This is a genomic window from Microbacterium sp., from assembly GCF_047607225.1.
GTDB lineage: Bacteria > Actinomycetota > Actinomycetes > Actinomycetales > Microbacteriaceae > Microbacterium.
This window is the reverse complement of sequence record NZ_JASGDO010000055.1, coordinates 1-44,549: the sequence shown is the minus strand read 5'-3', so window position 1 is coordinate 44,549 and position 44,549 is coordinate 1. Positions and strand designations below refer to the sequence as shown.

Annotated in this window: 43 protein-coding genes; 20 read left to right on the top strand and 23 right to left on the bottom strand. The window is 70.1% G+C overall.

Annotated features, from left to right (window positions below):
* From QM591_RS11205 to QM591_RS11185, 5 genes are all read right to left on the bottom strand, one after another.
* Positions 1-3,136: efflux RND transporter permease subunit (locus tag QM591_RS11205; RefSeq protein ID WP_415132485.1), on the bottom strand; the 3,136-nt coding region annotated here is incomplete at its 3' end.
* 120 nt (positions 3,137-3,256) lie between these two features.
* Entirely contained in the window at positions 3,257-3,634 is a 378-nt protein-coding gene (gene crcB, locus QM591_RS11200; protein ID WP_415132484.1) for a fluoride efflux transporter CrcB, read from the bottom strand.
* Positions 3,631-4,062: a fluoride efflux transporter FluC gene (locus QM591_RS11195; RefSeq protein ID WP_415132483.1), complete on the bottom strand. Its 432-nt coding sequence runs from the start codon at positions 4,060-4,062 to the stop codon at positions 3,631-3,633. Before QM591_RS11195 ends, crcB begins: the two co-directional genes overlap by 4 nt.
* A 21-nt stretch (positions 4,063-4,083) precedes the next feature.
* On the bottom strand, positions 4,084-5,046 hold the full coding sequence (locus tag QM591_RS11190) for a DNA topoisomerase IB (RefSeq protein WP_415132482.1): 963 nt from the start codon (positions 5,044-5,046) through the stop codon (positions 4,084-4,086).
* Positions 5,047-5,090: 44 nt separating this feature from the next.
* Positions 5,091-5,360: a Rho termination factor N-terminal domain-containing protein gene (locus QM591_RS11185; RefSeq protein WP_415132481.1), complete on the bottom strand. Its 270-nt coding sequence runs from the start codon at positions 5,358-5,360 to the stop codon at positions 5,091-5,093.
* A 179-nt stretch (positions 5,361-5,539) separates the two neighbouring features.
* Here QM591_RS11185 and QM591_RS11180 point away from each other — a divergent pair, with 179 nt between their 5' ends.
* Positions 5,540-5,731, top strand: coding sequence for a hypothetical protein (locus tag QM591_RS11180; RefSeq protein WP_157532474.1), 192 nt, complete (start codon positions 5,540-5,542; stop codon positions 5,729-5,731).
* Positions 5,732-5,801: 70 nt separating this feature from the next.
* Here the strand turns inward: QM591_RS11180 and QM591_RS11175 are convergent, their stop codons facing one another.
* Positions 5,802-6,581, bottom strand: coding sequence for a MerR family transcriptional regulator (locus QM591_RS11175; RefSeq protein WP_415132480.1), 780 nt, complete (start codon positions 6,579-6,581; stop codon positions 5,802-5,804).
* A gap of 146 nt (positions 6,582-6,727) precedes the next feature.
* On the opposite strand from QM591_RS11175, the gene QM591_RS11170 reads away from it, so the two are divergent.
* Positions 6,728-7,594 (top strand): DUF4097 family beta strand repeat-containing protein, encoded by an 867-nt coding sequence (locus QM591_RS11170; RefSeq protein ID WP_415132479.1) that lies wholly within the window; start codon positions 6,728-6,730, stop codon positions 7,592-7,594.
* A 1-nt stretch (position 7,595) separates the two neighbouring features.
* The gene (locus tag QM591_RS11165; RefSeq protein WP_415132478.1) at positions 7,596-8,234 is read left to right on the top strand and encodes a PadR family transcriptional regulator; all 639 of its coding nucleotides are present in this window, start codon (positions 7,596-7,598) and stop codon (positions 8,232-8,234) included.
* A gap of 71 nt (positions 8,235-8,305) precedes the next feature.
* Here QM591_RS11165 and QM591_RS11160 read toward each other — a convergent pair whose 3' ends face one another.
* Positions 8,306-8,839, bottom strand: coding sequence for a universal stress protein (locus QM591_RS11160; protein WP_415132477.1), 534 nt, complete (start codon positions 8,837-8,839; stop codon positions 8,306-8,308).
* 207 nt (positions 8,840-9,046) lie between these two features.
* Between QM591_RS11160 and QM591_RS11155 the strand changes: the two genes are divergently transcribed.
* Complete coding sequence (locus tag QM591_RS11155; protein ID WP_067164551.1) at positions 9,047-9,226, top strand: DUF3073 family protein; 180 nt, start codon at positions 9,047-9,049, stop codon at positions 9,224-9,226.
* A 22-nt stretch (positions 9,227-9,248) separates the two neighbouring features.
* On the opposite strand, the gene QM591_RS11150 is transcribed toward QM591_RS11155, so the two are convergent.
* The 3 genes from QM591_RS11150 to purM form a co-directional block, all read right to left on the bottom strand.
* A complete protein-coding gene (locus QM591_RS11150; RefSeq protein WP_415132476.1) occupies positions 9,249-10,478 on the bottom strand; it encodes a CynX/NimT family MFS transporter in 1,230 nt (409 codons plus the stop codon).
* 192 nt (positions 10,479-10,670) lie between these two features.
* Positions 10,671-12,134: an amidophosphoribosyltransferase gene (gene purF, locus QM591_RS11145; RefSeq protein WP_415132475.1), complete on the bottom strand. Its 1,464-nt coding sequence runs from the start codon at positions 12,132-12,134 to the stop codon at positions 10,671-10,673.
* A 10-nt stretch (positions 12,135-12,144) separates the two neighbouring features.
* On the bottom strand, positions 12,145-13,257 hold the full coding sequence (purM, locus tag QM591_RS11140) for a phosphoribosylformylglycinamidine cyclo-ligase (RefSeq protein ID WP_415132474.1): 1,113 nt from the start codon (positions 13,255-13,257) through the stop codon (positions 12,145-12,147).
* A 153-nt stretch (positions 13,258-13,410) separates the two neighbouring features.
* Between purM and QM591_RS11135 the strand changes: the two genes are divergently transcribed.
* The 3 genes from QM591_RS11135 to QM591_RS11125 all read left to right on the top strand — a co-directional run bounded on the left by QM591_RS11135 (position 13,411) and on the right by QM591_RS11125 (position 15,926).
* A complete protein-coding gene (locus tag QM591_RS11135) occupies positions 13,411-14,043 on the top strand; it encodes an ABC transporter ATP-binding protein (RefSeq protein ID WP_415132473.1) in 633 nt (210 codons plus the stop codon).
* Complete coding sequence (locus QM591_RS11130; RefSeq protein ID WP_415132472.1) at positions 14,040-15,251, top strand: FtsX-like permease family protein; 1,212 nt, start codon at positions 14,040-14,042, stop codon at positions 15,249-15,251. The genes QM591_RS11135 and QM591_RS11130 overlap by 4 nt, the downstream gene beginning before the upstream one ends.
* A 72-nt stretch (positions 15,252-15,323) precedes the next feature.
* The gene (locus QM591_RS11125) at positions 15,324-15,926 is read left to right on the top strand and encodes a zinc-binding alcohol dehydrogenase (protein WP_415132471.1); all 603 of its coding nucleotides are present in this window, start codon (positions 15,324-15,326) and stop codon (positions 15,924-15,926) included.
* Positions 15,927-15,962: 36 nt separating this feature from the next.
* Here QM591_RS11125 and QM591_RS11120 read toward each other — a convergent pair whose 3' ends face one another.
* The 3 genes from QM591_RS11120 to QM591_RS11110 all read right to left on the bottom strand — a co-directional run bounded on the left by QM591_RS11120 (position 15,963) and on the right by QM591_RS11110 (position 19,919).
* Positions 15,963-16,316 carry a potassium transporter Trk gene (locus QM591_RS11120; protein WP_415132470.1) on the bottom strand — a complete coding sequence of 118 codons (354 nt, stop codon included), beginning with the start codon at positions 16,314-16,316 and terminating at the stop codon, positions 15,963-15,965.
* Positions 16,317-16,379: 63 nt separating this feature from the next.
* Complete coding sequence (locus tag QM591_RS11115) at positions 16,380-17,153, bottom strand: lytic transglycosylase domain-containing protein (RefSeq protein WP_415132469.1); 774 nt, start codon at positions 17,151-17,153, stop codon at positions 16,380-16,382.
* A 117-nt stretch (positions 17,154-17,270) separates the two neighbouring features.
* Positions 17,271-19,919 carry a hypothetical protein gene (locus QM591_RS11110; protein ID WP_415132468.1) on the bottom strand — a complete coding sequence of 883 codons (2,649 nt, stop codon included), beginning with the start codon at positions 19,917-19,919 and terminating at the stop codon, positions 17,271-17,273.
* 181 nt (positions 19,920-20,100) lie between these two features.
* Between QM591_RS11110 and QM591_RS11105 the strand changes: the two genes are divergently transcribed.
* Genes QM591_RS11105 through QM591_RS11085 form a run of 5 tightly spaced genes read left to right on the top strand, consistent with a single transcriptional unit; the run spans position 20,101 to position 26,866 of the window.
* Positions 20,101-21,222, top strand: coding sequence for a heme/hemin ABC transporter substrate-binding protein (locus QM591_RS11105; RefSeq protein ID WP_415132467.1), 1,122 nt, complete (start codon positions 20,101-20,103; stop codon positions 21,220-21,222).
* Positions 21,219-22,310: a FecCD family ABC transporter permease gene (locus QM591_RS11100; protein WP_415132466.1), complete on the top strand. Its 1,092-nt coding sequence runs from the start codon at positions 21,219-21,221 to the stop codon at positions 22,308-22,310. The genes QM591_RS11105 and QM591_RS11100 overlap by 4 nt, the downstream gene beginning before the upstream one ends.
* Positions 22,307-23,167: a heme ABC transporter ATP-binding protein gene (locus QM591_RS11095; RefSeq protein WP_415132465.1), complete on the top strand. Its 861-nt coding sequence runs from the start codon at positions 22,307-22,309 to the stop codon at positions 23,165-23,167. The genes QM591_RS11100 and QM591_RS11095 overlap by 4 nt, the downstream gene beginning before the upstream one ends.
* Positions 23,164-24,141: a hypothetical protein gene (locus QM591_RS11090; protein WP_415132464.1), complete on the top strand. Its 978-nt coding sequence runs from the start codon at positions 23,164-23,166 to the stop codon at positions 24,139-24,141. Before QM591_RS11095 ends, QM591_RS11090 begins: the two co-directional genes overlap by 4 nt.
* A gap of 10 nt (positions 24,142-24,151) precedes the next feature.
* Positions 24,152-26,866 (top strand): hypothetical protein, encoded by a 2,715-nt coding sequence (locus QM591_RS11085; RefSeq protein WP_415132463.1) that lies wholly within the window; start codon positions 24,152-24,154, stop codon positions 26,864-26,866.
* Between the two features lie 29 nt (positions 26,867-26,895).
* Here the strand turns inward: QM591_RS11085 and QM591_RS11080 are convergent, their stop codons facing one another.
* Positions 26,896-27,249, bottom strand: a complete 354-nt coding sequence (locus tag QM591_RS11080) for a sterol carrier family protein (RefSeq protein ID WP_415132462.1) — start codon at positions 27,247-27,249, stop codon at positions 26,896-26,898.
* 43 nt (positions 27,250-27,292) lie between these two features.
* On the opposite strand from QM591_RS11080, the gene purD reads away from it, so the two are divergent.
* Positions 27,293-28,579 (top strand): phosphoribosylamine--glycine ligase, encoded by a 1,287-nt coding sequence (gene purD, locus QM591_RS11075; protein ID WP_415132461.1) that lies wholly within the window; start codon positions 27,293-27,295, stop codon positions 28,577-28,579.
* Between the two features lie 52 nt (positions 28,580-28,631).
* On the opposite strand, the gene QM591_RS11070 is transcribed toward purD, so the two are convergent.
* A complete protein-coding gene (locus tag QM591_RS11070; protein WP_415132460.1) occupies positions 28,632-30,158 on the bottom strand; it encodes a DHA2 family efflux MFS transporter permease subunit in 1,527 nt (508 codons plus the stop codon).
* Complete coding sequence (locus QM591_RS11065; RefSeq protein ID WP_415132459.1) at positions 30,155-30,784, bottom strand: PadR family transcriptional regulator; 630 nt, start codon at positions 30,782-30,784, stop codon at positions 30,155-30,157. Before QM591_RS11065 ends, QM591_RS11070 begins: the two co-directional genes overlap by 4 nt.
* A gap of 188 nt (positions 30,785-30,972) precedes the next feature.
* Here QM591_RS11065 and QM591_RS11060 point away from each other — a divergent pair, with 188 nt between their 5' ends.
* The 4 genes from QM591_RS11060 (at position 30,973) to QM591_RS11045 (ending at position 34,767) form a co-directional block, all read left to right on the top strand.
* Complete coding sequence (locus tag QM591_RS11060; RefSeq protein ID WP_415132458.1) at positions 30,973-31,296, top strand: hypothetical protein; 324 nt, start codon at positions 30,973-30,975, stop codon at positions 31,294-31,296.
* Between the two features lie 164 nt (positions 31,297-31,460).
* Positions 31,461-32,348 (top strand): phosphoribosylaminoimidazolesuccinocarboxamide synthase, encoded by an 888-nt coding sequence (locus tag QM591_RS11055; protein WP_415132457.1) that lies wholly within the window; start codon positions 31,461-31,463, stop codon positions 32,346-32,348.
* Positions 32,349-32,446: 98 nt separating this feature from the next.
* A complete protein-coding gene (locus QM591_RS11050; protein WP_415132456.1) occupies positions 32,447-33,793 on the top strand; it encodes a uracil-xanthine permease family protein in 1,347 nt (448 codons plus the stop codon).
* Positions 33,794-33,852: 59 nt separating this feature from the next.
* A complete protein-coding gene (locus QM591_RS11045) occupies positions 33,853-34,767 on the top strand; it encodes a VOC family protein (protein WP_415132455.1) in 915 nt (304 codons plus the stop codon).
* 22 nt (positions 34,768-34,789) lie between these two features.
* Here QM591_RS11045 and QM591_RS11040 read toward each other — a convergent pair whose 3' ends face one another.
* From QM591_RS11040 to QM591_RS11020, 5 genes are all read right to left on the bottom strand, one after another.
* Positions 34,790-35,803, bottom strand: a complete 1,014-nt coding sequence (locus QM591_RS11040; RefSeq protein WP_415132454.1) for a LacI family DNA-binding transcriptional regulator — start codon at positions 35,801-35,803, stop codon at positions 34,790-34,792.
* 10 nt (positions 35,804-35,813) lie between these two features.
* Entirely contained in the window at positions 35,814-37,301 is a 1,488-nt protein-coding gene (locus QM591_RS11035) for a GH1 family beta-glucosidase (RefSeq protein ID WP_415132453.1), read from the bottom strand.
* 12 nt (positions 37,302-37,313) lie between these two features.
* Complete coding sequence (locus tag QM591_RS11030) at positions 37,314-38,219, bottom strand: carbohydrate ABC transporter permease (protein WP_415132452.1); 906 nt, start codon at positions 38,217-38,219, stop codon at positions 37,314-37,316.
* Positions 38,216-39,238 carry a carbohydrate ABC transporter permease gene (locus tag QM591_RS11025; protein ID WP_415132451.1) on the bottom strand — a complete coding sequence of 341 codons (1,023 nt, stop codon included), beginning with the start codon at positions 39,236-39,238 and terminating at the stop codon, positions 38,216-38,218. The genes QM591_RS11030 and QM591_RS11025 overlap by 4 nt, the downstream gene beginning before the upstream one ends.
* 79 nt (positions 39,239-39,317) lie before the next feature.
* Positions 39,318-40,628, bottom strand: coding sequence for an ABC transporter substrate-binding protein (locus QM591_RS11020; RefSeq protein WP_415132450.1), 1,311 nt, complete (start codon positions 40,626-40,628; stop codon positions 39,318-39,320).
* A gap of 281 nt (positions 40,629-40,909) precedes the next feature.
* On the opposite strand from QM591_RS11020, the gene purS reads away from it, so the two are divergent.
* On the top strand, positions 40,910-41,155 hold the full coding sequence (gene purS / locus QM591_RS11015; protein WP_415132449.1) for a phosphoribosylformylglycinamidine synthase subunit PurS: 246 nt from the start codon (positions 40,910-40,912) through the stop codon (positions 41,153-41,155).
* Positions 41,152-41,859, top strand: a complete 708-nt coding sequence (gene purQ, locus QM591_RS11010; RefSeq protein ID WP_415132448.1) for a phosphoribosylformylglycinamidine synthase subunit PurQ — start codon at positions 41,152-41,154, stop codon at positions 41,857-41,859. The genes purS and purQ overlap by 4 nt, the downstream gene beginning before the upstream one ends.
* Positions 41,860-41,898: 39 nt before the next feature.
* Here the strand turns inward: purQ and QM591_RS11005 are convergent, their stop codons facing one another.
* Positions 41,899-42,330, bottom strand: a complete 432-nt coding sequence (locus QM591_RS11005) for a DUF1761 domain-containing protein (protein ID WP_415132447.1) — start codon at positions 42,328-42,330, stop codon at positions 41,899-41,901.
* Between the two features lie 44 nt (positions 42,331-42,374).
* Here QM591_RS11005 and QM591_RS11000 point away from each other — a divergent pair, with 44 nt between their 5' ends.
* The gene (locus QM591_RS11000) at positions 42,375-43,289 is read left to right on the top strand and encodes a 2-hydroxyacid dehydrogenase (protein WP_415132446.1); all 915 of its coding nucleotides are present in this window, start codon (positions 42,375-42,377) and stop codon (positions 43,287-43,289) included.
* Positions 43,290-43,440: 151 nt separating this feature from the next.
* Here QM591_RS11000 and QM591_RS10995 read toward each other — a convergent pair.
* Positions 43,441-44,549: MinD/ParA family ATP-binding protein (locus QM591_RS10995; protein WP_415132445.1), on the bottom strand; the 1,109-nt coding region annotated here is incomplete at its 5' end.

Below are 44,549 nucleotides of genomic sequence, written 5' to 3'. Positions count from 1 at the left end.
GCACCGCGGTGGCCGCCTCGCCCGCGACGGCGGCCGCACCGCTGGCGGCGCGGGCCTCGCGCTTCACGATCCGGCGTTCCCGGGCACCCTCCACGAGGTTGTAGAGGGTGGGGAGCACGAGGAGAGTGAGAACGGTCGAGGAGATCAGCCCGCCGATCACCACGATCGCGAGCGGCTGGGAGATGAACCCGCCGTGCCCCGTGATCCCGAGCGCCATGGGCGTGAGCGCGAAGATCGTCGCGAGCGCCGTCATGAGGATCGGCCGAAGCCGGCGAGCGCCGCCGGCGAGGGTCGCGTCGTGGGCGGTGAGGCCCTTCTCCCGATACTGATTGACGAGGTCGACGAGCACGATCGCATTCGTGACGACGATACCGATCAGCATCAGCACGCCGATGAGCGAAGCGACTCCGAGCGGCACACCGGTCACGATCTGCAGCAGGATCGCACCGGTCGCCGCGAAGGGCACCGAGATCAGCAGGAGCAGGGGCTGACGCAGCGACTTGAAGGTCGCGACCATCACGATGTAGACGATCAGGATCGCAGCGAGCATCGCGAGCCCGAGCTGGGCGAAGGCGTCGCTCTGCTGCGAGACCACGCCCCCGACCTCCGCATCGGCACCCGTGGGAAGGTCGGTGTCGAGCAGCGCGGTGGTGACCGCCGCCGACGCGGTGTTGAGGTCGTCGGTGGACGGGGTCACCGTCACGGTCGCGGTGCGCTGACCGCGCTGCGTGGTGATGGAGGTCGGTCCCTGGCTCTCCTTCACGGTGGCGACCTCGTCGAGGCGGATGAGGCCGGTCGCGCTGGCGATCTCGAGGTCCTTGAGCTCGGCGATCGTCTTCGGGATGTCGGACGCCTTGAGGTACACGGTCAGCGCGGTCCCGTCGATCTCGACGCTCCCCACCTCCCGCGGCTGCATCGTGTTGGACACCAGCCCGCCGACGGCGACCTCAGACAGGCCCAGCGACGACGCCTTCTCCCGGTCGACGGAGACCGAGACGAAGGGGAGGGACGCGGAGAGATTCGAGGTGACCTGGCCGATGCCGTCCTTGCCCTGGAGCGCGGCGACGACCGCATCGGTGGCGTCTGCCAGCGTCTGGGCGTCGGGCGCCGTGACGTCGACTTCGATGTCGCTGGAGCCGAACCCGCCCTGACCACTGGACACGGTGACCGTGCCGACGTCGTCGAGCTTCGCGACGGCGTCCTGCACCGCCTCCCGGACCTCCACCTGGTCGGCGGCGGTGTCGGTGGTAATGGAGTACGTGATGCCGGAGCTCCCGCCCGCGAAGGCGTCACGGACCGCGGATCCGCTGGAACCGATCGAGGTCTGCACGGTCTCGATGCCGTCGACGCCGATGATGGCCTTCTCGACCTTCGCGGCAGCCTCGTCCTCGGCATCGAGGCTCGGCGCCTTGCCGAGCTCCTGCGTCACCGTGAACGTGTTCTGCCCCGAGTCGCCGAGGAAGTTGAACTTCATGAGCGGTGCGGCCGCGACGGTCCCACCGAGCACGAGGACGGCGACCAGGAGCGTGACCCACGAGTGCTTGAGCGTCCAGGTGAGGATCGGCAGGTAGGCCTTCTGCAGGCGCGACGGCGGCGCGTCGGGGTGTTCGGGATCGATCGCTCGTCCCTCCGCGTCGAGCAGCGGCTTCCCCGGCCGCAGGAACCAGTAAGCCAGCACCGGCACGATCGTCAGCGAGACGAACAGCGACGCCGACATGGCGATCGTCACGGTGAGGGCGAACGGGCGGAAGAGCTCTCCGGTCACGTCGCCCACGAAGGCGATGGGGAGGAAGACGGCGACGGTCGTGATCGTCGATGCCGTGATCGCCGCCGCCACCTCGCGCACCGCCAGCAGGATCGCCCGCAGTTTGTCGGCGTCTCCGACGTAGTGACGCTTGATGTTCTCGATCACGACGATCGAGTCGTCGACGACGCGACCGATCGCGATCGTCAACGCTCCGAGGGTGAGGATGTTGAGCGAGTATCCGAAAGCCTGGATACCGACGAACGTGATGAGGACGCTCGTCGGGATCGAGATGGCCGTGACGAGCGTGGAGCGCACCGAGAGCAGGAAGATCAGGATCACGATCACCGCGAAGGCGAGACCGAGCAGCCCCTCCTGTGCCAGCGCCTCGATCGACTGCTCGATGTAGGGCGCCTGGTCGAAGACGACCGTGAAGCGTGCGTCGGCTCCGATCGCGTCCTGCAGCTGCGGGATGACCGCGTTGACGCCGCGAGAGACGTCAACGGTGTTGGCGGCGGGGAGCTTGGTGATCGACAGGGTGAGGGCGGGCTTGCCGTCTACGCGCGAGATGGAGGTCACGGGGTCCTCGTCGAGCCGCACCGAGGCGACGTCGGCGATCGTGACCTCACCGGCGGCGAACTGCTCTGCGGAGCTCGGCACGAGCGGGAGCTTCTTGACCTCGTCGACCGAGGAGAGCTTGGTGCCGGTCTGCACCGTGAGGGTCTGGTCTCCCTCGGTCACCGTCCCGCCGGGGAAGAGCACGCCGTTCTGGTCCAGCGCGTCCGTGATGGCGCTCTGCGTGAACCCGGCGGCGGCGAGCTTCTTCTGATCGGGAACGATCGTGACGCGCTGGCCTTTGCCACCGATGATCGCGACGGCGCTCACGCCGTCGACGTCCTCGAGGTCGGGGACCACACTCGCTTCCAGCTGCGACTGGATCGTCTCTTCGTCGTCGTACCCGGTGACGGCGAGCGCGATGACCGGGAGATCGTCGATCGAGAACGACACGACGTTGGGTTCGACGCTGTCGGGCAGATCGCTCTTGATCCGGTTGATGGCCTGGAGGATCTTCTGCTCGGCGGTGGCGAGGTCGGTCCCGTAGGTGAAGGACGCCTGGATGATCGACGCGTTGGTCGTGCTGGTGGCGGTCGTGGACTCCAGGCCGGGAATGCCCTGGATCGCCGTCTCGATCGGTGTCGAGACGTCGTTGTTGACGACGTCCGGCGACGCACCCGGGTAGGTCGTGAGCACCGAGAGCTGCGGGAACTCGATCGACGGGATGAGCTCCTGCTTGAGGCTCGTCAGCGCGAGGCCGCCGAACACGGCAGCGACGATGGTGATGAGGGCGATGAGCGCACGGTTCTTGAGGCTCAGGACGGCGAGGTTCGACACGGATGGCCCTTTGGGTGCGAGACGTGAGGGATACAGGGATGTATCCGTTCCATCCTCCCACCCGACCGCGCCGGCCCCCTCCGACTCAGGGAGGAATCACGGTCGTACCGCGGGAGGAGATCAGCGCGCGAAGACGCCGCCGATCATGAGGCCGACAGCTGCGGCCACCACGCACGCACCGAGCGTGCCGAGGAGGTTGCCCCAGGCCCATTGCGCCCTCCCGCGCTGACGAAGGAGCACGGTCTCGACCGAGACGGTGCTGAAGGTCGTGAAGCCGCCCAGCACGCCCACGCCGCCGATGGCGAGCCACACCGCGCCGACCACCGGCGACAAGCCGGTCAGGAGCCCCAGGGCGAAGGACCCCGCGACATTGACGACGAGGATGCCGAGGGGGAAGGCGTCGCGTCGCCCCCTCATGATGAGGCCGTCGAGGAAGTAGCGCGCCCCGGCTCCGACGCCGCCCCCGACCACCAGCCAGAGGAACTCCCCGCCGCTCACTCGGCATCTCCCGGCGCCTGCTCCGCGTCCGCCCCCGACGCGAACCGGCGGCCCACCACGAGCCCGAATGCCGCGGCGACGACCCCGCCGAACACCGACACCGCGATGAGCGCCAGGCCGACCACGGGAGCGGCACCCGCCGTGGTGACCGACTGCACCGCAAACGCACTGTACGTCGTGAACCCGCCCATCACGCCGGTGCCGAGGAACACGCGCCAGCGGGGGTGGCGATCGGCGAGGGATGCGACGACGATGCCCAGCAGGAAGGATCCGAGCAGATTCACCGCGAGGGTCAGCCCCGGAATGACGAGCGCGGGCGCGGGCTCGCGGATCGCGAGGATGAGGGCGGCGCGCGCAGCGACCCCTGCCGCCCCGCCGCACATCACGAGCAGCAACGCGAGCGGATCGAACCAGCGCGGGTGTGTCACCACCCACACGTTAGGGCCGGATCACCCGAGAAGCAGCGCGCGGATCGCCGATTCGGGCGAGAGCGAGGTGTCCAGGAGCCTGCCCTTGCGGTAGGCGTCGAAGACCCGCGGATCGATGTAGGAGCTCCGCGCGACCGCGGGGGTGTTGCCGAGGGCTTCGGCCGTCGCCCGCACCGCCATGAGCTCCGCGCGTTTGCGATCGGACTTGGTGGCGGCGACACCCAGACCCGCCAGAGCGTCGGCGGCGAAGATCGTGCCCCGAAGTGTCCGGAAGTCTTTGGCGGTGAAGGCACCGCCGGTCATCGCGCGCACATACGCGTTGACCTCACGCGGCGTCAGCGCGACACGGCGGCGACCACGGACGTACGCGAGCAGGGGCGAGGCCGGGCGTCCCGCAGCCATCAGTGCGATGGCGACGGCGAGGTCGTCATCATCCACCTCGAGCTGCTGCCGCTTTCCGCTCTTGCCGGGAAAGCGGAGACTCGTGACGCTTCCCTCGACCGAGGCGTCGCGCCGCTTGAGCGTCGTGAGGCCGCGACTGCCGTGACGTTCCAAGTAACGCTCCGAGCCCACGCGCGGGGCAGCCTGATCGAGGAGCCGGAACGCGGCCGCCAAGACCCTCTCCCGATCGAGGTCCTCACGCCGGAGGGAGGTGGTCACCCGTGCGCGGGCCCGCGGCAGCGACTCCGCCAGTTGGAGCGCCCGAGCATACTTCCCCTTGTCGCGGCCCGCCGACCACCGCGGGTGGTAGAGGTACTGCAGCCGCCCCGCGTCGTCGACGCCCGTCGCCTGGATGTGGCCATTCGCGTTCGCACAGATCCAGACGTCCTGCCACGCCGGTGGGATGACCAGGGCGACGACGCGCTCGCGCTCTTCGCGCGGTAAGGCGTGTCCGTCCGCATCCACGTAGCGGAACCCCGTCCCGGAGCGGAGCCGTCGGTATCCGAGGTCCACGCCCGGGCGCACACGTGCGAGCCTCGGCATACGCTCAGCCTTTCACATGCACGGAGCGGGATCCCTGAGGGGGATCAGTGGTTGCGGAGCATCGAGATGAGCTCGGACTTTCGCTTGTCCGAGTAGCCCGTGAGCCCGAGCTCCTTCGCTCGACCGCGCAGGTCTTTGACGGTCCACTCCTCGTAGTCGCCCGACGAGCCGCCGCGCTTGCCCACCGCGGATCGTCCGTCGCGAGCGGCGGCATTCGAGATGCGTGCGGCCTTCTCTTTCGAGGCTCCGTCTTTGCGAAGCTCCTCGTAGAGTTCTGGATCCTTGAGACTGTTCGATCCGCGTCCTGCAGGCATCGGTGACCTCCTTCGACGTCTCCGACGTTAACCGGACCGACGGACGGGCCGCACGGGGCTTGACGGGATGCGCGCGCGGGGCTATCGCGTTACCACCGCGTCGCTCACGCCGTCAAGGGTCTGGGGGCACGCGCGGCGGCGGCCCTATCGTCGTCTCGTCGGACCCTTACCGTCGTCCCGTGGGTCCCGAGAATGGAGCACCGAACATGAACATCGCCCTCCTCATCATCATCGTGGTGGCCATCGTTCTGGCGATCGTCGGCGGCATGAACGCCGCGCTGAACTGGCTGCTGTGGGTCGCCCTCATCGTCGGCGTGATCGCCCTGATCGCCTTCCTGCTGCGCCTCGTGCGCGGCGGCAGCCGCACCTGATCCGCCGTCTCGAACGAGACCGACGAGGGGCGCTCCGCGAAAGCGGGGCGCCCCTCGTCGTGCGTCGGCCTCATCCCGCAGGGAGGGTCCGCGCATACACCCGCAGGGCAGCCCGCACGAGGGCGGCCCCCGTCGCTCCCCCGTAGTTCGCTGCGAAGCGCTCGTCCGCGACGTACAGGTCGGCAAGCCCCTCGACGTAGGCGCGCAGGCTTCCGCCATCGGAGCCGCTCTCGGCGGCCGGAGTCCCCGGCACTTTCGACAGCCACGCGACGTGGCGAGCGGCGAGTGCTTGAGCCCCGGCCGACTCGGCATCGAGTCCGTGATCCGCGGCGTCGATCCAATCGGCCGCGAGTCGAGCAGCCTCCTGCTGGAACGCCTTCTTCTCGGCGTCTCCGGCGTCGCGCCACCAGCGGTCGCTCTGTGCGTATGCGTCTCGACCCCAGCGCTCCTCGACCTCCTTCCGATGGACGGTGTGGTCGAATCCGTCGAACATCTGCTCTGCCATCGGCTCTTCTCCTCTCTGTCTGGCCTGAAGGGTCGACTCCACCGACGCGATCTGTCGCGCCAGTCGCTCACGCTCCGCCTCGAGCCACCGGAGGTGATCCTCCAGTGCGTCCCGCTCGGGCGTCGCCCGGGTGAGGACGTCTCCGATCTGCGCGAGGCTCAGCCCCAGCTCACGCAGCAGGAGGACCCGCTGCAGGCGCACGAGCGCATCCGCGTCGTAGTAGCGCATCCCGCCCGGCCCCACCCGTGAGGGCGGAAGTAGCCCCACTGCGCCGTAGTGGCGGAGCGTCCGGCTCGTGGCCCCCGTGAGCCTCGAGACCTCGTGAATCGACCGTTCCTGCGTCATGCGCCTCACGTTAGGAGTTGACGCAACGTCAACTGCAAGCACGTCGAGCGATCTCACAGGTCGGCTTCTTGACAAAGTCGAGATATATCGTGTTATCGTCTCAACACGCGATATATCTCGATTCGCGCAGAACTGAGGAGAGAACCATGACCCTGGAGAAGTGGATCATCCACCCGGGAGAGACGCGCGTCATCGACATCGAGGGCGTCCGCAAGCTGAAGGTCGGGCTCGTCGGCGGTCAGGTGGACGTCGTCGCCCACGACGAACCGGGCGTGCGCATCGAGGTGCACGGCGTGACGACGAAAGACCTCCGCATCGAGGCCACGGGCGACGTCGTCGAGATCGACCACGCCCAGTTGCGCTGGGACAACTTCCTCGAGGTGTTCCGCAACTTCGGAACCGGCGGCCCCAAGGCGGAGATCTCCGTCGCGGTTCCGCGAGCGATCGCCGTGAACCTGGGCGTCGTGAGCGCCAGCGCCCTGGTCTCCGGGCTCGCGACCGACGTGAAGCTCAGCACCGTCTCGGGCGACGTCATCCTCGACGGTCACACCGGCGACGTCTCGGTCAACGCCGTCTCGGGCGACGTCCAGATCCGTGCGCTGGAGGGTGCGCTCAGCGCCAACTCGGTCTCGGGCGACGTCGCCGCCACGGGGAGTCTGCGGAAGGCGTCGATCGACACGGTCTCCGGAGCGATGCTCGTCGATTCGGTCGGACGCCTCAACGCCGTCAACCTCAACACCGTGAGCGGCGACGCCACGATCCGGCTCGATGACGATCTGGCCGCCAACTACGTGCTCCGCAGCGTGAGCGGACGGGTGACGGTCGACGGCATCAAGCGCTCCGGCTCCGGCCCCACGAACTACGCCGATTCGGTGGGCGAACTCGCGGGGAGCTTCGTCGATGTCCGCGCGAACTCGGTCTCCGGCGACATCACCGTGCTCCGACGCGCCCGTGCCCACCTGGCAGGCGACGGCGCCACCGGCACCGACGCGCCTGCCCCCGAGGAGTGGTGACATGACTCCGGTCTTCTCTCACGGCGACCTGCGCCTCTACCTGCTGCGACTGCTCGACGAGGCGCCCCGACATGGTTACGACCTCATGCAGGCGCTGTCCGACCGCACCGGTGGCACCTACACGCCCAGCGCCGGGACGATCTACCCCCGCCTCGCCAAACTCGAGGAGGAGGGGCTCGTGACCAAGACGGTCGACGGCCGCAAGACGGTCTACGAGATCACCGATGCGGGCCGGGCCGAAGTGGCCGCCCGTACCGCGGACCTCGAGGGGATCGAAGCCGGGCTGGCCGACAGCGTCCGTCTGATCGCCGACGAGGTGCGCGGGAGCGTCCGCGAAGCGATGAGGAGTCTGCGAGCCGACCTCGCTGCCGCCGCAGAGGCCGATCGCCGTGGCAGCCAGTCCCACCCTCCGTCCGCACCATCGAGCACCGCCCGGCCAGCCGACGACGCCCGGGTCGCGTCCCGGGAACAGCTGCATCGCGCCGATGCCGCCGTGTCGGAGTTCCGCGCCACGGTGCGCGCCGATCTGCGTACGCACGTCGCGCGCGGAGGAACCCTCTCGAGTGCCACTGTCGACGAGCTCACCACCGCTCTCGACCGCGCGCAGCGCGCGCTGACCGCCGCCCTGCATACTCGGTGACCCGCGGCTGGACACTCGGTGAAGGGTCGCCGGGTCAGGGCGCGCGAGGGTCGGGCGAACCGATGAGGGGCTCAGCCGTCGGGCCAGAGCTCCTCATCGTCCCGCGCCGGCTCCTCGAGCGGGACGACGAGGACCGGCCGCGACTGACGGTGCGCCAGCCGAGCGGCGACCGAGCCGGTGAAGAACTCACGCATCGTCTCGCCGAAGCCTCGGCGTCGGGTGCCGACCACGATGAGACGCGCGTCAGCGCGGGTCGCGAGCTTCGCGATCGCCAGGGCGGGGTCGCCGACGAGCGACGCCACGGACCACTCCACGTGGATGCTCTCGAGCACCGCGGCCGCCTTCTCCCGCACTCTGGCGACCTGGCGCTCTCCCGCGGCGAGCTCGAGGTCGATGGGAGCCGTGTGCACGTAGCCGTCGGGGTCCTCGTACGTGACGAACCGGGTGACATCGACGTGGGCCACCAGCAGGGGGGCCGAGAAGAGCCTCGCGTAACGGGCCGCTTCGCGCAGCACACGCTCGGGCTGGTCGGGGACGACCCCGACGATCACGGCACGCTGCGGCACCTCGCGGGGTTCCGGAACGTCGGCGGTCTCGTCGCTCATGGTCGATCTCCGTTCCCGGCGTCGTCGCTCTGCGGAGCCCGTCGCCGCGGGCGGCCGACGTCCGCCAGCAGGCCCTGAGAGGGGGCCGACGGCGAGCCGTGCGGGGCTCCGTGTTATCCTGAATGCTACTCTTCCCGGCCGAGTGCCGGACCGTTTTCGACGGGCGCTGCCGAACAAGCCCGTGACTCAGAAATGAGGGGGTCTCGCATGGGGCGTGGCCGTCAGAAGGCGAAGCACACAAAGATCGCTCGCGAACTCAAGTACGACACGTACAACCCGAACTTCTCCGCGCTGGAGAAGGAGCTCGGGCACCACGACGACGACCAGTACGTCGACAAGTGGGCGGATCAGTACGCCGACGACGAGGACGAACTCGAAAAGGCGTGATCGCCGTTCCTCTCCTCCGTCGTCACCACGTCCGTCGGTGACGACGCTCCCACTCGTCCTCCACCGTCTCCTGGCGCGCGACGACGACACCCGCAGGGATCGACGCGAGGATCACGACCCCCAGGATCACGAGCGCCGCCGTCCATGACTGCGTGAGGTCGTGCACGATACCCACGGTCAGGGGCACGACAGCGACCACGGCGTATCCGATGCTCTGCACGAATCCGCTGAGGGCCACGGCTCCTTCATGGGTGCGCGAGCGCAAGCCGATGAGCACGAGCGCGAGCGGGAAGAACAAGGGCGCCGTTCCGAGCAGCGCGACCCAGAGCCACGGTGCCAGGGTCGGCGCGAACAGCAGTCCGCTCACGCCGGCGAGCCCCGACCCGACCGCCACGGCGAACAGCCACGGCACGATGCGGTAGCGGGCGACCAGCACCGGCACTACGAGGGCGGCCGGCAGTCCCATCATCCCGAAGAGGGACAGCAGCGCCCCGGCTTGGGCGGGGGTCACTCCCGCCGTGTCGACCAGCAGCGAGGGAAGCCACGCAAAGCACGTGTACGCGATGGCACCCGAGACGAGGAATGTCACGGTCACCGCCCACGTCATCGGCAGCGCCCAGAGCCGTCCGAACACGCGTGCGGTCGGCTGCTCGATGTCGACGCCGCGGCTCCCCCGCTCACGGACCAGCATCACGATCCACGGCACCAGCGCCAGCGAGCTGAACACCGCCCACATCCCGAGCGACCATCGCCAGTCCGCCGCGTCGGCGACGGGCACGGCGAACAACGGCGGCAGGAAGGTGGAGAACGCCATCGTCGTGGAGTACAGGGTGGTCACGAGCCCGATGCGATCGGGAAAGTGCTTCTTCACCAGCGGCGGAAGGAGCACGTTCCCCACTCCGACGCCGGCGAAGATCAGCGCGGTCGTCGCGGCGAGAGTGAGTGCGTCACCGGCGAACCCGCGTGCCACCAGACCCGCGGAGACCACGAGGAGCGCGATCACCGTCATCCGTTCGAGCCCGAGCCGGCGTTCCCAGCGCGGCGTCAGCAACCCGAACACGGCGAAGCAGACCGGCGGTGCGGTGCCGATCGCTCCGACGACCCATCCCGACACGTCGAAGTCCACCCGGATGTGATCCAGGACCGGAGAGAGGGAGCCGACGGCGGACCGCAGCGAGAAAGCGAACAGTGCGATCCCGAGGAGGGCGAGGACCCGGCCGCGCCACAGCGGGCGGGCAGCGTCGGACGTCACCGTTCCAGCCTAGGGGTGCCCGAGGGGCGGTCAGCCCGGGGGCGGTCAGACCGGGGGCGGGACGTCCCAGCAGAACACCACGCCGGACGTCCTCTCGTGCACGTCCTCTCGTGCACAGCGGCGGACATCCCCTCGCGCACGGCGCGCACGGGCCCGCGGAGCGCGGCACCCGAACGGGTGCCCGAGGGTCGGTCAGCTCTCCTGGTTGCCCTCGACCCAGGCCAGGTACTCCTCGGAGACGGTGCCCGTGATGTAGCGGCCGTCAAAGCAGCTCATGTCGAGGTCCTCGACATCGGGGGAGCCCTCGAGGATGGCGGCCTTGAGGTCGTCCACCTCTTGATAGACGAGGTAGTCGCACCCGAGCTCCTCGGCGATCTCGGGGATCGTCCGCCCGTGGGCGACCAGTTCGTGACGCGAGGGCATGTTGATGCCGTACACGTGCGGGAATCGCACCGGCGGCGCCGCAGAGGCGAAGATGACCGACTTCGCGCCGGCGTCGCGCGCCATCTGGATGATCTCCTTCGACGTCGTGCCGCGCACGATGGAGTCGTCGATCAGGAGCACGTTCTTGCCCTTGAACTCGCTCGACATGGCGTTGAGCTTCTGGCGCACGCTCTTCTTGCGCACGGCCTGGCCCGGCATGATGAACGTCCGGCCGACGTACCGGTTCTTGTAGAACCCCTCGCGGTACTCGACTCCGAGCTTGCGGGCCACCTGCATCGCGGCGGGACGGGAGGAGTCGGGGATCGGCATCACGACGTCGATCGCGTCCTTCGGGGTGTACTTCGCGATCGTGTCGGCCAGACGCTCTCCCATCCGCAGCCGCGCTTCGTAGACGGAGATCCCGTTCATCTCGCTGTCGGGACGGGCCAGGTACACGTACTCGAACGAGCACGGGACCAGCTGCGGGTTGGTCGCGCACTGCTTGGTGTGAAGGCGACCGTCGAGGTCGATGAACACCGCCTCGCCGGGTTCCACGTCACGGACGACCTCGAAGCCGCCGTTCTCGAGCACGAGCGATTCGGACGCGACGGTCCACTCGTACGCGCCGTTATCGGCCTTGCGGGTGCCCAGGATGAGCGGGCGGATGCCGAACGGATCCCGGAAGGCGAGCAGACCGTATCCCGCGATCAGGGCGATCGCCGCATAGGAGCCTTCCACGCGTTCGTGCACCCGGGCGACGGCCTGGAAGATCTGGGCCGGATCCAGCTCGAGCCCCGAGATCGACTCCTGCAGCTCGTTCGCGAGCACGTTGACGAGCAGTTCCGTATCGGACGAGGTGTTGAGGTGACGACGGTCGGTGCGGAAGAGCTCTTGCGTGAGCTCACGCGTGTTGGTGAGGTTGCCGTTGTGCACCAGCACGATGCCGTACGGCGCGTTGACGTAGAACGGCTGGGCCTCTTCCTCGCTCGACGCGGTGCCCTTGGTGGCGTAGCGGACGTGGCCGAGTCCGATGTTGCCGAGCAGCGCGCGCATGTCGCGCGTGCGGAAGGCCTCGCGCACCTGCCCCTTGGCCTTGAAGATGTGGAACACCCCGTTGGCCTCGGCGGTGGCGATCCCCGTGGAATCCTGCCCCCGGTGCTGCAGCAGGAGCAGCGAGTCGTAGACCTCCTGGTTGGCCGGTCCCTGCCCGACGACCCCGACGATTCCGCACATCTGGTGTTGCTCAGTCCGTTTCTGCGTATGCGCTCACGAGCCGGACGGCGCCGCCGTCGACACCCTTCGCGCCCTGTTCGAAATCACCTGCGGGACGCGTACCGTCTCCGACCACGCCGACCTGCCACGTGCGGATGCCGTCGGCCGTCAGTGCCTCGGCGGCGGCGGCGGCCTGCTCCGCCGCGACCACGGCAAGGAAGCCGATCCCGAGGTTCCATGTGCCCTCGGTCGCGGTGAGCTCGAGGTCGCCGAGATCGGCGAGCACCCGGAAGACCGGAGCGGGCGACCACGTCGACCGGTCCACCTCGGTCCACGTGCCCCGCGGCAGGACGCGCGCGAGGTTCGCGGCGATGCCCCCGCCGGTGACGTGGCTGAGGGAGTGGACCGCGTCGGGGAAGCGCTCGAGCAGTCGCAGCAGCGGCGCCGTGTAGAGGCGCGTCGGCTCGAGGAGTACCTCACCCCAGGTCGCGCCGAAGTCGGCCGCGTTGTCGCCGTATCCGATCCCGGCACCGGCAACGATGTGCCGCACGAGCGAGTATCCGTTGGAGTGCAGACCGCTCGAAGCGAGCGCGAGGACGACGTCGCCCGGACGCACCCGCTCGGCTCCGAGCACTCGTGACGCCTCGACGACGCCGGTCGCGGCGCCGGCGACGTCGTAGTCGTTGATGCCGAGAAGGCCCGGGTGCTCCGCGGTCTCACCGCCGACGAGGGCGGTGCCGGTGGCCGAGCAGCCGTCGGCGATGCCGCGGACGATGTCGGCGATGCGCTCGGGGAAGACCTTCCCGCACGCGATGTAGTCGGTCATGAAGAGAGGCTTGGCCCCCACGACCACGATGTCGTCGACGACCATGCCCACGAGGTCTTGACCGATGGTGTCGTGCTTGTCGATCGCCTGCGCGATGGCGACCTTCGTACCCACGCCGTCGGTGGAGCTCGCCAGCAGCGGCTTCTCGTACGACAGCAACGCGGAGGCATCGAAGAGCCCGGCGAATCCGCCCACGCCACCGAGCACTTCGGCGCCGTGGGTACGACGGACGGCCGACTTCATCAACTCGACGGCGAGGTCGCCTGCCGCAGTGTCGACGCCGGCTTCGGAATAGGGATTCGGTGGAGACGAGGCCACCCGCACAGCCTACCGGGCCCGTGGCGCCCACGGCGCCGCGGTCCCGGGCGGGATGGTGTGGACAACTCCCATCGTGCGCACATAAGACGTTCTATTGTGTGCTGTGCTTAAAAACACCATTCGTGTAGCCCGGCTTCGCTTTCTCGGAGAGTCATGATCGAGCTTCACGAGGTGTCCCGCAGCTACGACGACGGTTCCCGACGTACGACGGCGCTGCCGACCGTGTCGGTGACCGCGCGAGATGGCGCGGTGCTGTGGCTGGCCGGAGCCTCCGGCTCGGGCAAGTCGACGCTGCTCGGCATCGCCGGCCTTCTGCTGCGTCCCGACTCCGGCTCGGTGCGGCTGAGCGGCACCGACTTCACCCGCGCCTCCGACGCGCAGCGCACCGCCGCCCGACGCCGGCTGATCGGTTTCGTGCCGCAGCAACCGCGCCTCTTCCGCGATCTCACGGCGGCGCAGAACGTGGCGCTGGCCACCGGGCACGCTGCACCCGACCCGTCGGCACTGTCTCTCGTCGGACTCGCCCACCGCGCCGACAGCAAAGTGAAGACCCTGTCGGGCGGTGAGCAGCAACGCGTCGCCATCACCCGCGCACTGCAGACCGGTTCGGCGGCCCTCCTCGCCGACGAACCGACGTCGGCGCTCGACGACGACAATGCCCGAGCGGTGCTCGCTCTCTTCCGTCGACTGGCCGACGACGGCCGCTGCGTGGTGATCGCCTCTCACGATCCGCGCGTCGGCGAGATCGCCGACGACGCGCTGACCCTCGAGGCGGCCGTCCGATGAGGGCGCTGCGTCTGGCTCGGTGGCTGCTGCCGTCCGGGCTGCGCCGCGGGGTGGTGCCGCTCACTCTCGCCGCCCTCGGAGTGGGTCTCTTGGGCGCGGCGCTACCCATGATCGCCGATTCCGCGTCGGCGACCTCGCAACGCACCGACGGCCTCGGCTCGGCTGTGCTCCGTGTCGTCGAAATCGGCTCCTACGGCCTCGACGCCGATCCTCGTCCCATCGATCGTCACGCTGTCTCGGACTTCCGCGCGATCGCGCACGTCGAGTCGGCCGAGGGGCGCGCCGTCGTCGACCTGTCGCTGGGGTCGAGCGCGGCAAGTCGCACGCTCTCGCTCGTCACGCGCATCGCCGTCGTGCAGCCGCCACTCCTCGCCGGTCGCGAGCCGGCCGCACCGGGCGAGGTGCTGCTGTCGCGCCGTGACGCCGCCGAGCTGCAGGTGGATGCCGGTGACGAACTCGCCTCGGAGTACACGCGCCTCACCGACGACGGCACCGGGGTCGGTGTCGACGACACCGCTGTCGTCGTCGGCATCTACGACGACGAGGTCGCCGGCATCGACGGCTCGCATGTCGCCTACGGCGTCGACGACATGGTGCTCGACCTCCTCGGCGCATCGCGCGGGCACTCGCTCGCGTGGATGCACGACAACTTCGCCTACCCGAAGGCGTTCGTCGTGCTCGACGACACAGCAGCCCTTCCCGACTTCGTGGAGAAGATGCGCGACGAGGGGTACTCGCCGACGAGCCTTGCCTCGATGCTCACCGGCGTCTCGTCGGCCCAGAGCTTCCTGAACGGGCTGCAGCCCGTGCTGATCGCACTGCTGGTCCTCCAGCTGGTGGTCGTCGGATGGTCGACGTCATCGGCCTTCGTGTCGGCACGACGCGGCGAAGTCGGTGTCCTCCGGGCGCTCGGCTGGCGCCCGCGCGAGATCGTCGGCACATTCGTCGCGCAGTTCGCCGCTCAAGGTGCGGTGGTAGGGATAGCCGGCGCGCTCCTCGCCCTGCTCGCTGCGGTGATCGTCGCAAGCCGCGGCGGCCTCGACGTGCTCGGCATCCCTCTCAGCGTCACGATCGGCGGCGCGCTGTTCGGCCGACTTGCGATCATCGTCGCCGGCACGATCGGCTGCTTCGTGTTGGCCGCGGCGCTGCCGGTGCGACGGGCGGCCGCCGTGGAACCCGACGAGGTCATCCGCGAGCTCGGCGGGTGAGGTCCGTCGGTCGGATCGCGCCGCCATCCGCTCACGCCCCCACCACGACCGACCTTCTCTAGGATGGGCGGCATGAACGCGCCGACCGGACCTGAGTGGGTCGTGCGCGAGGACGCCGGGCTTGCGGTGCTCGTCGCGCTCTACCTCCGCCAGGTACTGGGGCTGCGTTTCCCCGATGAGCTGCCGCTCCTGCGCGGCGCCCCCGCCCAAGACGCACCCGAGTTCGAGCGCGACCCCGAGCTGGACCGGCAATGGCGGGCGTTCTGGGACATGACGGTGGAGCCGCAGGCCCACCCGTCGCCCATCCCCCTGGATCTGGTCGACGGCTTCGAGATGCTGATCGCACTCCCCACCGAAGGCTTCGAACAGCTCCACGCGGCGATCCTTCCGCACGGACCCGAGGCGGTGGCGTACGCACGAGCGGCGTACGCGCGTTACCAGGCCAGCGCGGGCACCGCCTCGTCCTATCGGGGCTACGCGAGTGCGATCGCCCAGCACGAGAGGCGGGTGGGCCGCCGGGCCCATTCGTTCGAGCTGAACGTGCAGGTGCTCCCGCTCACCCAGCGCGGTGTGTGGTGGATCGGTGCACTGACGGTCGCCGTCACCGACGGTCTGCGCGGCGACGTGGCGGCCTTCGACTCCGCCATCGCGCCGGTGATCGCCGATCTCGCCTGAGCCCCACGCCGCATCAGTCGTGCGACGGGACGACGATCAGGCGGCGTCGTGCGGCTCGACCACCGTCTCGCGATCGATGCGCACTTCGCGAGTCCGTCGTCCGACGACCCGATCGAGGATCAACGCGACGACACCTCCGACGGCGAGTCCGATCGGGGCGAAGATGAGGGCCAGGAACCCGAGAACCTGCGGCGTCGAGTAGGTCAGCCCGGTGTAGTCGCTCTTGTCCCCCGCCGGTGCCCCCGCCTCAATCGGTCCGCCCCCGAACGCGAACGTGAGGATCACGGCGACGAGCACTCCCAGCAGCGCACCACCCACCAGGAACACGCCGTATCGCGGGGCGCGACGCACGCGCGCCGATTCGATTCGGTGACCGGCGGTGGAGGACATGCGCCCATTGTCCCACTCCGGCGGCCCGGGGTCGTGGGAGTGGGGGTCATCGACGCCGGATCGTCATCCACCCCCGGCGTAGAAGGCGGCCGCCTCGGCGACGCGGCCGTTGTAGTCGATGCTGCGGTTGTATGCCGTGACCGCGTCGATCCACCCGTCCCCGCTCGTGAGGTCTCGCCCCGCCGCGCAGAGGTACTCGGCGGCGGCAAGCGCGGCGTCGTCGATCTGGTGGATTTCGGCCCGGCCATCGCCGTTGCCGTCGCGACCCCACACGGCCCAGGTGGACGGGAGGAACTGCATCGGTCCGACGGCGCGGTCCCATCGAGGGTCACCGTCGAGATCGCCGCCGTCGGTGTCGGAGATGCGCTCGGTCGAGCTCCCATCGAGGGCGATGCCGATGATCGCGGGGCGTGCCACGCCGTCGCCGCCGATCACAGAGCCGCCGATCGTGCCGTGCTCGCTCTCGACGAAGCCGATCGCCGCGAGCATGTTCCAGCCGACGCCGCAGCCGGGATGCGTGCGCGCCGTCTGGATCGCTGCGCCCGCGTACGCCGCGAGCGCCCGCGTCGGGATGCCGGACCATCGAGCGGTCTCGGAGATCCATGCGGGGTCGGCGAGCGTCGAGATGCCGCGCGGAGGGAGCTCCTCGGGAGCCGCGGCCGGGGTGGCCGGCGAGGCCGGGGAAGGTGGCGGGACGACGACGGGAGCATCGGTCGAGGCGTCGCCTGTTCCGTCGGCGATCCGCCCGATCGCGATGCTCGCCGCGACGAGGGCAGCGGTCCCAAGAATCGCGACGGCGGCACCGACGACGACGAAGAGACCTCGGCGACGCGTCATGATCGGCTGTCCTCTCCCCTCATCGGCGGCTCACCCGCGGCGGCTCGCCCGCGCCGCGCACAGCCGCCCCGGTGACGTCGACCTCGCTGGTCGACGTCACCGGGGCGGCTGGGGCGACTAGCGCGCGATCCGCTTGGCGGCGGACGTCTTGGTGACGGTCTTGTATCCCGCCTTGACGCCCTTGGCCTTCACGACCACGGTCTTGCCGCGATCCGCCTTCTTCACGGTGTAGGTGGCCTTGGTCGCGCCCTTGACCGCCTTGCCGCCCACGAACCACTGGTAGGTGACCTTGGTGCCCGCCGTCCACGAGCCACGGACCGCCGTGAGCTTCTTACCCACCTTGGCGGCACCGGTGATCTTCGGCGTCGCGCTCTTCAGGGTGCCCCACGCGACGGTCTTCGCCGCCGACGTCTTCGACACCGTCGTGTAGCCGGCCTTCGATCCGGTCACCCGGACGGTCAGCTTCTTGCCCCGATCGGCCGCCACCGCCGTGTATGTGGACTTCGTCGCGCCCTTGATGGCGGACCCGCCGCGAAGCCACTGGTACGTGAGCTTGGTGCCCGCCGTCCACGTGCCCGGCTTGGCGGTGAGCTTCTTGCCCACCTGAGCGGTACCGGTGAACTTCGGCGTCGCGCTCTTCAGCGTGCCCCACGCGACGGTCTTCGCCGCCGACGTCTTCGACACCGTCGTGTAGCCGGCCTTCGATCCGGTCACCCGGACGGTCAGGTTCTTCCCCCGATCAGCCGCCACCGCCGTGTAGGTGGACTTCGTCGCGCCGCTGATGGCGGACCCGCCGCGAAGCCACTGGTACGTGAGCTTGGTACCAGCCGTCCACGTGCCCGGCTTGGCCGTCAGCGTCGCGCCCACCTTGGCGGTGCCGGTCAGGGTGGGGACCGCTGCCGACAGGGTCGCGGCCGCGACGGTGACCGTGTTCGAGGTCACGCTCGTGGTCGTGTAGCCCGGCACCGCACCGGAGACTCGCACCGACAGCGCGGCACCGGCATCGGAGGCAGCGGGCGTGTACGAGGGCGAGGTGGCGCCGGAGATCGGCGCGCCGTGACGAAGCCACTGGTAGGTCAGGGTCGCCCCAGCCGGCCAGCCGCCGGTCTCGGCCGTGAGGGCGGCACCGACCGTGGCCGACGCGGGGATCGAGGCCGTTCCCGCCGCGACGGCGAACTCCAGGGGAGTGAACGTCGCGAACGCCGGGTAGTTGGCCCCTCCGGCCGCGTAGGTGCGGATGCCCCACTGCTTGCCCTCATCGAGCGGAAGGTCCTCGGCCCGGATCTGCACCTCGAACGTCCCGTCGGGCGCGATGATCGCACCCGAGCCACCGATCGCCGCCAGGTTCTCGGCGCGGACGGCCCAGGTCGTGTACTCCGACAGTCCGTTGGTGTAGTTCGCCAAACCCGTGCCGTCGGCGTTCCGGGAAGCGAAGGCGATGTACGCGCCGGTGAACTGGCCGGCGAGCGGCGGACGCGATCCCGACGTGGCGGGGGCGTTCGGAAGGAATCCGGTACCGCTGACCGTGACCGTCTCGCCCGCGGCCGACAGGCCCGTCGTCTTCGAGACCGCGACGGTGGGAGTGGGGACGTCGACCGTCACGGTGGCGGCGCTCGAGGTCGTGGAGGCGCCTCCGCCGGTCGCGACGACCCGGTACTGCAGGGCGGTGGCGCTGCTCGCCGTGAACGAGTAGGCGGCTGCCGTGGCTCCCGCAATGTCGTTCCAGGCGTCGGAGCCGACCGGTGACGACTGCCACTGGTAGGCGTCCGCCCCCGTGGCTGCGGCAGTCAGGGTGACCGCGTCGCCCGTCGTGACCGTCTGCGAGGCCGGTGACGAGGTGAAGGCCGGGCCGCTGGAGACGTCGAAGCTCACCGAGAGCGGTGTCGCGGGCTTGGCGGCATCACGCGCACCACCCGAGGAATACCAGTAGCTGGCCTGTCCCGTCTTCACGTTGAAGTCGACGTACGACTGCGGGAAGGCGCCCCAGTTCGCGCCGGTGCGCGTCTGCGGCGTACCGCTGGTGGAGACCTCGACGCCGAGGTAGTCGGGCGTCACGGTGAACGATCCGTCCGCGGCGTCGACGTCAGTGAGGTTCGCCAGCACGATCTGTTCGGGGGCGATCGGCACCCACTGGGTCATGTCCTCCATCGAGGTTCCGTAGCCGGACGCGGTCGCCGTGACCTGTCCGGCGCCGGCGGCGTCGACGGTGAGCACGGGGTCGCTCACCGACCAGTACGTGAGCCCGCCGTAGAAGACGATCGTGAAATCGCCGTCCCACGAGATCTCGAGCGAGCCGTCGGCGGCCACCTCACCCGCGCCGGCGCCGATGACGACGGCGTTGCCGGACGTGCTGCTCGTGTTTCCCGCGGTGACGGCGGTTCCGGCTCCCGTCTGGCACTTCGTCGACCACGTCGGGGTGATGGTGGTGCCGTCAGGCCCGTCCTTGACGATGCTGACGTTGCCGTCGGAGGTCTTGTAGAAGCCGTCCGACTCAGTCCACAGGCGCGACGACCCGGTGTCACCCGCGATCCCGGCGGAGAGGAAGTTGCAGCCGCCGAAGAACGCTCCGCCTCCGGCCTCCTTGCTGATGCCCCACGTGAAGACCGCGTCGGAGATGGCACCGGCGGTGGCCGCGCTCGCGGCGAGAGGGGTGGCGGCAAGGCCACCGGCGACGAGCGCAGCGGTGGCGAGTGAGGCGAGCGTGCCGCGAACAGCGCCTCTTCGTGGCCTTCGGTCGGTCGGATGGACGGGACGTGAGTGACTCACTGATCTCCCCCTGGGTCGGTGTCGGGTGTTCGGACCCGGGTGGAGCTTCGCTACCGTGTAGCCCGGGCGAAGGTCATGTTAGCCTAACCTAAGTTGGTCGCACACCCCCCGGATTCCGCGTCCGGAATGCACTGTCGCGGCCCTTTCTCGTGCCCGCATACACCGGCTTCGACAGGTCCTGATGCTCTCTTCTCCCCGCCGCCGCCTGCTCCCGCTCGTCCTGGGCGCGATCCTCCTCCTCGCGGGCTGTGCGGGCCCGACTCCGCAGGCCGGTGAGGGAGCGAGCGGCGGGGAATGCCGCGGCGCGGACATCCCTCTGGCCCAGCTGGACGCCCTCGCCGCACCCAAGGAGTACACGGGCCCGACGTCTGCCTGCCTCCCCTCGGCGAGCGTCACACCGGTGTCGGGGGAGGTCGACCCCGCCCTCCCCGCCACCGTCACCGACAACCAGGGCACCGAGGTCACCGTCACCGACGTCAGCCGCATCCTCGCACTCGACATCTCGGGAACCCTCTCGGCGACGGTGTTCGGGCTCGGCCTGGGCGGCAACCTCGTCGGGCGCGACACCTCCACGGGATTCCCCGAGGCCGCGCACCTGCCCCTCGTCACCCAGAACGGCCACGAGCTCAACGGCGAGGCGATCCTGGAACTGCAGCCGACGGTGATCCTCACCGACTCGTCCATCGGACCGTGGGACGTCGTGCTGCAGATGCGCGAAGCGGGCATCCCCGTCGTCCTGATCACGCCCGAGCGGAGCATGGAGAACGGCGACGAGATCATTCACGCCGTCGCCGCGGCCCTCGGTGTTCCCGACGCGGGCGCGCGCCTTGCGGAACGCGTGAGCGCCGAGATCGACGACGTCGTCGCTCAGGTCGCCGCCCTCGCCCCCTCCGATGCGGCCGACCGCCCCCGCATCCTCTTCCTCTACGTCCGCGGGAGCGCCGGGATCTACTACATCTTCGGGGAGGGCTCGGGAGCGGATTCGCTGATCGAGAGTCTCGGTGGCATCGACGTCGCGGGCGAGATCGGGTGGAGAGGGATGCGTCCGATGACCGCGGAAGCGCTCGTGGACGCGGCACCCGACGTGATCCTCATGATGACGAAGGGGCTCGCCTCGGTCGACGGCGTCGAAGGTCTCCTGGCCCAGGTCCCGGCCGTCGCGGAGACCCCCGCGGGCCAGCACCGCCGGATCGTCGACATGAGCGACGACGCGGTGCTGAGCTTCGGTCCCCGCTCGGCGGCCGTGATCGAGGCCCTCGCTCGCGCCATCTACGCCCCCGAACAGAGCGGCGTCGCCCCGTGACCGGCTCGGCGACCCTCGACAGCGACCTCGCGGAGGCGCGGCCGTCGAGACCGCGCACGCTGCGACGGGGCGCCCTCATCGTCGGGCTCGCCGTCGCCCTCGTCGCCCTCGTGCTCGTCTCGGCCGGAACGGGCCAGCTGTACGTCCGTCCGGAGGAGGTCCTCGGTGCCCTCCTGCGCGGAATCGGCATCCCCGTGGGCCCGCTCCCCGAGCATCCCCAGGGCTACAACGCGCTGTGGACGATCCGTTTCCCCCGGGTGGCGATGGCCGTGATCGTCGGTGCCGCCCTGGCCGCCGCGGGACTGCTCATGCAGGCGATCTTCGGCAACCCCCTCGCCGAGCCGGGCGTCGTCGGCGTGTCGTCAGGTGCCGCTCTGGGCGCCTCGGCCGTGATCGTGTTCGGGTGGACGTTCGCGGGCGAGTGGACGATCGCGCTCGTCGCCTTCGCGACGGGGCTGCTGGCCACCCTCGTCGTCTACACGATGAGCCGCGCCGGCGGGCGCACCGAGGTGGTCACCCTCGTGCTCACCGGCATCGCCATCAACGCGTTCACCGGCGCGGGCCTCGCCTTCCTGACGTTCCTCGGCGACCAGCAGGCGCGGGAGCAGATCGTCTTCTGGCAGCTCGGCAGCCTCAACGGCTCGCGCTGGCAGCAGGTGGGCATCGTCCTTCCCCTCATCGTCGTCGGCCTGATCGTCGCCTTCGCCGTCACCCGCTCCCTCGACCTGCTCGCACTCGGCGAGAAGAGCGCACGCCACCTCGGCGTCAACGTCGAGCTCCTCCGCATCGTCGTGATCGTCGTGACGGCGCTCCTGGTGGGATCGGCGGTGGCGTTCGCCGGTATCATCGCGTTCGTCGGTCTCGTCGTGCCGCACCTCATGCGGATGATCATCGGCCCGGCGCACCTGCCGCTGCTGACCACGAGCGTGCTCGGCGGAGCGGTGCTGCTGCTGGCGGCCGACCTCGTCGCCCGGACCGCGGTACCGATGGCGGATCTACCCATCGGCATGCTCACCTCGATCGTCGGCGGGCCGTTCTTCTTCTGGCTGCTGCGCCGCACCCGCAGCAAGGCGGGAGGGTGGGGATGATCGCCTCGCTCCTGTCGCGCTCCCTGGAGCTGCCCGAGCGGCTGGCCCCGGGCGCAGCCGCGATCGACGCGCGCGGCGTCTGCGTCGAGATCGGCGGACGGCGCATCCTCGACGACGCGTCGCTCACGGTGCACGCGGGAGAGGTGGTGGCCCTCATCGGTCCGAACGGTGCGGGCAAGTCGACACTTCTGGCCGCTCTCACGGGCGACCAGCGACGCACCGCCGGCACCGTCCGGATCGCGGAGCGCGACCTCGCGGACTGGTCGCTGGCCGACCTCGCTCGCCGGCGCGCCGTCCTCCTCCAGGAGAACCGCGTCTCCTTCCCCTTCACGGTCGAGCAGGTCGTGGAGATGGGCCGCGCCCCGTGGCGACGGACTCCTCGCGAGGAGGAGGACGAGGAGGCGACGACCGACGCGCTGCGCGCCACCGACATCGAACGGTTCCGGCAACGCCACGTGCCCTCCCTGTCCGGCGGCGAGCGCGCGCGGGCGGGGCTGGCTCGCGTGCTCGCCCAGCGCACCGGGATCCTGCTCCTCGACGAGCCCACCGCGGCTCTCGACCTGCGGCACCAGGAGGACGTGCTGCGACTGACCCGCGAGTGCGCGGCGCACGGCGACGCGGTCGCCGTCGTCCTGCACGATCTGAACCTCGCGGCCGCCTACGCCGATCGCATCGTGCTCCTCTCCGAGGGGCGTGTCGAGGCGACCGGGCGGCCCGACGACGTCCTCACCCCCGAGCGGATCGCCGCGGTCTACCGCCAAGACGTCGAGGTGCTCACCCACCCCGTCTCGGGCGCGACCGTGATCCTGCCGGTCCGACCCCCCGCCCGCCCGCCCCACCGAGAGGTTCCCGCATGAGCGCTCCCTCCGCCCGTCGTCCGCTTGCCCCGATGCCTCGGTCGCGCCGCTCGCGTTCCCGCGGGACCGGAGCGCTCTCGCGCCTGCTCTCGGGACTGCTGTTCGGGGTGCTGGCCGCCGGCGGCGTCGCGGCGGCGGGTCCCGCTTCTCCCGCTCACGCCGCCGCCTCGGTCGAGGTGCACGTGGACGGAAGCCCCGAGCTGAAGGGCGTGGCCGATCCGACCTACCTCACCAAGCTCCGCGTGACCGGGTCGGGCTTCCAGTCGATCAAGAACGGCTTCGGCGGGATCTATGTGATGTTCGGCTGGGTCGACGACGGCTGGCGTCCCAGTCAGGGCGGCGTGACCGGGACCGACTACCGCTACGTCCCCGACGACGAGGACAAGCCCACGGGCTACATCTCGTTCGTCGCGTTCCCCGGGAGCTCCACGTCGTACGCCGCCAACGGAGGCGAGGTCGACGCCGCAGGCACCTGGTCGGCCGTCCTGGACGTGCCCGGCGCGACCTTCACCTCCCTCGACCGCGACGGCAAGCCGGGCGAGGTGGACTGCCGCGTCGTGCAGTGCGGCGTGATCACGATCGGCGCGCACGGCGTGAAGAACGCGAACAACGAGACCTTCACGCCCATCACGTTCCGAGACCTGTATGGCGATGACGACACCTCCGCCGCGGGAGGAGGGGAGACCCCGTCGGCGGCGCCGACCCCCGCTCCGACCCACACGACGATCGTGGTCGAGGAGGTCACGCCCTCCGCCGCCCCCGTCGCCGCCACGGAGGCCTCCGATACGACCGAGCTCCTCTCGATCCTGCTGTGGGCCGTGCTGGGGGTGGGGATCCTTGCGGTCTTCGCGATCGCCTTCCTGGTGTGGGCGGTGCTGTCGCAGCGTCGCCGGGCGCGTGAGGCGGTCCCGGCGGCCTCCGGTGGCGCGACGTCTTCTGACGGCGCTGGCTCGACGGAGAAGGGAGGGGCCTGAGGTGGCCGGGATGCGCGCTCGGCCCTCGCTGCGGGCCACCCTCGGCCTCGCGACGGCTCTCACACTGCTCGCCGCTCCCTTCTCCGCCGCGCCCGCCTTCGCCACGGAGAGCGTGCCGGAGGCAGCGACGGCCGCGGAGGGCACCGGCGCAGCCACGACGGCCGATGCCGCGGCGACGGACGACGAAACTCCGGGGGACGCCGCGGATGAGGTTCCCGTGGACGAGGAGGCGGCCGGCTCCGACGCCGAGGGCTCGGAGACCACCCCGACGCCGACTCCCACGAGCACGCCGACGCCGACCGTCACGCCGAGCCCGACGCCGACCGCACCCGCGCCGGAGCCCACGGCCACCCCGACTCCCACCCCCACGCCCAGCCCGACCCCGACTCCGACACCCGATCCCGATCCCGAAGAGGAGGGGCCGCTCCAGGTGTCCGGTGTGCTCTTCGACTGGGGGATCAACCAGGAGAGCAACGGCGGCTCCTACTTCGGTGGCTGCAACTTCCTCTCCGCGGGAATCGCCGGCGACACCCGCAGCGCTCGCATGTGGACGCAGGCCGACGGCTTCTACCGCTCCGAAGACGGCAACACCACGATCGTCAAGCCCACGGCCGACGGCGGCTCCCTGACCCGTCCGACCTGGGCGAGCAAGTGTCAGACCCCGACGGGGGAATCGGTCGCCGGGGTCGTGAGTGCGACCTCGCCGCGCAGCCACACCGACTCCCGCGTACAGATCGCCGGCGGATCCGGCACGATCGACGTCTCCGCGGGGACGGCGGAGATCACCTGGCAGGGCTCCTTCACCGTCGCCTACTACGGCGGCATGACCTACTGGTCGGCGTCCGACCCCGTGCTGGCGGTCGCCGCCGACGGAACCGGCAGGCTCACCGCGCAGCTCTCCGGCTATGCGGCCGACATGGACGACCCGTCGATCTGGGCGCCGCTGCCCGCGCGGTCGGTGACCCTGGCCACCTTCCGCGACGTCGAGGTGTCTGCCTCGGGGCTGAGCCTTCGTCCCGACTTCCTCGACGTCGCAATCCCGGCCGAGATCGCCGGACGCAATCCGCAGGCGGTCAAGACGACGGCCAACGCCGCCTGGTGGGGAGCGTTCCCGTCCGACTTCCTGCGATTCCAGGAGCTGACGGGACAGAACTCCTACTGGTACACGACCGAGGGAGGGGCCGACAGCATCCAGCCCCGGAAGGTTCCCACGCCCCTCGTGGTCACCGTCGGCGCCCACGCACCCGCCCCCATCGCCCCCGCCGTGACGTCGCATCCGCAGTCGACCACGGTCGAGGACGGCCGGACTGCGTCGTTCACCGTCTCGGCGAGCGGACGACCGTTGACCTACCGCTGGCAGAGCCGCACCGGGACGTCGGCATGGACGGATGTCGACGGCGCGACCACCGCGGCGCTGACGGTGACGGCCACGCGCGCGCTCGACGGCACGCGCTACCGGGTCGTGGTCTCCAACGCTCTGGGCGAAGCCGTCTCGCGCGAGGCGACGCTCACCGTGCGGGCCGCCGGCACGACAGAACCGGGCGATGACGGAGGCACGACACCCGAGGAGGGCGAAGGCCCGCGGGAGACCTCCGGCGCGCTGTTCGACTGGGGCATCAACAACGAGAGCAGCGGCGGCGCCTACTTCGGCGGCTGCAACTTCCTCTCCGCGGGAGTCGCGGGCGACGCGGGATCGGCGCGGGTCTGGACGGAGGCCGACGGCTTCTACCGCAGCCGCGACGGCAACACCACGATCGTGCGCAGCACGGGCGGAACCGACGAACGGCCCACGTGGTCGACCCGGTGCGACACCCCCGACGGCACGAGCGTCAACGGCAAGACGACGAGCGCGGCCGACAGCGTCACCCAGACGCGGGTGCGGATCACCGGGGGCACCGGTGTGATCGATCCCGAGAAGGGCACCGCGCGGCTCTCGTGGAAGGGCGCGTTCACGGTCGCCTACTACGGAGGCATGACCTATTGGTCGGCCGCCGATCCCGTGCTCACGGTCGATGCCGATGGGTCCGGCACGCTCACGGCGACCCTCTCCGGCTACGCCTCGGACATGGACGACACGTCGGTCTGGGGCCGCATCGCCCCCCGATCGGTCGTCGTGGCGACGCTGACGGGCGTCGAGGTCACGCGCAACGGGCTCACCCACACGCCCGACTACTTGGGGGTCTCCGTCCCGGCGGAGGTGGCGGGGCGGAACCCGCAGCCGGCGCGGACGGCGGAGAACCGGGCATGGTGGGGCGCGTTCCCCGCCGAGTTCGTGCGGTTCCAGGCCCTCACCGGGCAGAGCTCGTACTGGTACACGACCGCGGGCGGCGCGGGCACGATCCAGCCCCGGAAGGTGCCGCTGCCGATCACCGTGTGCGCCACGGAGAGCTGCCGCGTCCCTGAGCCCGCCGCTGTGGAGGGCCCCGACTCTCTGACGGTCACGCAGACGGCGGTCGCCCCGCCGAAGCCACGACTGCGCGCCGCGGCCCAGGCGCCGGCTCCCCCGCAGGCGGCGCACGAGGTCGTCCTCATCCAGCGGATCGCCGCTGCGCCGGTCGTCTCTGCAGCGGCGCCGATCGACGAGCGGGTCGTCTTGGCCGCGGGTGCGCTCGCCGCGATGCTCGCCGTGCTCGTGCTCATCGCCGGCCTCGGCGGTGTGGTGGTGCTGAGCGGTTCGCCGCCGACGGTCCGCGGGCGGTCCGTCACCTCGGCGTCGGGCGGCTGACGGGCGTCGCGGACGTAGGCAACGCAGGGTTACGGGCGCAGGGGCAGGAGCGCCGTCAGGTCGGCGCGCGTGCCGGAGGCCAGGATCCGGCCGGCGGCGACCGCGTCGTCCCACGCGAGCGTCCCCGTGGCCAGTGCGATCCAGGTGGCCGCGTCGGTCTCCACGACGTTGGGAGGAGTCCCCCGCGTGTGCCGGGGACCCTCCAGCACCTGCACCGCGCCGAACGGCGGCACCCGTACCTCCACGGAGTTGCCCGGCGCCTTCTCCGCAAGCAGCTGCAACAGGTAGCGGACGGCGGTGGCGAGCTCGGTGCGCGCCGGTGACCCGCCGGCGGCAGCCGCGAGGGCCGCACGCCCGTCGTCGGTGGAGATCTTGCGCGCCATGGACTCCACCGTAGCCGCGAGCCCGCGTCGGTAGGCTGGAGGGGTGCGCATCCTCGTCCTCGGTTCCGGTGCCCGCGAGCACGCCATCCTCCTCGCTCTGAAGGGAGAGGAGGCCGGTCACGAGCTGTTCGCCGCCCCCGGGAACGCCGGCATCGGCGAGGTCGCCGTCCTCGTCCCGACCCTCGATCCCGTGGATCCGGCCGCGGTCACCGAGTATGCCAACTCCGAGCGGATCGACCTCGTCGTCGTCGGCCCCGAAGCCCCGCTCGTCGCCGGCGTCGCCGACGCCCTCCGGGAACGCGGCATCCCGGTCTTCGGCCCCGGCAAGGCGGCCGCGCAGCTGGAGGGCTCGAAGGCGTTCGCCAAGCGGATCATGGAGGCCGCCGGAGTTCCGACCGGTCGCGCCACCCGCGCCCACACGCGCGGGGAGGTCGAGTCCGCCCTCGACGAGTACGGCGCGCCCTACGTCGTCAAGGCCGATGGCCTCGCCGCCGGAAAGGGGGTCATCGTGACCTCCGACCGGGGTGCCGCCCTCGCGCACGCCGACGCCTACCTGGGCGCTTCGCCCGTCCTGATCGAGGAGTTCCTCAGCGGCCCCGAGGTGTCGCTCTTCTTCGTGTCCGACGGCGACACCGTCCGGGCGCTGAGCCCCGCCCAGGACTTCAAGCGCGCCTACGACGGCGACGAAGGTCCGAACACCGGCGGCATGGGCGCCTACTCTCCCCTCCCGTGGCTGGCGGGCGCGTTCGGCGGCGAAGAGGAGTTCGTCGCGGAGGTCACCCGCACCGTCGCGGAGCCGGTCATCCGCCAGCTCGACGCGGAGGGAACCCCCTTCATCGGCCTCCTGTACGCCGGGCTGATCCTCACCGAGCAGGGCGTGAAGGTCATCGAGTTCAACGCCCGCTTCGGCGATCCGGAGACCCAGGTCGTGCTCGCCCGCCTCGCGACCCCCCTGTCGAGCCTCCTCATGGCCGCCGCGAGCGGAAACCTGGAGGACGAGCCGGCACCGCAGTTCGCCGAAGCGGCGGCGGTGACCGTGGTCGTGGCGAGCGAGGGCTATCCGGAGTCGCCCGTGACCGGTCGGGAGATCCACGGGCTCGAGGCCGCGGAGGCCGTCGAGGGGGTGCACCTCGCGCACGCTGCCACCGCCGCGCGCGACGGAGCGCTCATCGCGACCGGCGGACGGGTCCTCAACGTCGTGGCGCTCGGCAACACGTTCTTCCAGGCCCGCGACCGCGCCTACCGCGCCGTCGACGCGATCACCCTGGAGGGTTCGCATCACCGCCGCGACATCGCCGCCCGCGTCGCCGAGGAACCCTCGGCGGGCTGACGAGGGCCCCCGCCCGACGGCGGGAGCGCTCGTCAGTGGTCGGCGCCGGGTGTCAGCGCTGCGGCGTGAGCGGCGGACGGCGCAGGAACAGCACCGCCACGACGCCGACCAGGATCACTCCGGCGGGAACGAGGATCGACTGCGCCATGGCGGTCGAGAAGCCGTCGAGCACGAACGGCGGCAGAGTCCCTCCGCCGAACTCCCCCGCGGCGTCGGACGCTCCGGGAAGGTTGGCGCTCAGGCGTGCCTGCATGACGGCGGCGATCGCGGCCGAACCGATCACCGACCCGATCGTACGAGTGGTGTTGTAGATGCCGGCGCCCGCGCCCGCCTGACGCGGACCGAGGTTGCGAGTCGCGGTGGTGGCCAGCGGCCCCCACATCCCGGCGTTCCCGATTCCCATCACGGCCGAAGGAAGGAGGAACATCCAGATCGGCGTGTCCACGTTCATGAGGCTCGCGTACCAGAAGAGCGATCCGGCGACCATGAGCAGGCCCGGCACCAGAAGCAGTCGCGGGTCGGAGCGGTCCAGGAGCTTTCCGGCCAGGGGCGCGAGCACGCCCGAGAGCACCGCCATCGGGATCATCAGCAGCGCCGCTTCGGTGGGGGTCAGCCCCCGCGCGAGCTGGACGAAGAACATGAGCGGCAGCGTCATGCTCGTCACGGTGAAACCGACGGCCGCGATCGTCAGGTTGGCCAGCGAGAAGTTCCGCTCGCGGAAGAGGTCGAGCGGCACAAGGGGCTCGTTCTTCGTCCGCGCCTGGGTCCAGATGAACACGGCCATCACGACCACACCCGCCGCGATCATGGACCAGACCCACGGCGCCCAGGAGAACTTCTCGCCCTCCTGCAGGCCGAAGACGATGAGGAACAGCGCCACGGCGCTCAGGACCACTCCCACCACGTCGAAGCGGTGCGGATGGGTCTCCAGGGCGGGCACGAAGATCCACGCCAGGACGAAGCCGATCACACCGACCGGGAGGTTGATGAAGAAGATCCACGCCCAGCCGAACCCGTCGACGAGGAGGCCTCCGGCGAGCGGGCCCACGAGGGTCGCCATCCCGGCCGTGGCTCCCCATAGGCCCATTGCGGCACCACGCCGGTCGGGCGGGAAGGTGCGGGTGATGACAGCCATCGTCTGCGGCGTCATGAGCGCGGCACCCAGCCCCTGCACCGCGCGCATCGCGATGAGCATCTCGAGCGACCCCGACAGACCGCAGCCGAGTGAGGCGAGGGTGAAGATCGCGAGCCCGATCAGGTAGATGTTCTTGGGTCCGAACCGGTCGCCCAGGCGGCCCGTGATCAGCAGCGGGACCGCGTAGGCGAGCAGGTACGCGGAGGTCACCCACACGACGTTGTCGAGATTGTTCGTGTCGGGATCGAGGGCCGCTTTGATGGCGGGGTTCGCGACAGAGACGATCGTCGTGTCGACGAGGATCATGAAGAACCCGATCACCAGCGCCCAGAGCGCCGGCCACGGGCTCCGGGCAGGAGTGTCGGGAACGGGGCGGCCGGGCGCCGCGCCGTCGGAACGAGTCGATGGTGCAGTGGGTACGGATGCGGTGGTCGGATCGGTCATGAGACGACGCTTTCTCTGAAGGCCTCGAGGCGGGCCATCGTGTCGGACGGCAGTTCGTGCACGCCCCAGGGTGTGGCGGGATCGGCGAGCGCGGTCAGGACCGCGTCGAGCCAGGCGAGGTCGGCGTCGAGCAGGTGCAGCTCGCGTTGGGCCTCCACCAGGAACTGGAAGGGCACGCCGCGGGAACCGGCCGCGGCGAGTCCGGCGCGGTGCTCCGCGCGGAAGTCGGCGAGAACGGCGCGACGGCGGCCGAGGAGCTCGGCGACCTCTTCGCGCGGCAGGTCGTGCGCCGACGAGAGGGCCACCCGGAACTCCAGGATGCGCTCGACCTGGGGGAGGTGACGTCGCACCCAGTCGGCAGCCGCTTCGCCGCCCTCGGGCGTGATCTCGTACGTGGTGCGCTCGGGGCGGTTGCCGTCGCGGTCCACTCCCACTTCGGCGATGAGTCCCGCCCGCTCGAGGCGCGCGACGGTGTGGTAGAGCGTGCCGCGAGAGCCGCCGACGAGCCGGTCGTCACGCCGCTGGTGCAGCAGCCGGAGCATCTCGTAGGGGTGCATCGGGCGCTCGCGGAGGAGCCCGAGCACCACGACCGCGAGTGGGGTGAGCGCGCGTGCATCGCCTGTCATTCGCTGTCCCTCCCGTCCCTTCGAGCGTTCGTCCGAGAAATAGTCCATCTGGACTATATACCCTTTTTCCCTTCTGTCGAGAGCACATGCTCTGGTCGAGCGCATACGTCGTCGACGTCATCACGGTGTGCGCTCGATGGGAGCATGTGCTCTCGACGATGGAGACGGGACGGGCGTACGCTGACCGCGTGTCCCGGGAACGCGCGCGCGAGGTGTTCGACGAGATCGCGGCGGATTACCTCGTGCGCGACGGCGTCGACCTCGGTCGCATCTTCTCCGCCACCGGGCTGCGAGTGCGGGGCAAGGCCTTCGCGTTTCCCATCGCCGGCGGCCTGCTGGCCAAGCTCCCCGAGGACCGCGTCACGCAGCTCGAGGCGGAGGGGTGCGGCGAACGGATGGTGATGCGCGGCCGAGCGATGCGCGAGTGGATCCTCGTCGACGACACCGCCGCCGACCTCTGGCCCGACGTCATCGAGGAGGCCCTCGCCTTCGTGGACAGCATCACCCCCTGACGCCCGCGCCGGGATGCCCCCTCCCCTTTGTCGAGAGCACATGCTCTGGTCGAGCGCATACCTCGTTGACGTCATCATGGTGTGCGCTCGATGGGAGCATGTGCTCTCGACGGTCACCACGGGCACGGGCACGGGCACGGGCACGGAGCCTCGATAATGGGGAGGTGACGGATGCGCCTGCGACCCTCCCCGGCTGGACCCACGTGTACTCGGGAAAGGTCCGTGACCTCTACCGACCCGACAGCGGGCAGGACGGCACGATGCTCGTCGTCGCCAGCGACCGCGTGAGCGCATTCGATCACGTGCTCGACCCCGGGATCCCCGGCAAGGGCGCCCTGCTCACGACGCTCAGCCTCTGGTGGTTCGACCAGCTCGGCGGCGCCGACGGTGGCCGCCCGATCCCGAACCACCTGGTTCCGGGAGCCACCGCGCCGGAGGCGGTGGCCGATCGCGCGATGGTCGTCAAGGCTCTCGCGATGCAGCCGATCGAGTGCGTCGTGCGCGGCTATCTCACCGGGTCCGGATGGGCCGAGTACCAGCAGACCCGGACGGTGTGCGGCGTCGCACTGCCCGAGGGGCTGGAGAACGGCGACCGCCTTCCCGAACCCATCTTCACGCCCGCCTACAAGGCGCCGCTCGGCGAGCACGACGAGAACATCACGTTCGAGGAGACCGTCGACATCGTCGGCGCCGACCGCGCGGCCGAGCTGCGCGACGCGTCGATCGAGGCGTACACACGGGCCTCGGCGATCGCGGAGGCCAAGGGGCTCATCCTCGCCGACACGAAATTCGAGTTCGGACTGGACGCCGACGACGTGCTCACCCTGGCCGACGAGGTGCTGACGAGCGACTCGTCACGCTACTGGGATGCCGAGGCGTGGCGCACGGGGGCTACGCCGGCGGAGCGGATGGCGAGCTTCGACAAGCAGATCGTGCGCGACTGGCTCGCCGCGAATTGGGACAAGACCGGCACCCCGCCCACGCTCCCCGCGGAGATCGTCGACCGGACGGCAGCCACCTACCGCGAGCTGGTCGGGCGCCTCAGCCACTGATCGAGACCGGAACTCCCGGCCTGTCACAACCACGCTCCCAGGGTTCTCCCAGGTAGCCTGACCCCAGGCACCCCCACACCCTCTCGAGGAGCACACTCATGCCCATCTGGACCCTCCACGGTGACGGCCGCCGCATCGCCGCCGGCGCCGTCGTCAAACCGCACGAACGCCTCTCCTGGGGCGGCACGATCGCGATCGGCGCGCAGCACGTGGTCGCCATGTTCGGCGCGACCTTCCTGGTTCCCATCATCACCGGGTTCCCCGTCAGCACGACACTCCTGTTCTCAGGACTCGGAACCCTCCTCTTCCTCCTGCTGACGCGCAATCGCCTTCCCAGCTACCTGGGCTCCTCGTTCGCGTTCCTCGCGCCGATCCTCGCCCTCGGGCCGGGGGGCGGGAAGCCGCTGAACACCCCCGAGCAGTACGGACAGGCGCTCCTCGGCGTCTTCGCCGCGGGCGTGCTGCTGGCCGCTGTCGGCTTCCTCGTGCAGGCGACCGGCACTCGCTGGATCGAGAAGCTCATGCCGCCGGTCGTCTCCGGCGCGATCGTGGCCCTCATCGGCCTCAACCTGGCGCCCGCCGCCTGGAACAACTTCAGCAAGGACGCTCTCCTCGGAACCATCACCCTCGTCGCCTGCATCCTGTTCGCCGTGCTCTTCCGCGGCTTCCTCGGGCGCGTGTCGATCTTCCTCGGCGTCGTCGTCGGCTACGTCGCGGCGATCATCCTGAATCGCGTCGACTTCTCGGGCGTCGAGGCGGCGGCGTGGGTCGGCCTGCCGCAGTTCCACTTCCCCGCGTTCGGCGACCCGGTCGCCTGGGGAGCGCTGCCGATGTTCCTGCCGGTCGTGCTCGTGCTGATCGCCGAGAACGTCGGACACGTGCGCGGCGTCGCGACGATGACCGGCGACGCCACCATCAACCGGCACACCGGCCGGGCGCTCGTCGCCGACGGCGTCGCCACCGCGGTCGCCGGCGGCTTCGGCGGATCGGGCACCACCACCTACGGCGAGAACATCGGCGTCATGGCCGCCACCCGCGTCTACTCCACCGCCGCCTACTGGGTGGCCGGTATCGTCGCGGTGCTCCTCGCCTTCTCGCCGAAGGTCGGCGCGGTCATCTTCGCGATGCCCGACGGCGTGCTCGGCGGCGTGACCACCGCACTCTACGGCCTCATCGGGGTCATCGGCATCAAGATCTGGGTGGACAACCAGGTGGACTTCTCCCGCCCGGTCAACCAGTACACGGTCGCGGTCGCCTTCATCATCGCGATCGCCGGGTTCACGATGAACCTCGGCACGCTGACCTTCGGCGCGATCGTGCTCGGCACGTTCGCGGCACTGGCGATCTACCACGGCGGCAACGCGATCGCGCGGTGGCGCAAGACGGGTGCCGACGACGGCGGGCCCATCGTCCCGATCGGACAGCTCGGCGGCGATCCGCAGTAGGATGCCGCGGCCCGGCCACACCGGGAATGCGGATCGGAGGCCGGAGGTTGTCCATTCACATGAATGAGCAGCTTCCGGCCTCCGGCGTTCCGGCCCTGGCACCCGCGACCACCATGGGGGCCGTGATGCTGCTCGTCGGCGACCTCGATGCGATGACCCGCTTCTACCGCGACGTCATCACCCTGCAGGTGATCGCCGCCGAGGGCGACACCGTCACGCTCGGTCGCGGCGGATGGCCCCTCGTCGTGCTGCGACACGATCCCTCCCTCCGTCACGCCGCCGCCGGATCGGCCGGCCTCTTCCACACCGCGATCCTCTTCGAGACCCAGACCGCCCTCGCCGTCGCCCTGCTGTCGGTCGCGCGCCACGCGCCCCAGACGTTCACCGGCAGCGCCGACCACCTCGTCAGCCAGGCGTTCTATCTCACCGATCCCGAGGGGAACGGGATCGAGCTGTACTGGGACCGCGACCGGTCGGAATGGTCGTGGACGCACGGACAGGTCGAGATGGCGACGCTGTACCTGGATCCGCAGGAGTTCCTGCGTGCTCACCTGCCGCGCGAAGAGGACAGCGCCACCGCGGCGGAGGCGGCCGCGCAGATCGGCCACGTGCACCTCTCCGTGGGCGACGTGGCCACCGCGCGGGCGTTCTACGTCGACGCGCTCGGGTTCGATGCGACCGCCTCGCTCGGCTCCCAAGCGCTGTTCGTCAGCGCCGGCGGCTACCACCACCACATGGCGATGAACGTGTGGAACTCGCGCGGCGCCGGCCCCCGCATGCCCGCGCTCGGCCTCGGCCGTGTCGATCTCACCCTCCCCGATACCGATGCCCTCGGCGCTCTCGGCGAGCGGCTCCGCCACTACGGCATCGCCGTGCGCGATGACGGACGCGCGCTCGGGTTCGACGACCCCTGGCTCAACGCGATGTCGGCGACGGTCGGTGGGGCTTCCCCGTCGCTGTCGACAGCGTCGTGACGGGCCGGGGCGCGTCGAGCCTCTACGTCGAGTCGCGGACCACCAGCTCGGTGTCGAGGATCGTGACGTAGGGCGGTTCGCCCCCGGCGAGCATCTCGAGGAGCACATCGGCCATGCATTCCCCCTGCGCGAGGGAGGGCTGGCGCATCGTCGTCAGGTGCGGCGTCACGGACCGCGCGACCGGAGAGTCGTCGAAGCCGATGATCGCCACGTCGTCCGGAACGCGGAGACCGGCCCGCGCGAGCACGGGCAGCGCCCCGCGCACCATGAGGTCGCTCGCGATGAAGAGGGCGTCGAACGGCTGCTCCGCGTCGAGGATGCGCTGCATGGCGGCCGCACCACCGTCGCTCGTGAAGTCGCCGTCCTCGACCGCGACCTCCGTGACACCGGCGGCAGCCAACGCCTCGCGGAACCCGGTGAGGCGGTCGACGCCCGCGTGCATCGTCAACGGACCCGTGATCGTCGCGATACGGCGCCGCCCGCGGCCGAGGAGGTGTTCCGTGGCGACGCGGCCCCCCGCGACGTTGTCCACGTCGACGTAGTGGTCGTGCTCACGCTCGCGCAGCGGGCGACCGCCGTAGACGACGGGCACGGCGGCGGCGATCCGGTCGATGAAGGTGTCGCTCGTGTGGTGGGAGACGACGATCGCGCCGTCGACCGCTCCGCTGCGGAGGTACGCGGTGGCCTTGTCCTGCGGATCGTCACTGGCGACGATCAGGTTCAGCACGTAATCCGACCGGCTGAGCCGCTTGTTGATGCCCGAGACGATCGCCGCGAAGAAGGGATCACCGAAGAACCGGCTCGTGTCTTCGGGAACCACCAACGCGATCGCCATCGTGGCACGGCTGGCCAGCGACCGCGCGGCGCGGTTGGGCACGTAGTTGAGTTCGGAGATGGCCTGACGCACGGCTTCCAGGGCGGCAGGACTGACGGCAGTGGAACCGTTCACCACTCGAGAGACTGTCGATCGCGAGACACCGGCTGCCGCTGCGACTTCTTCGATGGTGATCGCGGTCCGTGGGATATCGATGCTCACGGAGAACGACCTAGGGGTGGGTGACGACGCCCGCACGCGGAACGTCGATCGCGCGCTGCGCGATGAGGCGACGATACTCCCGCGCGGACGCTTTCGGGGACCGTTCGCCCGTGTCGTAGTCCACGCGGACGATCCCGAATCGTTTCTCGTACCCCCAGGCCCACTCGAAGTTGTCCAGCAGAGACCAATAGAAGTACCCGCGCACGTCCACGCCGCCCTCGGCCGCATCCAGCGTCGCGGCGAGATGACGACGCAGGAAGTCGGTGCGTTCGAGATCCCGGACCTCACCGTCCTCCTCGACGACGTCGTCGAAGGCGGCGCCGTTCTCGGTGACGTAGAGCGCGGTGCCCGCCCTCTCGGCATAGTCGGCCCAGACGCGTTCGAGCAGTGCCGTCAGTCCCTCGGGCTGCACCTCCCAGTGCATCGAGGTGCGGGGGAGGCCGCGTTCATGCCAGTGGATGCCCTCGTGGGAGGGGAAGGGTGACTCGGCGTGCCGGTCGGTCGGAGCGTCGCCGGGGGTCGGCGGCGTGGGGTCGGGCTCACCCCCGACGAACTCGTTGTGGTAGTAGTTCACGCCGAGGGCATCGAGCGGCGTCGCGATGACGTCGAGGTCGCCGGGCTGTGTCGCGGCCGCGAGGGCCTCGATCGCGGCCGCATCGACGGAACGGATGTCCTCGACGATGTCGGCAGGGTAAGCACCGCGGAAGATGGGATCCAGGAACCACCGATTGAACTGCCCGTCGATGCGTCGCGCGGCGTCGAGGTCGCTCGGCCGTGTGGGATCGGCGGGCTCGGCGCCCGTGAGGTTGAGGGTGATCCCGAGCCGCAGCGAGGCATCGCGTGCCCGCAGCTCGCGGACGGTCTGACCGTGGCCGAGGAGGAGATGGTGGGCGGCGAGCACGCCCTCCGTGACGGAGTAGTGGCCGGGGGCGTGGATGCCCGCGGTGTAGCTGAGGAACGACGAGCACCAGGGCTCGTTGAGCGTGGTCCAGTTGACGACCCGGTCGCCCAGGGCGTCGTGCACGTCGAGGGCGTACTCCGTGAAGAGGTCGCTCGTCTCGCGCACCGTCCATCCGCCGCGCTCCTGCAGCGCCTGCGGGAGGTCCCAGTGGTAGAGCGTCAGCCAGGGGATGATGCCGGCATCCCCCAGCTCGTCGACCAAGCGCTTGTAGAAGTCGAGGCCCTTCGGATTGATCGGCCCCCCGTCGGGGCGCACGCGCGACCACGACACCGAGAACCGGTACGTGTCCAGTCCCAGGTCTTTCATCAGGGCCACGTCGTCGCGGTAGCGGTGGTAGTGGTCGCAGGCGACATCACCGTTGTCGGCATTGATCACGGCGCCCGGCACACGGCAGTAGGCATCCCAGATGGAGGCCCTGCGACCGTCTTCGAACGCCGCTCCCTCGATCTGGTAGGCCGCAGTGGCGGCGCCGAACAAGAAGCCGTCGGGGAAGGTACGCAGCATGGTGGCGGTCTCCTCTTGAGGAATGGGGCTCATGGAGCGTACCTCTCAGCCCTTGACGGCGCCCGCCATGATGCCGCTGATCAGCTGCTTCCCGGCGACGACGAACAGCACGAGAAGGGGAAGGGTGGCCATCACGGCGCCGGTCAGCACGATCGAGTAGTCCACGTAGTAGCCCGACTGCAGCTGGCTGAGCGCCGTCTGCAGCGTGGGGTTCTGCGGGCTCAGCACGAGAAGCGGCCACAGGTAGTCGGTCCATGCCGTCATGAAGGTGAACAGGCCCAGGATGGCCATCGCCGGGCGGGCCGCGGGGACGCCGACGGTGAGGAAGGTGCGGAACTGCCCTGCGCCGTCGACGCGCGCGGCCTCGATGAGCTCGTCGGGGATGACGTCGACGAGGTATTGCCGCATGAAGAACACGCCGAAGGCCGTCACCAGCATCGGCACGACGACCGCGCCGATGGATCCCGTCCAGCCGAGCTCGCGCATGACCATGAACAGCGGGATGATCCCGAGCTGCGTGGGGATCGCCATCGTCGCGACGACGAACACCATGAGGCCGTCGCGACCGCGGAAGCGCAGCTTGGCGAACGCGTACCCGGCGAGCGTCGAGAAGCACACGACCGAGATGGTGATGATCGTCGAGATCAGGATGGAGTTGCCCAATGCCAGCCAGAAGGGGATCGCGTCGAGCACCTTCGCGGCGTTGGCGAAGAAGTTACCGCCCGGGATCAGCGGCAGGGTCTCACCGCGGGTGGCGTTGGTGCCGCTGGCGACCACGACCGACCACCACAGGGGATAGACGCTTCCGAGGATGAACGCGGTCAGGAGCCCGTAGGTGAGGAAGCCGGGGCGGCTGCCGATGCCGGCGACGCCTCCCGAGCCGCCGCGGCGACGGCGGGGGGCGGGCTCCGGCTCGGCGAGCACGGGAGCCGGGGTCAGGGTGCTGGTCATGCGTGCTCTCCGTTCCGGCGGGCGCGGCGGAGTTCGCGGCGGGAGACGCGCGGACCGTTTCCCGTGGCGATGCGCCGTGAGATGAGGAAGTTGATGAGGCCGATCCCCACGATGAGGAGGAACAGCAGGATGGCGACGGCCGAGGCCTCGCCGAAGTTGCGACGGAAGAAGGCGAGCTCCCACAGGAAGAGCACCGTCGTCTGGAACTGACGCTCGCTGCCGCCGATGCCGCCCGCGGTCGACACGTCGAACAGGCGCGGCTCCGCGAAGATCTGGAGGCCACCGATCGTCGCGGTGATGATGACGAAGATTAGCGTCGGGCGGATCGAGGGGATCGTGATCGAGAAGAAGCGTCGCGCCGCGCCCGCGCCGTCGATCGCCGCCGACTCGTACAAGTCGCGCGGCACCGCCTGCATGGCGGCGAGGAGGATGAGGGCGTTGTAGCCGGTCCAGCGGAAGTTCACCATCGTGGCGATCGCGATGTGGCTGAGGAACGTGTCCTGCTTCCACTGCTGATCGGCGATGCCGATGAGGTTGAGCAGGTTGTTCACGAGGCCGTCGGCCTCGTTGAAGATGCTCGAGAAGATGAGGGCGACGGCGACGGGCGTCACGACGAACGGGATCAGCACGCTCATCCGCCAGAAGGTCGGCGCGCGCAGCCCCCGGTCGAGCAGGTAGGCGATCAGAAGCGCGACCGCGAGCTGCGGGATCGCGGAGAGCAGGAAGATGCTCAGGGTGTTGCGGATGGAGTTCCAGAACATCTCGTCGCCGAGGATCTCCACGAAGTTCCCGAATCCGACGAAGTCGCCCTGGCCCTTCAGCAGGTCCCAGTCATGCATCGCGACGTTGACCGTGTACAGGAGGGGGAACAGGCCCACGAGGCCGAAGAGCAGGAAGAACGGCGCGATGTAGGCGTACGGCGAGCCCTTGTGGGCGAAACGGTTCCATCCGCCGCGACGGCGAGCGGTGGATGCGCGCGGAGTGCCCTTCGTGGGGGCGGCGGGCGCGGTCGTGGACATGTGGGTTCCTCTGAGCGAAGTGGGTGAGGGCCGCAGGGGCCCCGGCCCGAAGACCGGGGCCCCTGCGGATCGGGTGGGATCAGCCGACGAGCTCGCCGAGCAGCTTGATCGCCTGCTGCCAGGCCGCGGCCGTGTCGGCCTTGCCCTGGTCGAGCTGCACGAGCGCCGGTCCGAACACGTTCTCCTGGATCACGGAGTCATCCGGGCCCTTGAACTGCGCCACGATCCCCTGAGCGCGCTCTGCGAGGATCGCACCGGTGGGAGCGTCGTTGAAGATCGGGTTGGGCGTCGCTTCCTCGGCGAGCACCTTCTGCGCCTCCAGCGTCGACGGGAAGTTGTTCGCCGCCTTGGACTGCTTGACCTGCTGCTCCGGCTGCGTCAGCCAGTCGGCGAGGGCCGCGGCCTCCTTCTTGTGCTGCGAGGTCTCGGGGATGGAGAGGAACGCGCCACCCCAGTTGGCCGCACCGCCGGGGAAGACATCGGCGAAGTCCCAGCCGCTGTCGGCACCGCCGCCCGCCGCCTCGAGCTGACCGGTGATTGTGCCGAGCATCCAGCCGGGGCAGACGAACGTGGCGAACGTGCCGTCGACGAACGACTTGCCGCCGTTCCAGTCCCACACGGCCTGGGCTGCCGAGAGGCCGTCTTCCGTGGCCGCTCCGAGCAGCTCGAAGCGCTCCTTCAGCGCGGCGTTGCCCTCGACGTTGAGCGAGCCGTCCTTCTTGTAGTAGCCCTCTTCGAGCTGGTTGACCATCGAGTTCCAGACGAACCCGGAGTGGTCGTACCAGGCCTTGCCGGTCTTCTCCTTGTACTGACGACCGACGTCGAAGTAGTTCTTCCAGTCGCCGTTGAGGAGCTTGGCCACCTCTTCGCGGTCGGTCGGAAGACCCGCCGCCTCGAACGCGGGCGCGTTGTAGCAGATGCCCTGCGGGCCGATGTCGGTGCCGTAGCCGATCACGCGGCCGGCGGGGTCGGTGGCCTGGCCGTACTTCCAGTCGACCCAGTCGCCCTTGCGGTCCTCGATGCCGTAATCGCGCAGGTCGACGAACTGGTCGGAGACCTCCATGATTGCGCCGAGCCAGCCCTCTTCGATCGCGACGATGTCGGACAGGCCCGAGCCGGCGCCGAGTTTGGTGAACGCGTCGGTGCGCGCGTTGCCGCCCGTGTCGATGTTCGTCGCCTCGATGGTGACGTTCTTGTGGAGGCTCTCGTACTCCTTGTACAGGTCCTCGTAGCCGAAGGTGCCGAACGTCGTGACGGTGAGCGTGACCGGCTCGTCGCTGGTACCGCTGGCCTCGGGGGTCGGGTTGTTGCTACACGCGGCAAGCGTGAGCGCGGTGGCCGAGACAGCGGCAAGAACGACGGCGCTGCGGCGGAATGCACGTGCGTGCATGTCACTCCTTTGTGTTGGTGGAACGGTGTCAGGGGGTGCGTGTCGGGCTCCCACCCAGGGAGGGACCCTGGGACGGTCGATCCACTCCGCGACAAGGTCGTGGGAGCGCTCTCAACCGATGAGTGAGACGTTATGGGATCGCTCCCACGAACGCAAGAGAGCGCTCCCATGAATATTGGTCACGGTTCGGTCACGGGCGACGATGGTGCAGAACGGGCGAGTGCGGCCGGTGCCCGTAGACTGATCCCGCACCCCTTCCCGCGACTTCCCGGAGCTTTCGAATGCCCACCATCGTCGTCGACGTCATGCCCAAGGCCGAGCTGCTGGATCCGCAGGGGAAGGCCGTCGCCGGTGCGCTGTCTCGCCTCGAGGTGCCCGGCATCTCGGCGGTCCGCATCGGCAAGCGCTTCGAGCTGACGGTCGACGTCGCCGATGAGGCGACCCTCGCGACGGTCGAGAAGATCGCCGCCGAGATCCTCTCCAACGCGGTGATCGAAGACGTCGTGGGCATCGAGGTGGTCGAGTGACCGCCCGCATCGGGGTCATCACCTTCCCCGGATCCCTCGACGACGGCGACGCGCAGCGCGCCATCCGCGTCGCTGGCGCAGAGCCCGTCGCCCTCTGGCACGGCTCCCACGACCTCGAGGGCGTCGACGCCCTCGTGCTCCCGGGTGGATTCAGCTACGGCGACTATCTGCGCGCCGGGGCGATCGCCGCGCTCTCGCCGATCATGTCCGAGGTCAAGGACGCGGCCGCGCAGGGCATGCCGATCCTGGGGATCTGCAACGGGTTCCAGATGCTCGTCGAGGCACACCTGCTGCCCGGCGGCCTCATCCGCAACGCCCACCAGCAGTTCATCTGCCGCGACCAGCGCCTGCGCGTGGAGAACGCCGCCACGGCGTGGACCCACGGCTTCGAGGCGGGGCAGGAGATCACGATTCCGCTCAAGAACGGCGACGGCGGCTACATCTGCTCGGCAGAGACGCTCGAGCGGATCGAGGGTGAGGGACTGGTGGCCTTCCGCTACGTCGGGGTGAACCCGAACGGGTCGCTCGACGACATCGCCGGACTCACCAACGAGCGTGGCAACGTCGTGGGCCTGATGCCCCACCCGGAACATGCGGTGGAGCCGGGCTTCGGTCCCGACACGGCCGCCGCCATGCGGTCGGGCGTCGACGGGCTGACCTTCTTCACCTCGGCGGTCGCGTCGCTGGCCGCTGCTGCCGCCTGAGGGCTCACCCTTCCGGAGTGACGCCTGCCGGCGGCCAGGTCACACCGTGCCTGCCGGCGGCCAGAGTCCGATGACGAGCGCCATGATCACCACGGTGGTGAGCTCGAACCCCATGGTCAGCACGGTCAGCTGCGACGGCCGGCCCTCGAACACGTCGTGCGTGATCACGCGCGCCGCGGTGAATCCCGCCCACAGAGTGACCGCGGTCACGAGCGCCGACAGCAGATACCCGCCGTCGTAGAAGTGCCACGCGATCGCGACAGACCCCGCCAGCACCCAGGCGGTGAGGAAGGTCACGGCGAGCGACACGAGCATGGCGAGCGCGACGGGCGCTCCCCGCTTCGTCATGTCGATGCGGGCGAGCGTCGCCCAGCGATCGAGGAAGAGCGCGGGCGAGTACCAGAGGGCTCCGAGCCCCATGCTCAGCACCGTGGCGATCGCCACCGCCCAGTAGTTGATCTCGGGAATCATGCGGAACCTCCGAGTGAAGGCTAGCGCCGGGTAGCGTCGAGTGCATGACTCTCGTCGTGTCCGTCCCCACCGAATCGCTCGCGTCCGATCTCCGCCCCCTCCCCGAGGGCGTCGAGGTGATCGTCTGGACGATGGCGGAGGCCGCTCCGCGACCGCGCATCGACATCGTCGTGCCGCCGTACATGGACCAGTCCGACGCCTTCGCCCGGTTGACGGAGGTGGAGGTCGGTCTCGTCCAGGGCCAGTCGATCGGCTACGAGGGGGTGGCAGATCGGCTCCCCGAGGGTGTGCGGTTCGCGAACGCCGCCAGCGTGCACGAGACCTCCACCGCCGAGCTCGCCGTGGCGTTGACCCTGGCGGTGCAGCGGCAGCTCGACCTCTTCGCGGTGAACGGCCGTGACGGCGTGTGGGCCCCCGTCTTCGCCGACAGCCTCGCCGACCGGCGGGTGCTGCTCCTCGGTTACGGCGGCGTGGGCAAGGCGATCGCCGCCCGCCTCGCCCCCTTCGAGGTGGAGCTCGTGCCCGTCGCCTCGACGGCGCGGGACGAGGACGGTGTGCACGTCCACGGGATCGATGAACTGGCCGAGATCCTTCCCGACGTCGACATCGTGGTGCTGAGCCTTCCCGGCGGCGAGCGCACGCGGCACATCCTCGGCGAGGCCGAGCTCGCCGCCCTTCCCGACGGCGCCCTCGTGGTCAATGTCGGCCGCGGGTCGCTGGTCGATCCCGACGCGCTCGTGCGTCACACCTCGGCCGGACGGATCCGCGCGGCGCTGGACGTGACCGAACCCGAGCCGCTGCCGTCAGGCCATCCGCTCTGGAACACGCCCGGCGTCCTCATCTCCCCGCACGTGGGAGGCGCATCGAGCGCGATGAGACCGCGCATCGCGGCGCTCCTCCGGCGACAGATCGCGCACCTCCTCGCCGGCGAGCAGCCCGAGAACGTCGTCCTCGGCTGACGCCCCCGCCCCACGCCGTCCGCCCCGCGCCGTCCGCCCCCTCTCGTCCGTCGAGAGCACATGCTGTCAGCGAGCGCACGCCTTACTGACGCGGATAACGTGTGCGCTCGCTGAGAGCATGTGCTCTCGGTGAAGGGGTGGGGAGGCGGGACTAGAGGCGGTCGGCGATGGTGGCGGCCACGGTCAGCCAGGCGTCGCGCGTGTCGGGCGACAGCGCGTCGAAGTCGATCGGACCGCCATCGACGAGCGCGGGATCGAACGGCACGTGCACGACCGCCGACGTCACCTGCTCGAAGTGACGCTCGAGCCGTTCCGACAGCCGCTTGTCCGGACGCGCAGAGGGCGCGGCGAGGATCGTGACGGCCTGGTCGATCTTGTGGTCGAAACCCTTCTCACGCAGACCGTCGAGGAGCCACGCGGCACTGGCGGCGGTGTCCTCGCGAACGGTCGAGACGATCACGAGCTGGTCGGCCGCGGCGACAGCGGCCACCCAGTTGGAGGCGCGCATGTTGTTGCCGGTGTCGACGATCAGCAGGCGGTAGTAGCGCGAGAGCACGCCGTGGAGTCGGTCGAACGCGGCCGCATCGATCGTGGAGGAGGCGGCGGCGTCCTCGTCCGAGGCCAGCACATCGAAGCGGGCGTCCACCTGCGTGCGCACATAGGTGTCGAGCGAGGCGAGACTCGCCTGCGTCGGCTGCGTGAACTGGTCGAGATGGGCGAGCAGATCGACGGCGGTGCGGTGGTGCGGGGCGTTCTGCGCGCGCCACCCCAGCGTTCCGCGGGTCTCGTTGTTGTCCCAGGCCAGCGTGGCCCCGCCCCGCTGCGTACCGAACGTCGCGGCGAGCAGGAGGGTGCTGGTCGTCTTGTGCGCACCGCCCTTGGGGTTCAGCACGACGATCGTGCGCGGAGCGTCGAGCCGCCGCTGCACCTTGCGCTCGCGTTCGATGCGTGACCGCTCGCTCTTGCCGGGACGCGGGGAGATCGCCCCGCCCGTCGCCCGGCGGATCGCACCCTGCCACCCCTCGGTGGCACGCGGGCGCGCCCGATCGGCGCGGGAGTTGAGGAGGTCGTCGACCGTCGGGGTAGAGCGCACGGCGCCCTCGCGGCGCTGCACGTCGCTGCGGAGCGGACCGGCCGCGGGAGACGGGGCTGCCGCAGGAGACGGTGCGGCCGCCGGAGACGGGGCTGCCACGGGCTCCGCCGCGACGACCGCGGTGGCCGCCACCGGCGCGGAGGGCGGCTCCTCAGCCGGCTGCTCAG

What these genes read in the sequence shown, in the direction of transcription:
- QM591_RS11190 (WP_415132482.1), bottom strand. Translation starts at nt 5,046, where the DNA reads ATGCCGAGGCTCGCACGTGTGCGCCCGGGCGTGGACCTCGGATACCGA.
- QM591_RS11185 (WP_415132481.1), bottom strand. Translation starts at nt 5,360, where the DNA reads ATGCCTGCAGGACGCGGATCGAACAGTCTCAAGGATCCAGAACTCTAC.
- QM591_RS11175 (WP_415132480.1), bottom strand. Translation starts at nt 6,581, where the DNA reads ATGACGCAGGAACGGTCGATTCACGAGGTCTCGAGGCTCACGGGGGCC.
- QM591_RS11170 (WP_415132479.1), top strand. Translation starts at nt 6,728, where the DNA reads ATGACCCTGGAGAAGTGGATCATCCACCCGGGAGAGACGCGCGTCATC.
- QM591_RS11165 (WP_415132478.1), top strand. Translation starts at nt 7,596, where the DNA reads ATGACTCCGGTCTTCTCTCACGGCGACCTGCGCCTCTACCTGCTGCGA.
- QM591_RS11160 (WP_415132477.1), bottom strand. Translation starts at nt 8,839, where the DNA reads ATGAGCGACGAGACCGCCGACGTTCCGGAACCCCGCGAGGTGCCGCAG.
- QM591_RS11155 (WP_067164551.1), top strand. Translation starts at nt 9,047, where the DNA reads ATGGGGCGTGGCCGTCAGAAGGCGAAGCACACAAAGATCGCTCGCGAA.
- purF (WP_415132475.1), bottom strand. Translation starts at nt 12,134, where the DNA reads ATGTGCGGAATCGTCGGGGTCGTCGGGCAGGGACCGGCCAACCAGGAG.
- QM591_RS11135 (WP_415132473.1), top strand. Translation starts at nt 13,411, where the DNA reads ATGATCGAGCTTCACGAGGTGTCCCGCAGCTACGACGACGGTTCCCGA.
- QM591_RS11130 (WP_415132472.1), top strand. Translation starts at nt 14,040, where the DNA reads ATGAGGGCGCTGCGTCTGGCTCGGTGGCTGCTGCCGTCCGGGCTGCGC.
- QM591_RS11125 (WP_415132471.1), top strand. Translation starts at nt 15,324, where the DNA reads ATGAACGCGCCGACCGGACCTGAGTGGGTCGTGCGCGAGGACGCCGGG.
- QM591_RS11120 (WP_415132470.1), bottom strand. Translation starts at nt 16,316, where the DNA reads ATGTCCTCCACCGCCGGTCACCGAATCGAATCGGCGCGCGTGCGTCGC.
- QM591_RS11115 (WP_415132469.1), bottom strand. Translation starts at nt 17,153, where the DNA reads ATGACGCGTCGCCGAGGTCTCTTCGTCGTCGTCGGTGCCGCCGTCGCG.
- QM591_RS11105 (WP_415132467.1), top strand. Translation starts at nt 20,101, where the DNA reads ATGCTCTCTTCTCCCCGCCGCCGCCTGCTCCCGCTCGTCCTGGGCGCG.
- QM591_RS11095 (WP_415132465.1), top strand. Translation starts at nt 22,307, where the DNA reads ATGATCGCCTCGCTCCTGTCGCGCTCCCTGGAGCTGCCCGAGCGGCTG.
- QM591_RS11090 (WP_415132464.1), top strand. Translation starts at nt 23,164, where the DNA reads ATGAGCGCTCCCTCCGCCCGTCGTCCGCTTGCCCCGATGCCTCGGTCG.
- QM591_RS11085 (WP_415132463.1), top strand. Translation starts at nt 24,152, where the DNA reads ATGCGCGCTCGGCCCTCGCTGCGGGCCACCCTCGGCCTCGCGACGGCT.
- QM591_RS11080 (WP_415132462.1), bottom strand. Translation starts at nt 27,249, where the DNA reads ATGGCGCGCAAGATCTCCACCGACGACGGGCGTGCGGCCCTCGCGGCT.
- QM591_RS11070 (WP_415132460.1), bottom strand. Translation starts at nt 30,158, where the DNA reads ATGACCGATCCGACCACCGCATCCGTACCCACTGCACCATCGACTCGT.
- QM591_RS11065 (WP_415132459.1), bottom strand. Translation starts at nt 30,784, where the DNA reads ATGACAGGCGATGCACGCGCGCTCACCCCACTCGCGGTCGTGGTGCTC.
- QM591_RS11050 (WP_415132456.1), top strand. Translation starts at nt 32,447, where the DNA reads ATGCCCATCTGGACCCTCCACGGTGACGGCCGCCGCATCGCCGCCGGC.
- QM591_RS11045 (WP_415132455.1), top strand. Translation starts at nt 33,853, where the DNA reads ATGAATGAGCAGCTTCCGGCCTCCGGCGTTCCGGCCCTGGCACCCGCG.
- QM591_RS11035 (WP_415132453.1), bottom strand. Translation starts at nt 37,301, where the DNA reads ATGAGCCCCATTCCTCAAGAGGAGACCGCCACCATGCTGCGTACCTTC.
- QM591_RS11030 (WP_415132452.1), bottom strand. Translation starts at nt 38,219, where the DNA reads ATGACCAGCACCCTGACCCCGGCTCCCGTGCTCGCCGAGCCGGAGCCC.
- QM591_RS11025 (WP_415132451.1), bottom strand. Translation starts at nt 39,238, where the DNA reads ATGTCCACGACCGCGCCCGCCGCCCCCACGAAGGGCACTCCGCGCGCA.
- QM591_RS11020 (WP_415132450.1), bottom strand. Translation starts at nt 40,628, where the DNA reads ATGCACGCACGTGCATTCCGCCGCAGCGCCGTCGTTCTTGCCGCTGTC.
- purS (WP_415132449.1), top strand. Translation starts at nt 40,910, where the DNA reads ATGCCCACCATCGTCGTCGACGTCATGCCCAAGGCCGAGCTGCTGGAT.
- QM591_RS11005 (WP_415132447.1), bottom strand. Translation starts at nt 42,330, where the DNA reads ATGATTCCCGAGATCAACTACTGGGCGGTGGCGATCGCCACGGTGCTG.
- QM591_RS11000 (WP_415132446.1), top strand. Translation starts at nt 42,375, where the DNA reads ATGACTCTCGTCGTGTCCGTCCCCACCGAATCGCTCGCGTCCGATCTC.